Raw genomic sequence first — 57,671 nt, forward strand, 5'->3', positions numbered from 1 at the left:
TTCCCTGCCCCCGTTGGATTTCTTGGCAGGGAAACCAGCGACGGGGTTTATCGGATCGCGTGCGAGGGCGCGGGGTTGGCGGGTGCGCCGCAGACCACGTTGTAGAGCCAGGTGCGGTACGTGGGTGCGGAGGTGTACACCCCGGGAGTGGTGCCGCAGAAGAGGCCGCCGCCGCGTGAGACGACACCCACGAACTGCGGCACACCTTGGCGGGTGTAGCGGATGGCGGGTGGGCCGGAATCACCGCTGCACACACCGTCGGTGCAGTGTGGATTGTCGATGCAGATGTCCTGCAGGCTGCATCGCTCGTTGTCCGTCGGCGCGGCGGGCGCCTCGGGCCATCGCGTGTCCGCACGGCGGACCGCGGTACTCATCAGGAGCCCCCATCGGGCTGCTGATACCGCCGTGGTCGCTCAGATCCGGGCGTCGGCGAGGGCCTGGATCGCGGCCGCCAGCCGGTCCGTGGAGTCGGCCTGCTGCACGGTCGCGACGGTCTGCCGGTTCGCGGCCGCGACCTGCTCGGACGCGATTCTGTTGGCGTTGCGCCACTCCCGCAGCACCAGCAGAAAGACGGCGATGGCCAATACGACGATCACACCATGGGCGATCCAGTCGGGTGCCTGGTAGTAGCGGTACATAGTTTGGGTTGTCCTCACTGGATTAATCGGAGTCTTGTGCGACGCGTCGGGCTCGTTGTCCACAAGCGCCTGTGTGGTCGCTGATGCCGCCGTGATCTCGGGAGTGCCCATCCCTCCGCGGGCAGCAAGACCATGACGGTGCGGCCGGCGAAAACGCCAGTGTCCGTGCAGGGCGGTGATCAGGTCATGGTGCTGTGCGGGGTCAGGTCTGGCAATCAGCTTCGCTGATCGTCCACCCAAGGAACATCGTCCATTGCGGATGTCTGTTCCATCACCGGTCGGTCTCGCGCCACATCGGCCACATTGGTGCTCCGCTTGGGACGTGGAACGCCTCGCCGAGGCGGTGGTAGCCGTGGCGTTCGTACAGGCGCCGGGACTGTTCGCTGCTGGCTTCCAGGTACGCGTCGATGTGCTTCTGGTCGAGGAACGCGTGGTGCTGAGCCAACAGCGTGGTGCCCAGGCCGTGGTTCTGGCGGTCGGGACGGGTGGCGATCATGGCGAGGTGGTGGTGTGGATAGACGTGCGGGTGGTGGTCTGCGAACAGGCCGTCCAGAATTCGGAAGCGGTCGGCGTGGGACCCGCACGCGGCGTCGAGGCGACGGTCGTAGTCGGGCGGTGGGGGCGCAGGTGCGGTTTCGGACTGGTGGTGGATCCAGACCGCTGCTGCGGCCAGCTTGTCATCGTGGTCGTCGATGATGTGGATCTGGCCGTGGGTGAGCGCGTGCTCGACGACGATGCGGAAGTCGCTGGTAAGTACGGCGGCGCGCTGATCGGGGTCGGGGACAAGCCAGGCGGTGACGTCCAGGGTTGCGAAGGCGTGGCCGATCAGGGCGGCGACATTGTCCACGTCCGCGCTACGCGCGGTACGGATCTCGGGTGGTCGGTTCATGGGTGTCTTTCCGGGTTAGCGACGGGTGTGCGCTGGGCGGAGTCCGGGTCAGGCACGGTCGTCGAGTGCGGTGTCGCTCGCGGCGGTCTTCGCGCCGAGGCCGATCGCGTTGTAAACCTCAGGGCGGGAGGTGCGTAGGACGAGTCCCCAGCCGATCCCGAGTGCCGCGATGATCAGGTAGGTGATGGGGACGCCCCAGCGCAGCGGCGAGTCCTCCGGTACGCCGAGGAGGGTGGCGAAGTTGACCAGCGCGAGCACCGACACGAGCAGCATGGCGAAAGCGGCGAGGGTGGGAGCGATCGCGCGCCGCCAGAGAGTCTCGCCAGACGGTCGGCGGGCAAAGTAGACGAGCACGGCGACCGCTGTGGTGGCGATGAGCAGTAGGACCCCGAGGCCACCCGAGCTGCCGCCCCAGAAGAACAACTGCACGACGGGGTCCCACCCGGCCAGGGCGTAGGTGACGATGACGACGAACCCAATCCCGGTTTGCAGCAGCGAGCCGACCTTGGGTGAGCCGGTGCGGGGTGACGTGCGGCCGAGCACGGCGGGGAGAACACGTTCACGGCCGAGCGCGAACGCGTAGCGGGCGGTGGTGTTGTGGAAGCTGATCATGGCGGCGAGAACGCTCGTGACGAACAGTGTGTGTCCGATGTCAACAAGGGTGCTGCCCATGTGGGCGCCGGCGAGGTTGAAGACCAGCTCGGTGCCCTGCGTGCGGGAAGCGTCGACGATCTGGTCCGGTCCGGTCGCCACGCTCATTGCCCAGGAGCTGAGTGCGTACAGCCCTGCAGTCACCGCGACAGACAGGTAAATGGCGATCCGGACAGTGCGGTGAGGATCGCGTGCTTCCTCGCTGAACACCACGGCGCTCTCGAACCCGACGAAGCCAAGGACGGCGAGCCCGAACAAGGCACCCACTCCCGGACCGACCAGTGCGCCCAGGTCAACGAGCGGGGTGACGTCGATTGTGCCGCCAGCAGGGTTGGCGAGGTCCGCGAAGCTGTAGACGAGGATGACCGCGACCTCGGCGATCAACAGCACGGCGAGCACCTTGCCGTTCACATCGACGTCCTGCAACCCGAGGACTGCGACGATGGCCCAGGCGACGAGCGCGATTACCCACCAGGCAACGTCGACGCCGAACCACTGGCTCAGCAGCGGTGACGCGGCGGCACCCACGGCGCCGTATAGGCCCACCTGCAGCGCGTTGTAGGCGGCTAGCGCCACCCACGCCCCCGCGACGCCGACAGGGCGGCCGATCCCGCGCGAGATGTAGGCGTAGAACGCCCCGGCGTTGGCGACGTGTCGCGCCATGGCCACGTACCCCACGCAGAACAGCGCGAGCGCGACCCCGATGGCGAGGAACGCAACGGGGATGCCGGTCAGGCCGGTCGTGGCGTACCCGGTGGTCACCACGCCGGCGACGACGGTCAGTGGTGTGGCCGCCGAAAGCACGAAGATGACCACGGACGGCACCCCGAGCCGGTCGGCGGCTAACGCCTGCGAAATACCCGGGCGCCTGGTGGGCGAAGCAGGCGTTCTGACGTAAGACATCAACACACTCCGGTTCTGATTTCGGTCACAACGGAAACGGTTTACGTGCGGTGGCTGAGGACGGCGTCACCTATGGCGGCGTCGGTGTGCCCGATCAACTCGAGCAGGGATTCGCGGATGGGATGGCGCAGGCGGACAAGGTGGTGGTGCGCGTATCGGCGTGGATCACCAGGGACGTCGGCGAATGCGGCGGTAGCCAGCCCAGTCGCCGAGACAATCCCGGCCAGCGTGAGGTCTGGGACATCCATGATGGTGCGGCTTCGCATCACGGTGGCGAGCCGCGCCGCAGGCCACCCCGCGTCGTTCATGTCGCGCGGCACGTACGTCACTGTCGTGCGCATTAGGCGACGAACCTGTTGACGCTCGACCAGATCCGCGCGGGTCAGCCGCTGACCAACGTCGTCGTAGGCGTCGCGCGCGAGGTACCGCAGCCACTCCCGAGCGCGGGTCAGGTTCCGTTCCGCGGCGACCTCGTCCAATACCGCGTTCGCCAAGCGATCGGGCAGAGGACCGGTGTCCATGACATTGAGGTGCCCTCGCTCGATCCGCACCGCGCCGAACAGCACCAATTCGCCCAGCAGTGCGCTCGCCAGACCGAGTCCGACAGTACGTTCGCTGAGCAGGCAGCGTCCGCTGATCGTGTCGTGGGCGCAGAAGAAGTAGTCGTCAGCAAGCAGCGGCACCGCTCGTGTCCCCCACCAGACCGACCACCGACCATGCGCTGACAACAACGCGCCAGTTGGAGGCGGTCACTCGGCCCACCTGTTGACCGCCACCGAAGCGCGGCGTCGACTCCGATATCGGTTGTCCCACCGGCAGTCGCGTGGCTGCTCACGCAACGCTAAACCTGCCGCCGCGCGCTGCGTGATCAAGTCGCTCTCTGTCATCTGTCGGATGCTATGGGCGCACAACCGTTTGTTGTTTACTACCTGTAAACACACGGAAAGTAACCAGGGGTGGGCCTGTCACCGGGGCAATACACGCGGCCTCCACGGGCAGCCTCGGCCTCAGGACGGAATCCTTCACGACGTGACGAGGAATGCTGACCATGCGACGACCTGAACCGGAGCGGTCCGCGATCGGTACCCAGGTCCGCGCGATCAGGACACGTCGCGCCTCACCGTCGATGCTCTAGCTAGCCAGGTCGGGATTCACCAAGGACTACCTGTCCTTGCTGGAACGTGGGCACCGCACCTGTTTCAAAGCGCGAGTGCTTGAGGACTTGGCTTCGCTCTCGGCTGCGCGGTCGTCGACCTGACCGACCAGCCGTACCTGCCGGGCGATCGGGCCAGCGCCGAGGCCCTCACGACCCTGCCGCAGATCTCGGTGGTCCTCTACGAGGCGACCCTCGATGACGTCTCCGACGTGTCGGCGCGCCCGGTCAACCAGCTCGCCCGGTGGCGGCGACAGCCAACGAGCATGCCGCACACAGTCGATACTCTGAAGCCGGTCGAGAGCTGGGAAGGCTGCTCACCGAGCTGGATGTCCACGCCGTCGCCGGCCAGGGTGGTACCTAACGCACTGCCCTCGAAGCGCTGGTCGCGGCATGCTTTTGTTGGTCAGGCGCCGCCCGCGCCCGTTGTCCGTCGCGGTCGAACTCAGCGACGGCCCGCGCTGGCCGAGCAGGTCGATCGTCCTGAGCTAGATGACAGCCTTCCCACCAAGGACCGACGTGCTGCGCTGCACGTCGATCTCGCCCGCGCCTACGCCCAAGCCGACGTGGCCCATGACGCGGCGGCGTTGCGCCATCTCGACCTGGCGGATCGCATTGCCCCACAACGCGTCCGCCTCGACCCCACCGCCCGCGAAACTGTTCACGACCTCGACATGCGCAGCAGGCTCCGGACCTGGAAGCTCACCAGCCTCAAGAATCGCCTGGGCGTTGGTTTACACGTAGTAAACAACTAGGTCAGTTTTGCCCTTAACGTCACCCGTGTGACACGAAGTGACGGGAAACGGCAGGTCAACGGCTCGTTGAGCCCAATTGCCGACAAACTGCGACCGACTTGGGCTCCCGAAGACGTCGACATCGCGAGGCCGAGCGCGGCGCGGGTCTACGACTACTGGCTCGGTGGGTGCCACAACTTCGGCACCGACCGCGAGTTCGCCGAAGAAGTCGACAAGGTCATCCCGGCACGCGAGTTCGCGCGCGCGAATCGCGCGTTCCTGCGGCGAGTCGTCCGTTTTCTCGTGCGCGAAGCCGGCGTCCGGCAGTTCCTGGATCTGGGCTCCGGCCTGCCCACCGTGGGCAATGTGCACGAGATCGCGCAGGGGCTGGAGCCCGACAGTACGGTCCTGTACGTCGACTTCGAGCCCGTGGCGGTCACGCACAACCGGCTCGTCCTCGAAGACACCCCGCGCGCCGAGGCGATCTGGGCTGATCTCCGCGATCCCGATGCCGTGCTCCAGCATCCGGATACCCGGCAGTTGATCGACTTTACCCAGCCTGTCGCCGTGCTCCTGTGCGCGGTTCTGCACTTCGTCGGCGACGAGGATGTCCCGTCACGGATCGTCGCGAACTACCGCGATGCGCTGTGCCCTGGCAGCTACGTCGCCATCTCCCATGCCACCGCCGACGATTACCCCGATGACCTCGCGAAAGCCGTCGAGATGTACCAAACCACGGCTACCCCGGCCACCCTCCGCCGCCGCGACGAGATCACAGGCCTGTTCGACGGACTCGCGCTCGTGTCACCCGGTGTCGTGTTCACACCCCAGTGGCATCCGGAAGGCCCCAGTGGAGCTGATCCGCGGCGATCACTCTGCTACGGAGGACTGGCAGTCCTTTAGGCGCCGGTGCTCGACTGCTCCCCGGCCCGCTCGCTGTCGTCGACGACACGATGGCGAGCCACCCAGTCGGCCACTGCGTCCCAGCGACCCCCAGCTGGGCGTACGCCGACGACCACGATGGCGGGACGGCGGCGTCTGCCGCCGCGATGCCCCGTCCCGCCATCGTGCGCTTACCGGGAGGACAGACCGAAGCGGTTGAGCAGGCTGTCGAGTTCCCACATGGTGGTCCGGGCACGTCCGTTCAACTCGAGAGCGAGTCCGCGTGCGATCGGGTCATGTCGCAGCCTCTGGGGCGCGGTCCGTTCGGCGAGGTCGAGGTGACGCACGGCTTCGATATCGCGAGGACCACCATCTTGGGCCAGGGCTCGCGCCAAGTCGTAGTGCCACGCGGCGGTGCGATTCGCGCTGTCGAAGACCTCCAGGTTGATCGGTGCCCTTCGCGCCGCTTCCGCCGCGGTCGGGCCCTCGCCCAGTTCGACACCGATGGACAATGTCCACGCGCCGACGTTGGCTGGGCCGAAGTGCTGCATCAGGCCGTTCCGTTCACCGGTCTTGTCGGCGATCGTTCTGGCTTCCGCCAGGTGGGTACGGGCCGCCTCGGTGCGATGCGAGCGCGCGGCCTCCAAAGCGGAGGTGAGGTGCAGCAGGCCGAGAACCTGGGCCGGCATTGTCTTGTCCGCTGTCGGATCAGCAAGGTCCGACAGTTGGTCGACGGCAGTCGCCAATGTCGCGCCGGCACGCCGTCGGACACCGAGCCGCATGAGACTGAGCGAGTAATACCACCGCGCAAACCCGAGGAGCGCGGGATCGCCGAGGCGACGTGCGGCATCGAGCCCGCGTCGGGCGGCCTCCACGGCGAGTTGCGGATGTCCGAGGTTCTTCGTGATCTCGTAGGCGACCAGGCACGCTTCCACGATCCCGGCGAGTGCGACACGCTGTTGTGCTTCGTCAGCGGTCGCGGCAGTGATCTGCAGCTCGACCAGCACCTGGCCCAGCTCGCGGCCCGCGATCTCGTATCGCGTGCGGTCGCGATGGAGGTTTGCTTCCCGCACGGCTTCGATCAGCTCGGCTACAGGTCGCGCAGGTTGGTCTGGCACGTCATCCAGGTCGCTATCCATCAACGCGAGCTGGATCGGTGGGATCGTGGTCAGTGCGGTTGCGGACGGGCCATCGGCGGGTACGTACGGCTCACCGGTCAGGTCGACTACCGAGCAGCCGAGTGCGGAGGCGATGTCGTCGAGCAGCCCCCGTCGGGTCACGCTACGGCGACCGTTCTCGATCAGCGACAGATATCCCTTGGTGATCCCCGCGAGGCCCGCAGCGGTCTCGATGGTCAGTCCGCGACGCTTGCGGATCCTCCGGATCCGGTTGCCGATCGCGTCATCAGGGACAGAAATCGTCTCACGTGGCGCCACGACTTGCCTCTTGGTTCCTTTACCCGGTTGCCGCTGTTGAGTAGGTGCCAGTCCAGGGTACCGAGTGCCACCGCGCTACAGTACGCATGTCGCAGATCACAACCCGTTAGTCGTCGCCTTACGTGCATCTCTGTATGCAACGCCGTTCGCCTCGCCCTGGATCGATCCCTGAAATGCGCACGGCCGCAGGATCGCATTCAGTCATGTTCGTCGTCCTGATGCGATCCGGCGGTGGGCTGCCGATGGCAATGCGGGGGACTGCACCGACGCGTCCCAGTGCATGACGTCGTAGCGGTTCCGCACTGTGTTCAACAGTTCGACCGTGACCACCAGATCGTTATCCATGTTCATCACTTCCTTCGCTGCTTGTATCTCTCGTCCGGCCTTGTGGCTCGGTCTCACCGCCAAGTCGGCGCAATCCGTTCAACACGGCGCGCAGGACTTCGGGGTCCCGCATCACGGCCGCTGGCCGTTCCCCCGGAGTGCGGGGCGTGGATCTACGCACTCTTGGCAAGGAAACTGTTTCCGCATCCGGTTCATTCGGTGCGGCAAGAAATGCGGCCCAGACCACGCGATGTCCGGGCGTCGGGAAGTCGAATCCCCAGTCACGGCTCGCAGCTAGCGCGTCAGACCGTGACAAGTCGTCCAGGAGGGGTTCAGGCCCGCCATCCCACACCTCGATGACGAGCTGTTCAGAAAGCAGCCGCACTCGAACCTTGATGAGACTTAGGTCTTCGACCACCTCGCCGTACATCGGTTGGGGATCGCTGACACCGGTCGTCTTCACCGCATGATGAACGAGTTCCGCGGTTGCCTCCTCGACCGCGGCCAGTACTCGTCGGTCGACATTCCAATCGAGAAGGGAGTGCTGAACGAGAAGTCGCGCACTGGTCACGGCGCTCGGCACGGCCGCGAGTGTCAACCTGCTGACGCGCTGCGATTCGCCCGGTTGGGGTCCATGCATTGTTGACGCAATGTTTCTCTCAGCGACCGTCGCGGCCATATCGACTCCTTGACGTACAGCTACGGCACGCGGGCGGCCAGCTGAACAGGGTGCTTGAGAAACGTGATGACCGCAGTGACGCCATTTTCAAGAGCATCAAGGACATCACTGACCGCAGCGGCCGCGTCGCCAAGCCGCATGATCAAGAAGAACAGGGGATGCGGCCGAGGCCAGTCCAATGGCCTTCCGACCTTTTCATCATTTCTCCCCGAGATTTTCGACAGCGCCGAGTATCAGGCGCTGCACCGCACCCAACGCGGGCAACGTAAACGTCGGTTCTGGTAGACGACGCCACCGAACCCGCCCACGGTCCGTCCACGTCGGAGGCAAGGGCAGCCAACAGCGGTAGGTCAACCAGCGACATCCCGCCGCGTAGAACGCTCTATCGGCCGAGCCGCCCGTGGCGACCAGCATGATCCGGTCGCCTCCCGGGACCGCGATCACGGGGCCGTCCAGGGGTGAATGTGGCGCCCCCAGCGCCCGCGTCTGTTCGGCGACCTCGTCGGGAAGAACCACGGCGTCTACACCCTGCCCACACACCAGAAGCGGGCTGTACGGCCTGTCCCCCCATCGCGTTTCCACCTCGGCCGAGGTCCGTAGTGGATAGCGATACCAGTCCGTGTCCACCGGACTCAGCTGGTTCACATTTGCGGCACCGGCCCAACCCGACGAGCCTCGCCACGTGCCGGGCGTCACGGGCCATCCCGATGACACCGCGTGCAACGCAGCTTCCAACGGCGTCTCCGCGGACAGGGGAAGCATGCCCCGCACCTCACCGGCCCCTCTGACCGATCCGCGGTTCATCCTTGCTCCGCCTCTCGTGAATCCCCGAAACCGTCGCCTTGTAGGGACACCTGGGGTGCCGACGGTCGGTCGAACCGGTGCAGAATCAGCCGTGCTACCACCACAAGACCGACAACAGTGGCCACAATCCACTCAGTCCACATCGGACGCTTCCCCCGCCGGGTTCGCCCCAGACTTGCTCGTGGCCCCCGGCGCAGCGAGCCCGTCGATGAGCGACTCCTGCACGCGCTGAGGATCGGGCAGCGTCCACGAACACTCCGTCGGGTGCACAATCCACCGGTAGGCTGCCCCAGCACGCGCAGTCGGCGGCACCGGAACCCACTCACCCCGGGCGCGTAGGCGGGCGTCGGCAGCCAACTCGTCCCTCAGTTCCCCGCCGGGCCTCACCAGAACGAGCCATCTGCCGAACGGGGTTCCGACAATCGGCCCCAGGTCGCCGCGCTCGGCGAGCCGTGCCCACGAACGACGCCCGTGATCCGCGCTGACCTCGATGACATCAACGGCGGTTCCGCACGCCACCAGAACCGAGTACGGACGACGGGTCCACCAGGCCAACGCGACAGCGGTATCGGTCGTCGACGCCATCGCCCACATCGCGGCGGCAGGCTCCAAACCGATCGCGCCGGGTTTGCCGTACCACGTCGTATCGCCGTCCAACTGGTAAGTGCCGGGAAGAACCGGCCAGCCGTGCGACGCGCAGTCAGCCGCCGCATCGCGGAACTCGGTCCACCGGAGCCCCGGCATGGGGTGCATCAACCGCACCGAGCGATCCCGTTCAATCATCATCTCTCACCATCCGTCGATCAGCCGACAGGCCAACCGAACCTGGCCACACGGCCAGCTCTCACCGCACTGGCAGCACCGGTACATCCGCCCATCCGGCACATGCAGCCGCAGGGCCAGGCGCACGAGCCCGTACAGCCGCTCCGGCACCGGCATCGCAAACTGCGGGCGCTCGACCAGCTCTGCGTCGCGCCGGAGTGGAATGACGTCAGCCAAGTCCGTCACCGCTGCCACCTGCTCTCGTGATGGGCTAGTTGGAGGCGCCCGACACCGAGGAAACCTCGGCCCAACCGGTTCACAGGCCTTGGGGCCGTGGACTGGAATCACTCGGTGTCGAGCACCGCTACTGAGCGTGGCCGACCGGGTGCGCCAGCGGAACGGAGACGAGCCAGGAGGTCAGGACCTGCCGGTAACACCGCCACCTGCCAGGAGACAACCCGGAGGCTTAGGCGGAGGTTTCGCCGAGATCAACATCCTTCCCGGCGCCGATGTCTTACTCTGTGAGATGGAGTCCTTGCGGAGGGAACAAGGTGTTCAGCGAGCCGAACGAACTGCTCAAGGCTGCACGGGATGCGGCTGGGATGACGCAGGCCGAGGTGGCGGAACGTGCGAACGCCCAGGTCGAGGCTGCTACGAGCAAGCCCGGAGCGATGGACGCCGACTATGTCGGCAAGCTCGAGCGAGGCATCCATCGGTGGCCCAACAGGGACTATCGACGCGCACTTCGCGAGGTGCTCCACGCAGCTTCGGATGCGGATCTGGGTTTCTTCAACCCCCGCTCGCGCACAGTTACCGTGGTGCGTAGCCCCCAACCAGAGAGCGGAGGGGACGACGTGGAACGCAAAACCTTCCTGCGAGTACTCGCCGGTTCCGTTGCCGGCATGGTCCTGAGTGACCCGCTCAGCGAGTTCACCGCCAGAGCGGCCTCGGCCAACGCGGGTCGGCGCATCGGCGGCATCGAGGTACAACAGATCCAGCAAATGGCGCGCATGTTCGCGAATCAGGATCACCTCTACGGCGGCGGGCTGTCAGCCCAGGGCGTGCTCACCCAGCTGTCAACAGCGTCCGAGCTGCTTGAGGGTCGCTTTGCGAGCGAGACAGTGCGCCAGCAACTCTTCTCCGCCGTCGCCGACCTCGCAGATACCGCCGGGGGCATGTGCTTTGACGCGGGCACCCACCAACACGCGGAACGCTGCTTCAGGTTCTCTGTCGGCTGCGCGACCGAAGCCGGCGACTGGTCACTCCGAGCGAAGGCCCTGTCCGGACTCGCCAACCTCTCCGTCCACCGAAGCCAACAGGACGACGCACTCCGTGATGACGCCCTGCGCAAGACTCGAGAGGACGAAGCCCTGAGCTTTGCAGAGATGGCGCTGGTGCGAGCGGATCGACTGACCCCGGTGGCTCGGTCGGTCATGCACACCCGCCACGCCCGGGCACTGGGTATCGCCCAACCGGGACGCGAGGCGGATTGCTTTGCAGCCCTGGATACAGCGGCCCGGAGCTTCACGCAGCGTAATGGCGACGAACCGGCCTGGATCGCCTACTACGACGAGCCGCACCTCGCCCGGGATAGCGGTCGAGCGCTCCTAGGCCTCGCTCTGAACGGAGGCAGCTACTCCCAGGCCAAGGATCATCTTGCAGCGGCAGTTTCTCGGTTTCCGAGTGGCTACACCCGGGGCAAAGTGCTCGCCATGGCCAACCTCGCGACCCTGACCATGGCCCGCGACGACCCGATGCATGCGATTGCGCTTGGCAGTGAAGCAGTCGCCGCGGCAAGTTCGGTTCGTTCTGACCGAGTCCTCGATGCACTCCGGCAACTACGCAACGCCGGTCGGCAGTACGGCCGCGTCCCGCCAGTCCGCGAGCTCAACCAGCGAGTGGACGCGCTGTTGAGGGTCACAGCGGTATGACGTGGGTCCGCTCGACTCCGACCGTTGGGGACTCGGCCGAAGGATTCCGGTCGCGGCCCCATTACATCTGCGCCAATCGGTCTTCGCGGCCTGCGTCGACCGAGCTGACTACGCGGACGCCCACATCGACGACGCCCGCGAGATCGTGGAACGCGGAGTGCCCGTATCCCCGTACGTCGGCGCTCTCGCCACCCACAGCAACGCAGACATCCACTCGGTGGCCGTACCGGTGGGAAGGTCGGATGCCACAACCGCCGTAGCGTGAGCGGAATCCGTTCGACTTGACGACGAGGCGGAAGCCTCGCGCGCCGGACGCCACGACATCGACTTTGGCCAAGGCCTGGATGCTGCACGTCGAACGACTCAGTCGCGACTCTCGTGAACCGCTTCCTAGCACTCGACATCGTCGTGGTCACAGCGACTCGCTATGACATGATCGAAGCAGCTGAACAGCACTTTCACATGATCAACATGGGGTAGGGACGCCGCACGTGAAGCTATTTGACACCGCCACCCAGGACACGACGACGCTGTCAGTCGGCAGCGAGGCCCTGATCTACGTCTGCGGCATCACTCCATACGACTCGGCACATCTGGGCCATGCGTTCACCTTTCTGACCTATGACCTACTTCTACGCCGTCTTGAAGACACCGGCACCCGAGTCCGCCTAGTCCGAAACATAACCGACGTTGACGAACCTATGTACGTCAAGGCGGCGCAGCTGGGTGTCCACTACCTGGAATTGGCCCGAATCGAGTCAGCCGAGTTTAGTCGCAGCATGCGAGCACTCAACCTGGTCGACCCAGACGTGGAGCCACGCCCGAGTGAGCACATGGATGTCATCATTGATTCCGTTCGCCAGTTAAAACAGGGCGGCCATACGTATGAGATCGATGGCGATATCTACTTCGACATATCCACGTTCCCTGACTTCGGTGAGATCAGTGGATACAGCGAACGGCTCATGCACGGATTTACCACCCTTCGCGGAGGCGACCCAGAACGTATGGGCAAGCGTCAGCCTCTGGATTTCCTACTCTGGAAGAGCATCAAGGACGAGAGCGACCCTGCCCGGTGGGAGACGACGCTAGGACCTGGTCGGCCAGGATGGCATATCGAGTGTTCCGCGATGTCGTTCGCGCATCTCGGACCCACGATCGATGTGCACGGCGGCGGATTCGACTTGATCTTCCCGCATCACGAGTGTGAGAACGCTCAAAGCCGCACCCTCCGCAAGGATGTTCCGTTTGTTCGCCACTGGATGCACACAGCTCCGCTGGGCCTAGGTGGCGAGAAGATGTCCAAATCTCTGGGCAACCTGGTTTTCGTCCGTGACTTGGTGAAAGAAACTGACCCCGCCGCAATCCGACTCGCGTTGATGAACTACCACTACCGCATCGGTGGCGAGTGGAAGTCCGATCTACTGCAATCATCCGTTCAAACGGTTGAAAGGATCAAGTACGCGCTCAATCAGCCAACCGGCGGGGACGTGCGTCAACATCTGGCGCGCATCCGAGCAGCTCTGGACAACGACTTGGACGCTCCCAGCGCCGCCCGCGCCTTGACTGAGATGGTCGACGCTGCGGTCAATGGCAGTTCATCCGTCGCCGCCGACACGATTAAGGAAGCCTTGAATCTGCTAGGTCTAAAAATCGAGGTCGCTACTTCGTGAAGTTCAACAAACGAATTAACGAGTTGGGCGAATGGTTTCGCCGGATAGCCGTTCCGCGCATTACCGCACCCTACTGGGTTGCGCATCAAGTGAAGAATAGCGTCACAACGTATATCCCGTCGCTGGCAGCCGAGTCCAAGCGAAAGCCAGTGCGGACGATGCTCACCGAGATGACAGCGGCGACCATTAGATGGCGGTGCCTGCCGTTCCACTACCTGCGTTATGAGCTGTATACGACCGATGTCGGTATCGATGAGGTGCTGTCGTATGTTCCAGACACCATCTTCTATAGTCGAATACTCCCAAATGTCAACGCGGGGACGGTGCTCCTTGATGACAAAGTCACCTGCAAGCGAATCCTCTCTGCGGCCAACGTGGAGCAGCCGTCGCTCATCGCCGTCGGCGAGGGAAGCGCCTGCTGGTCCGCCAGCGGGGAGCTGATTCCTACAGGTCGGCTCGACGCCGTGGCGTCAACCGAGAAGGTAGTCATCAAGCCAGCCAGAAATACCGCTGGAGGTGATGGCGTTCAGGTGCTGCGCCTCGTTGGCGGCAGATTGTCAAATCTCGACGGTAGGACTTTCGATCTCGACAAGTACATCCGCGAATGGAACGCCTGGCTAATCGAGTCCTATGTTCAGCAGGACGATGAGTTGGCCGTACTTAACCCACATTCGCTCAACACGCTCCGAGTGATTACCGTATTCGGGCAACCAGTCTTCTGCATCCTGAAAAGCGGAACCGGCGATGGCCCGATAGATAACGCCTGCGGTGGAGGGCTGTATGTGCGAGTAGATCCGGAAACCGGACAGCTAGACCCGGTTGCGCGCACGACGAGCATGCGCCGATATACGACACATCCCGTCACCGGAATCTCGTTCAGAGACCTGCGGATCACGTGTATCAGGGCAGTTCTGGAACTGTCTGTCCGAGCAGCCGGACTGTTTCCGCAGACTCCCGTCATTGGGTGGGACATCGCCGTAGCTGATGGTGCTCCTATGATCATCGAAGGGAACTCGAGTCCGAGCCTGCTGAATATTCAGCGGACACACGGTGGCTTGGATGACACACTCGGTACCGGCTTGATGCGTCGACCAGTGAACTCATGGGGGCAACATGCTTACACCCAGCCCGGACAATGAGATGCTTACGCAAGCCAGGGAGATAATGGCGCCGATCGTGGCAGGCATGGTCGATCAAGATGAGGTCGAGGCCGTTTGCATCTTATCTTCCAGCGCAGTGAACGGCCAGGTTCAAACGCCCTTCGACGAAGAGTCGGATTTTGACATCGCTGTTGTGCTAGACATCCCGCTGGAACCATCTCAATGGCACCCCAGGCCTCGTGATACGTACGCGTTGATTGTTGACAAGATTCCAAACTGGGTTCCCCCGTTCCTTTTCTACGTCGATGTTCCATGGGGTCGCATGGAAGTCAACGTCAACCAACTCATCTATCAGTACGAGTTGGATACGCGGACAACATGGAATGGAGAGAAGTGCGAAGTATATACACGTAAAGCTGAGGTCGTATTTGACCGAAACGGGGCATTCGCCAAGCTTGTTGGAAATAAGGTTAGCCGTACACGCGAAGCCCTCTTGATTGAACGTCAAAGACTTGCGAATAGAATCACCTGGGATATTCGTGAGATGTCATTGCGTCAGGCTAAACGGTGCGGCCCGACAGTAGGTCATCACGTCCTCAACCTGGCGATCGAGGAAGTGATCGATCTGGTATTCCTGGCGAGAGGCCGTTTCATTCCTAACCGAAAGTGGAAGCTTCAGCAACTCGCCGAGATCGTCGACTCCGAAGCGCTCAAGCGCATACACGAGGCACTTCGTACCGATTTGTCGCAGAGTGACCTGGTGCGTCGTGTTGAGGAGTTGGAGCGGTTTTGTGACTCGGTCGGTCTGGTGTATGACGGTCCCGCCGCCGCAGATGCGCGGTCCGATTATCAGGCCTTGATCCAGCTGCGACCGGCGCCCACCTGGCGTGACATTGAGACCTTCGGGGCGCGCTCACACGAGCGCATGCCACCATCGATCCCAGCACCACGCACTCTTGACCAGTTGTCCTGGATAACGCAGAGGAACCCGACATGATCATCTACAACACGCTGACCAGGCGAAAAGAACAGTTCATCCCGATGGAGCCTGGCAAGGTGCGGATGTTCGTGTGTGGGCCAACCGTCTACGACCTCAGCCACGTCGGTCACGCCAAGACCTACACCCAGTTCGACCTGGTCGCCCGCTACCTACGGGCACGCGGTTACCAGGTGACCTACGCGCAAAACCTGACAGACATTGACGACAAGATCATCCGACGCGCAGCTGAGCTGGGCATCCCGCCACAGCAACTCGCGAAGGAGTACGAGCAGGCGTACCTAGAGGACATGGCCGCGCTACACAACACCAGTGTGGATACCCACGAGCGCGCACTCGACCACATCGACGACATCGTCGCCCAGGTGCAGGCCCTGAACGACCGCGGGCACGCCTACCAACTCGACGACGGCTGGTACTTCGACCTCACCACATTTCCCGACTACGGCAAGCTGTCGGGCCGCACTGACACCCGCCCCGAGGATGCCCTGTCCCGGGTCGACGAGAACGACCATAAGCGCAACCCCGGCGACTTCGCCCTCTGGAAGGCCCGCAAGCCCGGCGAACCATACTGGGACACCCCACTTGGTCCAGGGCGTCCTGGCTGGCACATCGAGGACACCGCGATCACTGAAGCGCTGTTCGGTCCGCAGTACGACCTGCATGGGGGTGCGGTCGATTTGATCTTCCCGCATCATGAGGCCGAGATCGCGCAGATGGAGTCCGCTTCGGGACGGGCACCACTCGTCCGCTGCTGGATGCACACAGGATTCCTGCGGGTCGGCGGCGACAAGATGGCCAAGAGCGCGGGCAACTTCACCACCATCCGCGACGCGCTGGCCAAGACCGACTACCGCACCCTCCGCTACGCCTTCCTGTCCCAGCACTACCGGTCGTCCATGGAACTCGATGAGAGCACGCTGGACCAGGCACGGGGTGCCCGTCGGCGCGTGGAGAACTTCTGGCGCCTCATCGACGCCGACCATGACGACCAGGCCACGCGAGATCTGACCGAGCGTGCCCGTGACAGGTTCTACGCGCGGCTGGACGATGATTTCGACACCCCCGCGGCACTTGCCGCTCTGTTTGACTATATCCGTGAGCACAATCGCAGCGGCCAGCAACCCGGCCGGGTCGCTGGCAACTTCCTCAACGAGGTCGATGCCCTGTTCGACACCTTCGATTTCGCTCCAGACGAGACCAGCGTGGAGGACGCCACCATCGAGGAACGCTTGGCCGAGCGTCGCAGATTTCGCGGCGAGAAGAAGTTCGCTGAAGCAGACGCGATCAGGAACGACCTGAAAGCACGTGGCATCACGATTGAGGACACCGCTGCAGGAACCCGCTGGTGGCGGGAAGGCTGACTCCCTACCCCCGGAATGCAACAAATGCTATCCACAATTGAACCACTAATCATTGAGCGAGTCATTGACTCGGACCTATGTCAGGAACTGCTTCACAGCTTCGCCGCTCAAGCCTCCGTTCCACGCAGCTATCAAGGCGTGATCGATCACGACGTCCGCAACTGCGATTACGTCAAGGTGCCAGAGCCCCTCGCGGAAACCGTAGATGCCAGCATAGTCGGACATATGGAGCGATATTACAATACCGCCACCCGTCCGATTCCTGGTCAACCGACGCTAATCTACCGATATATGAAAGGGGTAGGCTTCGACGTCCATCATGACGAGGTGACCGACATCGAAGTCTGTCGGGCGCAACAAAGCGGACAACCAGTAATCGGTGGGAACGTTACTGCACTGCTGTTCCTTAACGACCCTGATAAATACGTGGGTGGCGAACTGTACTTCGAACACCCGGTAGAACTCGAAGTGCGCCCGCCGTCAGGAACGTTGGTCTCCTTCCCCGCGACCAGGGACTATCTCCACGGCGTTCGTCCGATTCGAGCCGGGGAGAGATATTCGCTGCTCGTGCGGTACACGGCTGATCTGCGCAGTCGCTGACCTGCCGCCCGTGCCGCCAAGGGCACGCGGCGACCGCGTCTGCCCTTGGCCGGCGAGCACGGGTCGCTCGTGAAGTTTCCAGGGCTCTTGTTCACGGCGGTGAGGCATGGGATGTTCGGATATTCCAGCGTAAGCGAGGTCGGACGTATTCCGGTGCACGGTGGGGTTCCGGTGCGTTCGGCGATTAGGAGAACAGTGATCAGCGAGCACGCCTCCCGTGTGCGAGCAGGCGCATGCGGATCGCGGATTGACAATCCTCGGCGACGGTGTTCCGGACTGCCCGTTCCCCATGCTCTCGGTCGATCTCCTCGCCCGAGAGTGCGCACCCGTACTCGAGCAGCGCCAACGCAAGGACCGCCATCTACCACGCCAAGTCGTTACAACCTTCAGCCACGGCGACGCCCACAAGATCACCTTCGGCCTCAACGCCGACGGCACGTCCTGACAAGCCTCCTCGACCACGCTGAGCAGATAGTTGGTGACGGGCTGGTGTGGTCCTCACGCCGGGCGGAAGTGGGAGGAGTCCGGGTTGACGCCGGCCAGCCATCGTTGCAGCGCCTGGCGTTCGTCGGGGCCGCGATCCAGGTTGTTCCCCGTGACGTAGAGCGTGTGGACGTCCCCGCCCCGACTGTCGTCGTACCGGAGTTCACGAGCGGCGGCCATGACTCCGTAGCTGCGGATGTCGACGCTGGACATCCGGCCGGCGCGACCGAAGGCCAGCGCGGGCTCGAGATCGGCGAAGAACACCCAGCACGGATTGATGCGGCCCCCGAGGTGGACCGCGTAGCCATGGTCGATGCGGTGGCTTCGGAGGATCTTGCGGCTTGTCGGGTCCTTGACTCGGGCGACACGGCGTTCGGCGGAGCGTTCCAGGCTGGTCAGTCGTTCGTCGCGTGCAGGCAGTACCCCGGCGTCGACCAGGACCGCCCGAAGGTGCGCCACCGCTGTGGCGGGCGTCAGTTCGTCCAGTTGCGTGTGCGTCACAGGGCCGGAAGCGGCGGCGAAACCTGCGAGCATGTTCTGTGTGCGCCTGCGGGCGGTCCAGTTGAGCCCGGTCGCTGGGTCGGTGGCGGCCAGGGCCGCCGCGACCGGTTCGATGTCAGGGCGAACGGTGCCGTTGGGGCCGGTGAGGAGTCTGCGAATTTCTTCCGGCCAGGCGCAGGCAACACAGATTCCGAGGCGGTGCTGCGATCCCATGGCACCGCAACGGTCACAGGCGAGTCGGGTCGCGGTGTCGTGCTTGTGGCAGGTCTGGCACAGGCCACTGCTGCGCAGCGGCCGAACGCGGCGGCATCCCGCGCAGTTGCCTCGTGATCCGCATTCTTTGCACAGTGGCTTGCCGTCAGGGGCGCGGCGGTTGACCACGCGGCTGTGTCCGCATGCCGAGCAGGGTTCTGCGCGCAGTTTGTCGGCGCAGTTCTTGCACGGCGGGGCCGCGGTGTCGGCCTGCAGGCACGGCTTGACGCGTCCGCACGATGAGCAGGTGGCGGTCGGCGGCTGGGAACAGTTCTTGCAGAGGACCATGTCGCCGTCGCGGCGGGCGGGGAGGGTGAGCCGGCCGCAGCCGCTGCATTTTTCGTGGAGCGATGGTTCGACTCGGGCGCACCTGCTGCACAGCGACTCGCCGCCGTCGGTGCGCCGGACCATGGTGGTGACCTGTGCGCAACGGGCGCAGGGCTTGGCGTGAACCTGCTTCCAGCAGCTCTTGCAGCAGCGCAGCCCGTCTCGGCCGTGGGAAAGGCGAACGACGCGGTCGCAGAACGGGCAGGGCGGGGCGACGATGCCATCGACGCCGCGCGTGCGCAGTTCCGCGATGAGCGCGACGATGGTCGCCGAGCCCTGCGCTCCGGCGCCGGTGAGCAGGTCCGGCCGGTCGACCAGCCGATCGGCTACCTTGCTGCGGTTTCGTTGGTAGGGAACGACTTTGCGGATGAGCGCAGCAAGGTGGTCCTGGTCGGCGGTGGGGTCGATCCTGGCGACGAGCGCGGCGATGACCTGCTCGGGGGCGGCTGTCGCGTGCGTCATGAATCGGTGACCCTCGCTCGTTTGGGCCGCAGACCTCCAAGGCCGCTGTTCGGCTCGGAGCCGGGGTCGGCGTTGCCTCCGACGGCTTTGGCGCGGCGTGTGGTGGCGGTTGGCACGATCAGTTCGTCCATCCGGCAGTCCAGGATGTCCATCAGCGCGACCAGAACCTTCAAGCTCAACCGTTCGGGCTTTTCGGTGACCAGCCGCCAGATCTGGGTCGGTGACAACGTGATGCCGCGTTCTGCCAGGTGCGGCCGGATGTCGGTGGTGTTGAACATGCCGCGGGCGGCCATGATCTCCCGCAGGTTCCAGGTGTAGTCGAGCTTGGCGGTCACGCCGCTCCTCCTTCAGTCGGTGGTCAGGCCGCGGTCCAGATGCCGACGCAGCATCGTGTTCATGAAGTCCCCGGACACTCCGGTGTAGATCGCCGTCGTGCTGGCGAACCGGTGCCCAACCTGTTCCTGGACGAACTTCGGGTCCGCCCCGTCCTCGATCAGATGCGTGACATGACTGTGCCGCAACGAATGCGGTACCAGATCCGAGTCCATCCCCAACGCGTCGCGGTAGAGCGCGAAACGCTCTTCGATCTCGCGAGGTCGCAGCCGGCCGCCGCGCTCAGTCACCCACATCGCCGGATGATCCGGCAGTCCGAATCGCGGCCGGACGTGGGCCAGGTAGTCCTCGACGGCCTCCACGGCCCACGGCATGGTGGAGGCCACCATCCGCCGCTTCGGCGGCGATCCTCGGGATCGCTTGCCCCAGCGCACGTTGAGCATCCCGAACTTGCCCAGTTCCGGAGCCTTCGGATTGCGGTACCAGTCGACCCGTTCCAGCTTGCTGGCCTCGGTGACGCGCAGTCCCCCATCCATAAAGGACTTTCAGGACCGTGGCATCGCGGTACGCGGTCAGCGCACCCTTGCGGCCGAGCCGCACCGCCCTCTCGACCTGGTCGTCGGCGTAGTCGAACAACGCCTGGCATTCCTCGCGAGTCAATGGCCGGCGACCTGGCCCGCCCTCGTAGTCCACCAGGTGCGCGGCGGTGTTCCACTCGTGCACGATCTGCACCGGATGCGTGCCGAATCGCGCTTCGCACTCGCGGGCCCAATCGTAGTGGGGCGAGGTGATGTAGTCGCAGAACATGCGGATCGCGCCCTGGTAGTTGCGCAGCGTCGACTCCGCCAGCGCCTGCTCCATCACCAGTTCCGCCGTCCACTCGTCCATGTGAACTGCGGTCCATTGCCACGGGTACTCGTTGGTGTACTTGACGAACCGGCGAACCACGCTCTGGCGGCTGTCGATCGTTTCCTGCCGCAGCTGTCGCCCGCCCCGTTGCTGCTTCTCCCAGCCGGCCAGCATCGCGTTCAGCACCGCGTCCTCGGGGTGCAGCAGCAGAACGCCGCCAGCCAGCTCCGACCGCGCCGAGCCGGGCGGCGGCTCGCCCCGACTGTCCACAATGCTCACCTTCCGTTCTCTGGAAGAATCTTGCATCAGATGGAAGGTCGAAAGCAAATCTGCAGGTGGGGACGTTGAGTCGGTGATGTAGTAGGTTGGCAGTGAAGTCCCAACGTCGCAGCTCGGGTACTGCGGATGGCTTTCGTTCGATGCAATTCCGCGTAGAGCGCGCGTAACAGACTGACGCGCAGACACCAGCTGATGGGCAGACCTTCACGTTCCTGCCATCCGGCAGCCGAGCCGCCAGCGCAGGCAAGGACCAGTTGTATATCCGCAGCGCCCGTAGTCGACGATTCTGTCGCAACAGCACAGTGCCTCCCCGAGGCGTCAGGGGAGGACACTTTGACCGTACACGAAACGAATCGGAGACGGGAGCGGCACGGCTCGTGGCCGCCACGGCGAGCCGTGAACGGAGGACTAGTTTAGGAACGCTGTTACGGGCATCGGCCCGCGATATGCCCGAGGCTATGAGGACTGCACCGCGGCGAGGCCGACCACGATGAGAACGTCCGTCGCGAGTAGCATTGTCCGATGCAGGCCCAGTTACCGGTGCATATCGGCCAACCGCGGAACTCTCTGCCGCCACGCTCGACCATCGACCCGTCGTCATCACTGACCAGTTACGAAGTGGAGTCGGCGGAAGCTGTCAGGCAGCCGTCGCTTCATGAGATCGACTGGACACAGTACGAGGTCGAGCCGCGGTGGTTGGAGTACGAGACGTCGGACTGTGTGGCCGCGCTGACACCCTGCTCCTCCCGTGGTGCGAGCGAACTCCAGCGCCTTATCGCGGGTTCGGCCGGACGAGGGGAAACCGTGCTGCTCGTCGATGTGATGGGAAACGTCGGCGAGATCAGGCGCAATGTGTTCGTGGACTACGACGCCTCGATCGACCTGCTGGACCACGAGACCACCATCGCCGGCTACCGGTTGCCGCGGGGAGCCCGCCCGGTACTCGCTGACGGGTTGAACGCCGCAGAGCGGGATCTGGGGTTGCGGCTACTCAACCGTCCACCCGACACGTGGTGGAAGCTGGAACGCCGAGGCGCCGGCAAGCACCTGGGTGGAAGAGGGTGGTACGTGACCGAGCCGGTAGGGGAGTTGCATCCGATCCTGCACGACTCGTTGGGCGCCCCCGTCGTCGCAGTGTGGGTTTCCCCGGACGAACGTCAGCGCTGGTACATCGTGCCGGACGGCACCGACTGGGACACGGTGATCGACTGGCTGGTCCTCCACGCCGTCCCCGCCTACGTTCCCGATGCGCCTCGGCGTCACCGACTGACTTCCGCAGTCGACCCTGACCTGGAGACGACGGCCGAGACCGAAGCCCGCGTCGCACTCGCCGATCTGGGGATTCGGTACGCTCGGGATAAGGCACTGATGGAACAAAACCTGGCCAACGCCCAAGCCGTCGCGGATCCCATCCGGAACGGACTGCTGTTCGGCACCGGCCCGATTCTGGTCGACGCGGTCGCCGAAGCACTGTCCGCCGCAGGGTTCGCCGTTGACGACGTCGACGCCAAGCTGGGCGCCACCAAGTCGGCCGATCTTCTGGTGACCTTCGGTCCATATCTTCGCCTGGTCGAGGTGAAGTCCGAACGGGGCAACGCCAAGGAAGCGCTAGTCGGCGACCTGCGGCGACACCTGGACACTTGGGGTGAACTCCAGCCCAACTTTCCAGTCGACGGTGGCACGCTGATCGTCAACCATCAGCACAAACTGCCACCCGGCCAGCGGCCCCGCCAGATCTATGGGCGCCCGGAGTTCGTCAACACGCTCACAGTGCCGGTCGTCGGCACCCTCGACCTGTTCGATTGGTGGAGGGCCAAAGACTGGGATGCCATCCGAACCGCGGTGCTAGGACCAGCCTTGACCGCCAACAACCAGCCCTAGACAGAGCTTGCGAGAAACCCAGACGTGCGGCTACGGCGACGCCACTGCAACGCGGCACCGGCACTTTCCTGGGGACGTGGCCGGGCTTCCGGATCCTAGACAGCTCCGACAGCCGGGCTCACGACGCCAGAATCAAGGCGTCCTGGATGTCGGCGGGATTGTCACGGCACGCGGCGTGATAGGTGATCGCTCGTGTCGAGCGCAGTGAGCGGGTGTACGACGAGGACGTCGTGGTTGGGGTCGGCGACCATAAGAACGAGGTCGCGGGCGTGTATGCCGGCCCTGATGGCGCACGGTGGCTGGGAGGGCGCGGTAGGGGTTTGGGCCCATCGCGAACACGTCGGCGTCGTCGTGGTGAGCCACAATGGACCCGCTGATGAGCGCGACGTGCAGGTGAGCGCCCGCCGACCAGCCCAGTGTCTCGATCGTAGCCCAGTTGGACACCGCCTGATGGTGATGCTGGGCGGCCGGTCAGCCCTACGACATGCGTCCCTGAGTCGGCGCCGTGGTCGGGTATCCTGATCAGCTGCTCCGTACGAACCATATTGCGCCTAGAAGGGACGTGGATGACGCGTCTGATCGCCAGCCGGTACGCCGAGATCGCGAACACCCGTCACGTCGGCGGTCAAGCGGAGGTCTTCCAGGCGGCCGACCTCCATCAGGGTGGCCGGCTCGTGGCTGTCAAGGTCGTGCCAGCTACGTCCGACGAGATCTACCGCATCTACTTCGAGCGGGAGACCGCAGCGCATCACAAGCTGGATCACCCGAACATCGTGTCGCTTCTGGACAGTGGGACCGACCACGACGCAGGCATGTACTACGTCGTGCTCGACTGGGTCCCAATATCGCTCAAACTTTACCTGGCTACTGTCACCGAACCTCCGGGCTGGGACGATGTCGCCGAGGTAATCGCCCTGCCACTTGCATCGGCTCTGGCGCACTCCCATTCGATGGCAGTTCTCCACCGTGACATCAAGCCCGGCAATGTACTCTGGGACGGCGAGAAACCGCTGCTCGCCGACTTCGCTCTCAGCAAGATCAAGGATCAGCTCGCGGGTGCAACCGACGCGACAGTCGCAGGGATGACTAGCGCCCCTTGGGCGCCCCCGGACCTTGCGTCGCGCGGCTCGACCAGATTCGACGTCTACAGTCTGGCCGCGACGCTCCTTCAGTGCGTCACCGGCTGGGAGCTGCGGGATTACCCGGACATCGCACGGGCGCTCGACGAGGCCGACGTCCCGCCTGCTGTCCTGTCGCTGCTGCGGCGGGCCCTTGACCCTGACCCGGCAAACCGGTCAGCGGACGGGCAGGTATTCCATCTCGAGCTACAGGCTATTCAGGCGGCTCGCAGCAGCAACTGGCACAACGAGAAGGTTCTGTCGTTCGAGCTTTCCGGTTCGGCCCGCCGATCGCTGGAGGCGGCGGGCGATGGCCGCTCCGCCGAGGCAGTCATCGCGGCGCGGCTGGGCTCGGCAACCCATGTGCTGCCTCGCTTGAGGAGTACTGGTGGGGGTCGCGTGACGCTAACCGCCGAAGAATTCCGCCTCGTCGGTGACCAGATCGAACTGGTCCTCGTATTCAAGAACGGTAATCGATTGCATTGCAATCGGGCCGAGATCAAGGACTTCGAAGAGCTGGAGCGGTGGCGTCAGGACGAGGACACGGTCACGCTGGATGGGCGGGACTTCACTTGGTCGGCGCTGCGGCCGGCTAACCCGCAGAGGTCCGCGGCGGCGGCCGTGGAGCTTCGCCTCCTGCTCGAGAAGGCGGTTCAGGACTCAGGCGATCGCTTCAGCGATCGCTTCAAGCAGGCGCGACTCGCCAACTGGTCACGGTTGATCGAGGCGAAGGAACTGCTGGAGAAACGGCTGGAGGAACCCGTCACCTACACTCGTGTCAGCCGCTCCGGTACCCAGTTCGCCCTGGAAACGGCAGTCCCGCTGACCGGCTCCTTCCTGGACCAACAGCGCATGGCCCGGCCGGCGGACGAGCCTACCAATCGTGGCGTCGCCGTGACGATCGTCGACGTCGACGCCACGGACGTGACGGTCCAGGCAACCGGGCCAGGAACCGACCTGCCCGACAGCGGAATGCTGGTCCGCGATCGCACCCCGTCACAGGCTGCGATCCGCCGCCAGAAGAGTGCGCTCGCTGCCCTCCGAGACGGCAGCGCAGCGCGGCCCCACCTCCGCGAGCTGGTGTTGGACCCGTCGGTGGCGCACCCGCCGGAACCCGTGGCGTTTCAGCCGCTGCGGCCGGATTTCGACGATGACAAAAAAGTGGCTGTATCGAAGGCGCTCGGGTCGCAAGACCTCTTCCTTGTCCAAGGCCCGCCCGGCACGGGAAAGACGTCGTTCATCTGCGAACTCGTCCACCAGTACCTCACCGCGCGCCCCGGCGACAAGGTGCTGCTCGTCAGCCAGATGCACGTCGCGATCGATAACGCCATCACCCGTCTGTACCGCTCCGGGGTGACATCAGTGGTGCGCCTGTCGAGCCGGGACGACAATGTCGACCCGGACGCCAGTCATCTCTTGTTGTCCAACAAACTGGCATCTTGGGCCGACGAGATCCGAGTCCGCGCCCGCACCGGCCTGGCAAGTTTGGCCGAACGCGAGGGCGTACATATCGACCATCTCTCCCTGGCACTTCGCGCCGAGGAAGCCCTGGCGACCCTGCGGCAGAGGAACGAAACTGCCGAAATCCTTGGTCCGCTCGATGACAACGACCGTCTCGACAACGAGGACCTGCCCGAGGACCGCGCCGAACTGCTGGCTGATTATCTGCGGGCAGCCGACCGGGCCGACACCGCTGCGAATGGGGTGCGAGCCTCTGCGGAGGACCTTGAGGTCGCCGTGCCGGAGGACCTCGATGAAGGCGAATTGGAGCAGCTCGTGTCGAGCCTCCTGGAAGGGCACGGCGCCGGCATGCGGCTCCGTGAACTGGTCCGGACCCAGGGTGACTGGCTGGCCAGCCTGAACGATCCGCGGGCCGCCGAGCCTATGTTCTTGCCTACCCAAAGTGTGGTCGCCGGCACCTGCATGGGGTTCCTCGCCAATCCCCACATTCAGAACATGCAGTTCGATCTCTGCATTATCGATGAAGCGTCCCGCGCGACCGCCCCCGAGCTGTTGGTGCCGATGACCCGCGCCAAGCGGTGGGTGATGGTCGGCGACACTAAGCAACTGCCGCCGATGGTGGAGGAGGTCTTCGAGCATCGGGACCTCGTCGACAGCTTCGATCTCGACAAGATGTTCCTGACATCGTCACTATTTGGCATCCTGCTCGGGGAGGCACCCGAGCCATGCATGACCAGCCTGGTCACTCAGCACCGCATGGCCGAACCAATCGGCGAGCTGATCTCGCACACCTTCTACGAGGGCACGCTTGTTCACGACCCCGTGCCGGTTTTCGATCCCAACACCGTCGATGACGGCGACCGCCTGGTGTGGTTCTCCACCAGTCGCCGCACCAATCGCCGCGAGAGCGCCCGACATCCAGGCAGCGCGAGCCAGTCGAACAAGCTCGAGGCTGAGAAGGTCGCCGAACTCGTCGAACGCCTCGACGCAGATACCGGGGCTGGCAAGTACGCCCGAGTTGATGGCGGCAAACTGGAGGTGCTGGTTCTCAGCGGATATCGGCGCCAATGCACCGAGATCGAACGTGCACTTAGACGTCTCAATCTGCGACGTGTCGCTGTCCAGGTCAAGACCGTAGACGCCGTCCAGGGCCGCGAGGCCGACGTGGTCATCTTCTCGGTCACCCGCAGCAACCTCACAGGTGAACTGGGCTTCCTCGCCGACCGCGGCCAGGAACGCGTCAATGTTGCCTTGTCCCGGGCACGCGAACTCCTCTGGATCGTCGGCGACTCCGAATTCTGCAGCAGCCGAGAAGGGCCACTCAAGAGGGTGCTTTCCCACATCACCTCGACCGCCAGTGGAAGGGTGCAGTACCTGTGAGTCGCGATATCCTCGCTGATGCCGCGCGTCGCCATGCTCACGCGCTTCCCGGGCACACCCTGCTGGCCGCGGAGCCGTGCGCGCTTCCTGCCTCCGCACTGACAGTCGATGTGCTGATCGAGCAGTCCGAAGATCTCGAAGCCGCACAGAAGTACACACTTCGTGCCTTGCTCAACGGCATTGACACCGTCGACGATCTGCAGCTGTTCCTCGGCCTGAGCGAGGGCGACACCGGACGGGCCGTCGCAGGTCTGCTCCTCGCCGAGTACGTTACCTACCAGCCACCCGCTCAGGGTGGTGCACGACATCTGCAGCTTCTGCCTGCCGGCCTAGAGGCCGCTCGCGACGCTCAGTTGCGCCGTCCGATGTCCACCACTATCCCGGTGGTTTATGACCGCCTCACCGGGACCGTGACGGACTGGCGGCGCAACTCCTTGCGCCGTTCCAGCCACGCGAAGTCTGATCCCGGGCGTATCCTGATGCCGCCCGCGAGCAGCATGTCTGTGCGAACCACCGATCTCAGTATTTCTGCCCTCACCAGAACCCTGGACCCGCGCACCCGCGACGGAGTGCGCATCCTCGGCGTCAGCGGAGTCACCGAAAACCGGAACTTCTACCGTGACGCCATCCTTCTGGTGTTCGAGGATGACGAGTCGAACACGCTGCGCCTCGGCGTCGACGTCGATGGCACGTGGAGTGAGCCGCACGCGGCGGCGCTGGAGGCGATCGACGCCGTCGAACGCCTGCGTTTGTCGGCGGCGCCGGTGGAAGATCCACACGAACCCGTCACCGATCCCGGCGCTCGTCTGGGCAAGGATGACGTCGTTGCGCTCCAGATCTCTGGAGAGCACGCGGCCGATGAGGACGAGACCGGTGCCCTTGAACGAGCTGCGATCCGCTGGTTGGGTGTTTACGAGCATCCGCAGTGGCTTGCCGACGCCGTGGCGAACTCGCAACGCCGTCTTTTCATCAGTAGTCCGCGGATCCGAACAACCGTCGCGAACGACCGGTGGATCCGCAGAATCGAAAGTCTGTCCGGTACCGTCGACGTGACGATCGTGTGGTGCCTCGACGACAACGATGGGACCGACCGAGACGCCCTCGACGCCCTGCACGCAGCCGCCCGCCGTGCCAACCGTCTCGGCATCATACGGGTCGACTACACCCGGGCGAAGGTGCTCGTCAGCGACTCCTACTACATCACGACCAGCTTCAACTGGTTGTCGTTCCGCGGAGAGCCGTCACGTATATACAGCCAACACCACGGCGACCTCGTCCAGGACCAGGTACTCGCCGACCGCGCCTACGACAAGTATCTTTCCGAGGCGTGCGCGCTCGCGACCGAAGTAGTCGGTACCCTGCCCGCCAAGTACCGTGACCTGGTCGGCGCTGGCGCTACCTGGGCGGACCAAGGGACGACTGCGCCGGGTCCCGTCGCGCCGCGGGAGCGCCGTCGGTCAGCGGAACCGTCACAGGCGGAACGCCGCAGAACTGCGCTCCGCAAGCTCACTGCGGGTCAGATGGTCTCGGGGGCTGTGAAAACTCTGACCACCTTTGGCGCCTTCGTCGACCTGGGAGAAGTCGACGGATTGATCCACATCTCGCAGCTCGCCGCTCACCGAGTTCAGCACCCGTCCGAGGTTCTCAGTGTCGGCGATACGGTTACCGTATTGGTGCTGGACGTCGACACTGAGCGAGAGCGTGTATCTCTCTCCCTGAAGGCGACCCCATCGGCCGGGTCCGCACCAAGCCGGCCGGTACCCGAGTCACCAGCTCCGCCTCGGGGGACGCGACAACCAGAATGACTTAACTCCCGCCGCACGCCATGCCGCCGGCTGCGGGACGGCATGCCCAGTCGCGGGTGCCGTGCCGAGGAACACCTAAGCTGAAAGAGTGCGTGCGTCTTACCCAGATGGGTGCCTACCACATGGGATTCACCCTAGGTACGTTGCAGGATCCACACGGTTATCCATGCGGTGACGATCGCGGCGAGAACGGCACCCGCGAGCGCCCCCCAACCAAGCCCCTTGCGGACAGCCCACCAGAAGTCTTGCCGATCGAGGATCAGATGTGGTGGCTCGTAGTTCTGCAGGGTGGCGATCCGGGTGTCGAGCCGGTCGATGGCGCGGTCGAGGGAAGACGTCCACGTCGAACTGTCCGGCGCTGCGCTGGTGGCGATCTCCCAGTCGTGGACGGTTCGTGATGTCTGGTCAGTGAGCCCAGACAATCGATTGAGCAGGTAGTCCAACCTGCTGAGACCGTCACTGTCGACACTCAGAGCGCGTGCTGCACCCTCGAGCCGGGGCGCAGTCTCTTGGAGGTGTACAAGCATCCGTGCCGCCGATTCCAACACGTAGACGGTCTCGGTGTCGATGGGGGGGCCTAGTGAAGCTGTCGTCGACCATTGAGCGTAGAAGACCGGCGATATCGCGGGGGACCTTGGTCAGTGCTTGAAGGATTTCCCCGCGGGTGTCGTTCACTGCCGCGGTCATCTGCGTCAGCAAGCTCGCGTCGTCGATTTCATCTAGCGCGCCGGGTGGCAGAGATTCCAGATCCTCGCGATCCCGTTTCCATCGCTGCAGCATCTCCACCGGGTACTTCTCGCGTGTAGCCGGTCCATCCACCGCGTCGTGGTGCTGCGCGCAGAGGAGGATGACGTTGTCGAAGCTCTTGAGCTGCGACTCTGGGATCCGGGCGTCGTACCGGGCGGCGCCGGGTCTGCGGCCGTAGATGTGAGCGATCTTGGCTGCCGTCTGCGCTTGCCCGTCGACCAGTAGAATGACTGGTTTCGTGCACCCTGGTTTGTAACAGCGCCCTCGGCAGAGCCGGAAGAGCAAGTACTTGGTGGCGGTCTGCGGTTCGCCGTAACTCATCCTGCTCCTTGTCACCCCGACACAGACCCGCCGGAGACCACGAGTACGGGGATCTGGTTATGACATTGGATTGCCTTGAAGGCAACCGGGGGTGGTCAGCGTGCTCGGCGGACTACGACCGAGTACGCGGCCACAAGGCGTTCGCCGGTCAGACGGTGGAACTCCAGCTGCTGTGCGACTGCCTGTTCCTCGCGCCACAGGTCCCGCCCCTGATACAGCGCTGTAGCGAACGCGGTCACCGCTGTTTTGAGCTCCTCGAGCTTGGTTGGGGTGATGACCCGCATGTCCGGTACCGGGATCGCCCGCGAGTCGTACACGTCGATCGGGTGAACCATGATCGGGACCCCGGACGTGCCGGGGTTGTTGTCGGTGTTCCACTGGACTCCGCCGCGCAACTGGTCGGCGTCCTTTTTCGCGATGCCTGTACAGGTCAGGTCTACGCCGGTCTTCAGCTCGATCACGGCGTTCCTGCCGGCGTTCAGCGCCCACAGGTTGTCCGGTCCGGTGCCGTAGAGCCGTTCCGGGCGTGTGCTGGCGAACCCCAGGTGCAGCCCCAGCTTCTCCCAGGCGGCTTCGGCCTGGTCGGTCCGTTCCTCGTCCCACACGATCTCGTCGAGCACGGTACGCATCCCGAGGACCAGGGCGGTGCTGTCGTCGTAGGTTGCGCCCAGGTAGTCCGCAGCTGCGCTGGCTTGCACAGCGGCCGGGCGGGTGCGGCGGACGTCGACGCCGACGGCAGGGCGCAGCACCATCGGGTTGTCCCGGATCGCGGCGCCGAGCTGCTGTTGGGCCGTCGCGGGGTCGGTGAAGTGCAGGTAGCCGGCCTTCTGCTCCCGGACCCAACCGCGCAGCGGGGTGTCGGTGATCCCGTTGATCGCCTGCTGGAGGATGTCTACGGCTTGGCTTGTCTGTCCGGTCGCGGCCAGGTCGAACGCCGTGCGCGCGGCGACCGCTTCCGGGCGGACGGCGCCGACGTTGTTGTAGCGGACCGGGGCCAGGGCAAGCTTGCTGCGCTGCACCCACTCTGGGTTGCGGTCCAGGCAGATCGTCAGGGCGCTGCGGATACTGTCGAGGCCCTGGCCGTAGAGCTGCATGGCGACGTCACGGCTGAGTTCGAGCTGCGCGCGGGTGGCCGGGGAGAACAGATCCAACCAGACTCGATCGTGCACCGCCATACCCAGACCGGCACCCAGCAGCAGTACTGCGCAGTGGTCGCTGACGTCGCGGACACCGCGGCCCATGCCCTGCTCGATACGCTGCACGTCACGGGCGCGGCGGGTAGGGCTATCGACCAGTGCGGCGGCCTCGCGCCGATCAGCGGCCGCCATCGGACGCGGAATGCCGTCAATAACCAGCAACTCACAGGCCTTGCCGGGCAGATCGATGCCGTCGTACTTGTTGACCAGCACTACCAGGCCGACGTGGCCGGCTCGCAGCTCGGCGACACCGCGTTCGAGGTCGTCAACGTAGTGGACGCGATCGGCCAGCGGACGCCACACGTTGGCCTGGGACGTGCTGGGCACGAGCACCACCACGTTGACCTGCCGCGAGTCCGCGACGCCGTCGCCGTCGCGGTCGCCGAGGGAGAACTGCTTGGCCAGCTGCCGTACCGCGTCGTCGTCGAGGGTCGGGTTGAGCTGCACCGGCGCGAGCACCAGGCGGTCACCGAGGTCGGCTGCGCTACCGGGTGTGACGACGGTTTGAAGGTTCTTTGGATCCGCCTTCAGGTTGGTGACCAGCACGCTGTCGTCGGACAGCGTCGCGGTTAGATAGACCCGCCGGCGCGCTGTGACGAACGACGGGATCTTCTCAATCGTCGGGCACGGCGGCTGGATCTCGATACCCCGGCTACTGACCGTGACGGTGCATAAGGCCAGGCAGTCAGCGATCAACGGCCACGGGAACTTGAATGCGTCGTCACGCGCGACCGCGTAGGGGTGCAGGAGCTCCCAGACCGCGGGCTGCTTGTCCGCCCACGCCCAGAACGGCACCCGCACGACGGCGCTGGCATCACCCTCGGTGATGTCCAGGCACGCCTTGCGGTTCTGTTCGACCAGGTCGTCGGCGAACAGGTCGAACAGCGGCATGAACGCGTCGTGGCCGGCGGGGATGGTGAGGCGGAACTGTCCTTCGGTCCTGGCCAGCGCCGCGTGCGCGTCGTCGACGACCACGACGCCGAGGTCGATCGGGATGTGGCGGCCACCCACGACACCGAACAGCGACTGGCCGTTGATCAGCTTCTCGAACGTCGTGACGAGAATGGCCTGTTCGGCCAGGAACCGGGGGTCGTCATGCCGTTCCGCGATCGGCAGTCCCAGCTTGGCGGCCTCCTCGCGAACTCGCGCGGCCAGGTAGGTGTCCGGCGCGAGGTAGACCGCCTTCCCCACTCGGGAGTTGATGGTGCTCTGCGCGATCAACAAGCCCACCACGGTCTTTCCGCCGCCGGTGTTCTGCTTGATCACCACGTCGCGGTCGTCCTTGCGGGCGTACCAGCCTTCCAGGGCCTCGTTCTGCTCGGCCCGGAGGTACGACCAGGGCTTGTTCGGCAGTGCCGCGAAGATGTCACGCGGCTGTACCAGCAACTGGGATGAGGACGAGCCGATCCGAGTCCAGTCCAACGTCACGTGGTACCCCTTCCGCAAAGACTTCGAGGTTACCGGCGCACCTGCCAGGCCCGGCGTCGGCCAGGGATACATCACCCCAACGAGTGAACCTGACGGGACAGACAGTCCCGGTCGGCTGACCGTGCTGGTCTCCGCCCCCGTCGGCCCGCGCAAGCGATGCTGTGTTCTGCGCGCAGAACGCCATGGCGCGTCGATCAGTCGGTGGTGCCTTCGTCCGTGCACGGGGCGGGGAAGGACGTCATCCGCCCCAGCACTATGGATCCGGGTTCGGGGCCGAGGTCGATGGGCACCAGCTGCTCACCCTCGGCGAGGGCCGAGGTGACCTCGTCGCTGTTGGTGATTCGAGCGCGGGTGAACGCGACGTAGAGCGGGTCGACGGGGATCGGCACACCAGCGATGGGCAGGGTCAGTCCGAGCATCTGGAAGTCCAGTCGGGCACCGTGCGCGGTTTCGAGGAACTCGAGGTAGGTGCGTGCCTCCTCGGCTGAGCTGATCTGGTGGCAGACCACGGTGTCCAGGGGCATCGGGACTTCCTCGCCGCGCAGCAGGCCGGCCAGGGTGGCGACATTGCGGTGGTCGCGCGGTGTCCAGGTGATCGGCAGAGTGATGACCACGCCGAACTCGTCGCGTAGCTGTACGACGTCGCGCAGGGTCGCGACGAGTGGAGTGAAGTGGCCGGTGGGTTGCCGGTCGGGGAGGTCCAGTTCGATCAGTTCGGAGCTGCCCTGCAGGGTCATCGCCATGCCGGTAGTGCGGTCGAGAGCGTCGAGGACCTGCAGGGTGCGCAGTAGGGCCTCGGGGTCGACGGACGCGGCGTGGTCGTGATCGCGGGCTCCGTACTGGAGCAGCATGGCGACGTAACCGCCGTGCTCGGCGTCGGTGTCGTCTTTGGTGTCGGGGCGGTCGACGCGGAGTCTGATCCGCAGCATGCCGGTGGAGTCGGTGCCGTGGACGTCCATCCCGCGGCCGCCGACGGTGGCGTGGTGCAGTGTCAGGTGCAGGGGGCGCCCGAGGCGGCCGTCTGTGTCGCGGGGGCGCAGCAGGGCGGGGCGGGGGAACCCGTCGGTGACGCGCTGGCCGGGCAGTACCATCCCCACCTGCTCCCACGGCAGGTTCAGGGCAACTAGCGCGTCGTTGTCCACGTGAGTGATGTAGCCGGGTTCGACGACCGCGCCGGCGCCGTAAGCGATGGCGTCGGTGATTGCGGCGTGCGTGTGCGCGCTGGCGGGGTCCTCGTCGTTGATGTCGAGGTGGACGACGACACGCTGGGGTGGGCTACTCGGTTTCGGGAACACGGAGAGGCCGTGCCGGTCGCCGTGGGAGACGAAGTTCATGCCCCAGATCGGCGACAGCTCGTCGACACGGCCACGCAGCACCTGCAACCGAGCCAGCAGGTCGGGCGCGCCGCCCAGCAGCGCGGCCTGCTCCTTGTCCATGTCCCTGAGCAGTTCGAAGGCCTCCTGGTGGGGTGTGGTGAGTACGTAGCGGGCGATGTCTGGACGCGCACTGAGTTTGCTCTCCAGCCAGCGCACGTCGTGGAAGGCCATCGGGAAGGGGTATCGGTTGGAGAGGCTGGCGAACCATTGCCGATCACGCGGCGTGGCGTGCACAGGCGCGACCAGCACCCACGAGCGCGGGTTCTTCGCCGCGGCGCGCTGGAGCGCGTGGACCACCTGAGCTCGCTGGCTCTTGCCAAGCTTGGTGAAGCTCTTGAACTCGACCGCCTGGCCTAGGTCCTCTATCCAAGCATCAATTCCGCCGTCGCCTCCGGCGCCGTTGGTGGTGGTCACTCGATCGCCGTAGACGCTGTGCAGGATCAGGTCGAACAGCTGCTCTGCTTTGGCGGGTGACTCGCTCAACTCGTTCCACGGGATACGCACGGACCTCATCTTTCCCGGTTTGTTCGCTCCGGGAACCGCCGGAGAAGCCACTGCGAGATCACCGCCAAGTCGGGTCTGTCTTTGGCCTGGCCGCCAACCCAGATCCTCGTGCGCTGCTCAGTGTGCATGGCCCGATTGTGGTGGTATCTACTCCATAGTGGACTGGGACCTGGACTACGACACCCCCGCCGGTCACCGGTCGGACCACCCCGCGACGACCTCGGCGCCGGCCAGGTCGGGGTTGGTGAGGTCGTCGCGGGTGATGGTGACTGCTGTAGCTTTTCCAGCTTTGCTGGCGGTGGGACCGGGGAAGGCTCGGACACCGAGGAAGTAGACGCGGACACCCGCCAGTTGGACGTAGGGCGGCCAAGCCCCGTCCGGGCCGTCGGTGGGGAACTGGAGGAGTTTGTCGGTCATGTTGAACACGACGAGGTAAGCGACGTTCTGGTTGTAATCGTGGGCGTACTTGACCACCTGATGGACGCCGCGAGCGAGATAGGACTTCCCGCGGTTGTCGAACAGTTTACCCTCGCAGATCAGCGGATCGTCGGTGTCGATTTCACCGACGAGGTCGGCCTCGCCGGAGGCCGACCTGGTTTTAGCATGGGTGACGTAGCCGCCGTCCTGGAACAGGAACCGCTGGAGGTTGAGGTTGTAGACCTCCTCACCGTTCGGCGTGTCCGCCTCGAAGGCGGCGTGGAGCCGATCGCGGTCGAACCATTCGACGATGTGGACGTAACGCTCCATGACAAACAGCACGCTGCTCTGGTCGCCGACACGCTCGTCGAGGTAGTCGATCAGCGGCTGGATCACCTGTTCGGCGAACATCTGCCACATGACGGTCGGGCCGCCCTGACCGAAGCCGACCCCGTAGGCATAGTGCATGGAGAGTTCTTCGCCGTTACCGGACGTGTCGGCGGCGGCATGGCGTTTCATCAGGGCCCAGACCAGCGTGGCTCGACCATCCTCGGTCCTGCTGGGCCAGGTGAGGTGACCGCGCCTGTGGCTGAAGCTGTTGTGGAAGGCGTCGGCGTCGAGGTCCGGTTCCATCGAGGCCGCGCTGGCGAGGATGGCCCGGAGGGCTGCCTGTCCCTCGATCCACTCGGCAACTTGGCGGACCTCGTACGAGGCCGAACTGTACGAGGCGGTCATCAGCTTCCGGAATCGTTGGCGCAACTTCACCTGAAGATCCTGTTGGTACCTCACCACGACAAGCCCTTCATCGCCTGGTCAAGCTGTCGTTCAAGATCAGCACCGAGTTTCTGGACACCGCCATCCCCGTCAACGAGCCGGATACGCAACCGGCAGCAGGGGCACAGGATGGTGGTTTGAGCGACGATCTCCGACCACTGCACCCAGATCGGGTACTCACACTCAGGGCAATCGATGTCGACGGCCGAGCGCAGTAGTTGAGCGGACAGAGACTGGTTCAACCCGACCATCTTCCCGTGTCGTGCTGCATCCCTTCGGGGAGGCAGCGGTTGGTCTGTGCACGCGGGTCCGAGTTTATGGCCACTTTGACCGGCTGATTCGTACCGACACGGCCGTAGTCACCTGGTGCTGGTACTGGTACCGACCCCACCGGGGGACCGGTACCAGTACCAGCGGTTCAGGCGGCGAGCGGGTGTGGTTCGCCGGTGAGGGCGGACAGGGCGGTGGCGACGTCGTGCACTGCGGCCTTCACATAGGTCATGGTGGCGTTCTTGGTGTCTCCTTCGTCGAAGTGGCCTGCGTAGGCGTGGGCGATGGCGAACCCGAAGTTGCGCTCGACCCAGGTGAGGGTGGTGTGCCGGATCCAGTGAGCGGACACGTTCAGGGTGGTGATCCAGGGCAGGTAGCGGCCGAGGCGAACCCACAAGTGGTCGTAACGCCGATGGGTGATCCGGTTGCCGTTCCGGTACCGCAGCAACTGACCACCCGGGTCACCGGCCGCGCCCCGCTCCCGGGCGTGGTCGAGCAGAGCGGTCATCAGCGACCGGGAGACCGGCTGCCACCGTGCTGTGCCGTCCTTTTCCCGGAGGTAGATCAGGCACTGGTCCTCGTTGAGGTCCCGGAGGCGCAGGGACAGAGCGCCCCCGGTGCGGCACGCCGACTCGGTGTGCAACCGGAGCAGCAGCGTGTCCAGTTCCGGGTCGTCGCCAGTGGCGCTGGCGTAGAAGTTGATCTCACTCATCTGGTTCGCGGACAGGGCGTGCCGGACCGAACCTTGCCGCCGGGGCTTCGCGGTCCTGCGGGCGGGGTTCTCGTCGGGTTTGATCAGCTCGTCGTCTTCGGCGTGTCGGTAGATGCAGCGCAGGGCAGCGATGAAGTTTTCGGCGGTACCACGGCCACCGCGTGAGTTGCGGCGCTGGATGGCGTTGGCCTTGATCTCCTCGGCGAACTGCTTGATCTCCGTCGGCGTCGGTTCCAACAGTGTGCGGGAGCCCCATTTCGCGCGGATCCGGTTCCAGTACGAGCCGTAGGTCTTGGCGGTGCTGGGTGTGACGGCGTCCTCGACCTGCGGGATGTAGGCGTCGAACGTGGGTACCGCCGGCCGGTCAACCGGGTCGGTCATCAGGTCGACCGGGTCGACGTTCATCCGCTGCAGCAGCACTCGCGCGGCCGCGACCAGCTCCCGGTCCGCCGCCCCGCTTGCCTGCGCTTCGCTGCCGGTGGACGGTGTGAACTGTGTCGTCACCGCGCACCTCCCACCGCAGCGGGGCTCTCGCTGCTGCCCACGGTGGTGAGGGAGGCGTGGTAGCTGGTGATCATCGTGTCCAGCGCCGTGAGTGGGTGCACGACCAGGACGTCGTGGTTCGGGTCCGCGGCCACGAGCACGAGGTCACGGGCGCCCAGCCCGTTGCGGCGGCGGAGCGCGGCGGGCAGCACCAGGTAGGGCTTGGTGCCCATCGTGAACGCACCGGTCGGGTCGCGGTGGACCACTACCGACCCGCTGACCAGCGCGATGTTCAGGCAGTCACCCGCCGCCCAGCCCAAGGTGTCGATGGTGGACCGGTTGGACAGTCGCCCGTCCGCGTCGAGGTGGCCCATGCCGTAGACGAGCGATCCGGCCCGGGGCCGCGCCAGCAGCTCGCCGACGGGAAGCTGGGCACCACGGCCCGCCAGAAGCCGACTCCCAGAACCGCGGGCGAGGGCGGGAGGAACCAGCGGGGCGATCTTGCGCTCAGTCACGCCGACCACCCCAGAATGGGAGGACGGCCACGGCACAGCGAAGAGGGCCAGGACTGGCCAGGAGGAGTGCTGATTTTGTCCGGGAGATTACCCGCAAATCGGTGTCCGAGGGGGGACTTGAACCCCCACGCCCGCTAAGGGCACTAGCACCTCAAGCTAGCGCGTCTGCCATTCCGCCACTCGGACTCTGTGGTGCGCATAGCCTAGCGGACGCCCTTCGGCGGGCTTCGGGGGGTCTGGGAATGGTAGGAAGTCCCACGTGACTGAGCAGATGAACTTGGCCCAGGACGAGGCTGTCGAGCTGACGTCCGAGCTCATCCGGATCGACACGAGTAACACCGGGGAGCTGGACACGACCGTCGGGGAGCGTGCCGCTGCCGAGTACGTGCGGGCGAAGCTCGAGGAGGTGGGCTACGAGACCGTCTACGTGGAGTCCGGGGCTCCTGGGCGGGGGAACGTCTTTGCTCGGCTTCCTGGGGCGGACCCAACGCGGGGTGCCTTGCTGATCCACGGGCATCTGGACGTCGTGCCCGCGGACCCGACCGAGTGGTCCGTTCATCCCTTCTCGGGGGCCATTCAGGACGGGTACATCTGGGGGCGCGGCGCTGTCGACATGAAGGACATGGTCGCGATGACCCTGTCCGTCGCGCGGCGGTTCAAGCGGGACGGGGTTGTCCCTCCCCGGGATCTTGTCTTCGCCTTCCTGGCTGATGAGGAGGCCGGTGGGCACTACGGATCGCAGTGGCTTGTGGAGCATCGGCCTGATCTGTTCGAGGGGGTTACCGAGGCCGTGGGTGAGGTTGGGGGGTTCTCGGTCACGCTCGGCGAGGATGTTCGCGCTTACACGATCGAGATCGCCGAGAAGGGGATTGCCTGGATGCGGCTTCGTGTCCGGGGGCGGGCCGGGCATGGGTCGATGCTGCACGACGACAACGCCGTCACCAAGCTTGCCGCCGCGGTGGCTCGGTTGGGTGCGCACGAGTTCCCGCTGGTCATCACCGACTCTGTGCGGGCGTTCTTCGACTCCGTCTCCTCCCTGACGGGTGTCGCTTTCGACGAGGACAACCTTGCTGGTGCCGTGGCCAAGCTGGGGCCCTTCTCCCGGGTGGTGGGGGCTACTCTGCGTGACACCGCGAATCCGACGATGCTCTCCGCCGGGTACAAGGCCAACGTCATCCCCTCGGTGGCCGAGGCCGTCGTGGACTGCCGGGTGCTGCCTGGGCGGGAGGAAGCGTTCCTGCGGGAGGTCGACGAGATCCTCGGGCCCGACGTCGAGCGGGAGTGGGTCAGCCGGCTGCCTGCCGTCGAGACCACCTTCGACGGGGACCTCGTCGCGGCCATGACTGCCGCGGTGCGGGCCGAGGACGCCGGGGCTCGGACGATTCCCTACGTCCTGTCCGGCGGGACCGACGCCAAGGCGATCCACACCCTGGGTATCCGCTGCTTCGGGTTCGCGCCCCTGCAGCTGCCTCCCGACCTGGACTTCACCGCACTGTTCCACGGGGTGGACGAGCGGGTGCCCGTGGACGCCGTGCGGTTCGGGACCCGGGTGCTCGATCGGTTCCTCCAGAACTGTTGACCACCGCCGAGCGGTTCGACCTCGTGGACGGCGCTCACCTGGCGCTCGTCCGCGCGGGCGACCCCGATGCACCCGCCACCGTCCTGCTCCTCCACAGCTACGCCCAGGATCGGCGGGTCTGGCACAAGGTCCTGACCGTGTTGCCGGACGCGATGTCCTCGGCCGTCGTGGCCTACGACCACCGAGGGCACGGTGAGTCCTCGCCTGCGGACCGCTCGACCGCGACGCTCGATCAGCTCGCCGACGACCTCGCGGAGGTGATCGAGCGGGCCATTCCGCACGGGCCCGTCGTGGTCGTCGGGCACGGGATGGGCGGGCACGTCGCCATGGTGATGGCCGCGCGGCACCGGCTGCTCGCCGAGCACCGGCTCGGGGCACTGGTCCTGCTCTCCACGAGCGTGGGCTGGGTCGCCGAGGCCCTGCCCCCGCCGCTGGGCAAGCTCTTCCAGGACCTGCACGCCATCCTCGGACCCCGGCTCGTCGACGAGGTGCACCGGCGCATCGACAAGGCCACCACCATCGGGTTGCGGTGGCTGCTGCTGGGGGACGACCCCGCCGAGGACGACGTCCGCCTGGTCGCCGAGATGATGTCCCAGCACTGGCCCGACACCGTCGCGACCTTCCGGCCCGGCCTCGACCAGGGCGCGCTGGACGTCGCACTCGAAGTGGTCGCCGGGCTTCCGCTGATCGCGATGGTGGGGGAGAAGGACCGGCTCGTGCCTGTCGGGCACGCGGGGCGGCTCGCCGACGCACTGCTGGGGCACTCGGTGATGGTGCCGGGGGCCGGGCACATGCTGCCGCTCGAGGCGGTCGGCGAGGTAGTGCCCCGGATCGTGGCGCAGGTGCGGGAGGCACTCACCCGGTGAACCATTTCGCGTAGCGGCGCGTAACCAGCCGAGACGACTCGGCCGAAAACACAACGGAGGCATCGTGCCCGAATTCGTAGGCGGTCTGCCGCTCCACCCGCTGGTCGTGCACTTCGTGGTGGTGCTGCTCGTGATCGCTCCGCTGGGCGCCCTGCTCACGGCACTGTGGCCGGCGGCACGCAGGCGGTTCGGCTGGCTCGCGTTCGCGGCGGCGGCCGTCGGCACCGTCCTCGTGCCGGTCGCGACGAGCAGTGGCGAGAACCTGGCCAACCGGGTCGGCACCAGCCCTCAGGTCCAGACCCACGAGGCGCTGGCCGACCTGATGATCTGGTGGGCGCTGGGGCTGACGGTCGCGGTCGGTGCGCTGATGGTGGTGCACACGATGGCGGCACGGAAGGCGGCGGTCGGCTCGGACGGCACCGGGCACGTCGACGAGCAGAAGAACAAGGCCCCGGCGCTGGTCATGATCGGGCTTGCGGTGCTGACCGTGGGGCTCGCGGCAGGCACCGGCATCCACGTCTACCGCGTCGGCGACGCGGGCGCTCGCGCGGTGTGGGAGGGCGTCGAGAACCTCCCGCCGCAGAACGGCGGGTGATCCGGGGGCCCGCTAGTCAGGTGCTCAGACCCGGAAGGAGGCCGCGGGCGCGCTTCCGCTTCAACAGCACCCGCCTGCTCCCGTCCGAGTAGAGCCGCACGTTGGACAGCTCCCACCCGGCGAACTCGGCGTGGATGGACAGTTGTGTGGCCGCTGCACGGCGCGAGAGTCCTGGCGGCAGGCGCAGCGGCCGGTACTCCCAGTCCCCGTCGACCACCTCTGTGCTCATGTCGCAATCACCTGTATCCCATCTCCTGTCCCGGACGCGACCATCACGCGTCCGGTTCGGGGGTCCACCGCCACGGTGTTGGGCTGGGACACCGTGGGGAACCGGAACTTCTCCTTCGGTTCCTCACCGGCCACGTCGTAGCCGACGACCTCGTTCGTCTCGGTCAGCGTGACCCATGCGAGGTCACGTTCCGAGTCGTAGGCGATGGCGTACGGCGCGCCGGCCACCGGGTAGTTCTGCCGCATCAGCAGCGGGTCGAGGGAGAACGCGAGCAGCGCGCCGCCCCGGGTGTCGGTGACGAGCACCCGGCCGAACCGGTCGGTGACCGCGTTCGTCGCACCCTGCCCCGCGCGCAGGCCCTGCGCGATGGACCCGCCGGGCACGTCGAGCTCGAACACGGCGTTGCGGAGCCGGTCCAGCACGACCGCGCCCCTGCCGGTCGACAGCACCTGGTCTGCGCTCATCATGTCGCCGCTGATCATCCGCTGGACCTTGTCGTCCTTGACGATGGCGACCGCGCGCTCGTCCCGCATCGCGACGAGCGTGCGCCCGTCGAACTCCGCGGTGCTGACCGGCTCGCCGCGGAACGAGACCGCCGGGCCGGTGCCGCCGTCCGTCGCGACGCGCACGACCTTGTGCGCACCGGCGGCGAGGAACGCGCCGTCGCCGACCGTGAGCGACTCGGCGGCCACGTCGACCGTCCTGGGGTCACCGAGGGTGTCGGCGAGCGGGTAGAGCCGGACAGCGTCCTCACTCGCGACCGCGAGCGTGCCGGACCGCGGCTCGAACGCCATGGCGGTGACGTCGTCGGCCAGCGCGGTGACCGCGCCGGCGGGTGTGGCGCCTTCGGGTGGCGACACGGCCGCGGCCGCCGCCACCGGGTTGTCGGTCACCATCAACTCGTCGCCGGGTTGCCCGGCGGAGCAACCCGAGCCAACCGCCGCACATACCACCAGCAGCACGGCAACCTTGCGACGCAACATCGACCTCCGGCACGACCCCGGTCTCGCCGGCGCACCCGTGTCGCACCGACGGGACATCTGTCCAGCATCCCCTAAGAACGCACTGGACGCTAACCCCCTGTGCGGGTGGCGTGTCGGTCGGCCCGCCGGTGGCGCCGCACGAACCCCGGGTGAATCGCGCGCCGGTCCGATGACAGAGCGTCAGGTCAGGTGGTGCTCGGGATAGCCGAGCTCGATGTCGCTCACGTCGTCGAGCGCGGCCCGGATCGCCGAGGGCAGCGTCAGCTCCTCGGACACCAGCGAGCCGAGCAGCTGCCCGGTGTCCCGGGCACCGACGATCGCCGAGCACACGCCCGGCCGGTCGCGCACCCAGGCCAGCGCCACCGACAGGGGAGAGGTCGCGAGCCCGTCCGCCGCGGTCACCACGGCCTGCACGATCCGCGCCGCCCGCTCGTTGCGGTGGTGGTCGACGTACGGGGCGAAGTGCGCCGACGCGCCGCGTGAGTCGGCGGGCGTCGCCGCGCGGTACTTGCCGGTCAGCACACCTCGGCCGAGCGGCGCCCACGCGAGCAGCCCGATCCCGTGGTGACCCGCCGCGGGCGCGACCTCGCGCTCGATGCCGCGCTCCAGCAGCGAGTACTCCATCTGGGTGCTCACGATCCCGGCCGGCTTGCCGCGCTGCCGCGACGCCGAGGTGGCGAGCTGCCAGCCGCTGTAGTTCGACACGCCCGCGTACCGGACCTTGCCGCTGGTCACGGCCGCGTCGAGCGCTGAGAGCGTCTCGTCGAGCGGCACCGCGGTGTCCCACGCGTGGAGCTGCCACAGGTCGATGTGGTCCACGCCGAGCCTGCGCAGCGACGCGTCGAGTGCCCACAGGAGCGCGCCTCGCGACGCGCCGCCGCCGAACGGGCCGTCCCCCCGCCGCGCGACCGACTTGGTCGCGATGACCAGGTCCTCACGCGGTACGAGGTCGTCGAGTAAGCCACCCAGGATCCGCTCGCTCTCGCCGTCGGAGTAGACGTCGGCGGTGTCGACCAGCGTCCCGCCAAGGTCGGCGTAGGCCACGAGCTGGCTCGCGGCCTCGTCAGCGTCCGTGTCCTGGCCCCAGGTCATGGTGCCCAGGCCGATCCTGGACACCCGCAGCCCGCTGTGCCCGAGGTGTCGTTGCTCCACCGGGCGAAGAGTACGGGCAGGCCTTTGTCGTCGCTGGCAGACTCACCGACATCACAATTGGCCGACCGCCAATTGACGGTAAGGTCCGCTCATGCGACTCGGACTGAACATGGGCTACTGGGGTGCCGGCAACGACGCGAACAATCTGAAACTCGCGCAGGAGGCGGACAGGCTGGGCTTTTCCGTCGCCTGGGTCGCGGAGGCGTACGGCTCCGACGCCCCGACGGTCCTCTCGTGGGTGGCGGCGCAGACCGAACGGATCGACGTCGGCTCCGCGATCCTCCAGATCCCCGCCCGCCAGCCCACGATGGCCGCCATGACCGCGGCGACGCTCGACACCCTGTCGGGTGGCCGCTTCCGGCTCGGGCTCGGCGTGTCCGGCCCGCAGGTGTCGGAGGGCTGGTACGGCGTGAAGTTCGACAAGCCGCTCGGCCGTACCCGCGAGTACGTCTCGATCGTCAAGCAGGCGCTGCGCCGCGAGCGGGTCTCCATCGACGGCAAGCACTTCACGCTGCCGCTGCCCGACGGCCCAGGCAAGCCGCTGAAGCTCATCGTCGCCCCGCACCGCGCCGAGATCCCGATCTACCTGGCCTCGATCGGCCCGAAGAACCTCGAGCTGACCGGCGAGATCGCCGACGGCTGGCTCGCGATCTTCTACTCGCCCGAGTACGGCCCGGAGTCGATCGAGCTGATCAGGAAGGGCCGGGAGAAGGCGGGCAAGACGCTCGAGGGCTTCGACGTCGTGCCCACCGCGCCGATGGTGGTCGGCGACGACTGGAAGGCCGCGGCCGACCAGATCCGGCCCTACGCCGCGCTGTACGTGGGCGGCATGGGCAGCCGGGAGCAGAACTTCTACAACAACCTCGCGTGCCGCATGGGCTACGAGGGCGAGGCCGCCGAGGTGCAGAACCTGTACCTGGCCAAGGACTACGCGGGCGCCGCCGCGAAGGTGCCGCTCGGCTTCCTCGACTCGACCGCGCTCCTTGGCTCCAAGGAGCGGATCGCGGAGAAGATGCAGGCCCTCGCCGAATCGGGGGTCACCACTCTGACCGTTTCCCCGGTACTGCAAGATCTTGAGCAAAGCATCGCGACCCTGCGCGTCGCGGTGGAAGCTCTGGATCTCGCAGGAGTAGGTAGTTGAGCTGGCTCGAAGCCATCGTTCTCGGTCTCATCCAGGGACTCACCGAATTCCTTCCCATCTCGTCGAGCGCGCATCTGCGGATCAGCGCGGCGTTCGCGGGCTGGGACGACCCGGGCGCGGCGTTCACCGCCGTGTCCCAGATCGGGACCGAGACCGCGGTCATCATCTACTTCCGCAAGAAGATCGGCCGGATCTTCGCCGCGTGGTTCCGGTCGCTGCGCAGGCCGAGAACCTGGCGCGACGACCCGGACTCGCGCATGGCGTGGCTCGTGATCGTCGGCACGATCCCGATCGCCGTGCTCGGCCTGCTGTTCCAGGAGTCCATCGAGCACGCCTTCCGTGATCTCCGCCTCATCGCGACCACGCTGATCGTGTTCGGCGTCCTGCTCGGGATCGCGGACCACATCGGCAAGAAGCGGTACTCCCTCGACCACCTGACCGTCTCGCACGGCATCGCATACGGGTTCGCGCAGGCACTCGCGCTGGTCCCCGGCGTGTCGCGCTCCGGTGGCACGGTGACCATGGGCCGGCTGCTCGGCTACCGCCGCCCGCAGGCCACGGAGTACGCGTTCCTGCTCGCGGTGCCCGCGGTGTTCTCATCGGGGCTCTACAAGCTGACCGACATCGGCGGGGCCGGCGCGCCGGCGTGGGGGCCGACGATCATCGGCACCGTGGTGGCGTTCCTGGTCGGGTACGCGGTGATCGCGTGGCTGATGAAGTACATCTCCACGCACAGCTACCTGCCGTTCGTGGTGTACCGGATCGCGCTGGGCATTCTCCTGTTCATCCTCGTCGGCTTCGGGGTGCTGGCCCCCGACGCCGGGCCCGCCCCCTGACCGGACCCGGTGATCGGGCGAACCGCGCGCGGTCACGTCCCGGATAGTCTGGCGCCGTGGCCACCGTCGTACTCCTCAGGCATGCTCGCTCGACCGCGAACGGCTCCGGCATCCTCGCCGGCCGTTCACCAGGGGTCGAACTGGACGACACCGGACGCAAGCAGGCCGACGCGCTCGTCGCGCGACTCGACGCCGTGCCGATCGCGGAGATCGTCTGCTCGCCGCTGCTGCGGTGCGAGCAGACGGTCGCGCCGCTGGCGGCCGCGCGCGGGCTCACGCCGGTCACCGAACCCGGACTGTCCGAAGTGGATTACGGGGACTGGACGAACCGGGAGCTGAAGGAGCTCGGCAAGGAGAAACTGTGGACGGTGGTGCAGCAGCACCCGTCCGCGGCCGTGTTCCCCGGCGGGGAAGGCCTTGCCTCGGTGCAGACCAGGGCCGTGGCGGCGGTGCGGGAGCACGACGCGCGCATAACGGCCGCACACGGGAACGCGGCGGTGTGGCTGCTGTGCAGTCACGGTGACGTGCTCAAGTCGATCCTCGCCGACGCGCTCGGCCAGCACCTCGACACGTTCCAGCGGATCGTCGTCAACCCGGCCTCGGTCTCCGTGGTGCAGTACACCGACACCAGGCCGTTCGTGCTCCGGATGAACGACAACGGCGGGGAGCTCGCGAGCATCGTGCCGGCCGCACCGCAACCGGCCGAACCGGACGGTCCTCGTCCGGGTGACGCGGTGCCGGGTGGGGATCCCGGCCGCGTTTCCTGACCGCGACGGCCCTCCGAATGCGCGGGCAGTGAAAAGCCGTCACGATATGAGTGAAACCGCAGGGTGACCGGCAGCGATTGTGCCAGTATCTGTGCACTCGAAGTCTCCGCTGCGGCGGCACCATAGGAGTGGCGATGACACAGCCATACGGCCAGCAGCCTGATCCGTCGGGCGGGAACCCCCAGGGTGGGTACCCACAGGGCGGTCCGCAGGGGTACCCCCAGACGCCTGGCCAGGGACAACCCGCCCAGGGCTACCCGCAGAGCCCGCCCTATGGCCAGCCTGCCCAGGGCTACCCGCAGAGCCCGCCTTACGGCCAGCCCGCGCAGGGCTACCCGCAGAGCCCGCCCTATGGCCAGCCCGCGGCGCCCCAGTCGTACGGCAGCATGCCCGCCGCGCCCGCGGAATACAGCAGCGGCCCGATCCCGCGCCCCGGCACGGTCACCGCGGCCGCCGTCCTCGGTTACGTCCAGGCCGGTATCACGCTGATCCCGACGATCCTCATGCTCACGGGCCTCGCCAGCAGCGACGCGTCCGGTGCCGCGGCCGACGCGGCAATCAGCTGGGTCATCGTGCTCGTGCAGATCGCCGGCGCCGCGCTCCTGATCGCGGGCGGCGTGCAGATCATGGGTGGCAAGGGCCGCACGCTGATGATCATCGGCGCCGGCCTCGAACTGGCCATCTGTCTGTTCTGGATTATCCGGGTGGCCGCGATCGACTCAGAGGGCATCGACGTGGTCGATGCCGGTAAGGGCGTGATCGTCGGCATCGCTATCTTCTTCGCCATCATGCCGACGATCAGCCTCGTCCTGTCGCTGGGCGCCAGCACGACACAGTTTTTGCAGTCACGTCGCGGACACTAGGGTCCGCGACCGAGAGGGGTAGTTGAAATGTCACAGCCGTACGGGCAGCAGCCCGGCGACTTCAACCAGGGCTACGGTTCGATGCCGGCCGCGCCGCCCGAGTACAGCAGCGGGCCGGTCACCCGCCCGGGCACCGTGACCACGGCCGCGGTGCTGTCGTTCGTCCAGGCAGGCCTCACGCTGATCTGCTCGGTCATCCTGATGATCGGCCTCGGCGCGCTCGCCGGTGCCATGGATGACGAGTCGATCGGTGGCATCGACGTCAACGAGGGCGCGCTTGCCGGCCTCTGGATCCTGTCCATCGTCGGCCTCATCGGCGCGGGCCTGCTGATCTGGGGTGGCGTCAAGGCGTTGAGCGGCACAGCGGGGCAGATCCTGGTCATCGCGGCCGCCCTGCAGATCGTGCTGTGCGTCATCTGGCTGGCGGCCTTCCAGGGTGGACTCGTGGCGATCCTGCTGGCGGTCATGCCGATCATCACGCTGGTGATGTCGCTCGGGGGCCCGGCCAAGCAGTTCGAGGCGTCCCGCAAGGGTCGCGCCTGACGGTTCGCGGTCGAAGGGCGCGTTCCCGGTTCTCGCCGGGGGCGCGCCCTTCATCGTGCGAGCAGTTCCACCTGGGCGAGTGTCACGGTCGGCGCGCCGGAGCCCTCCGTGAAGTCCATCCGGTACTGCCGGTAGGTGCCGGGGTTCGCCACCGAGAACGGGCGGGTCTGGCGGCGCCAGCGGAACTCCTCGCCCGACCGCTCGTCCAGCACGGTCCAGTGCGCGCCGTCGTCGGAACCACGCAGCGTCCACGAGCGCGGGTCGTCGCCGCCTTTGCCCGAGGTCAGCGTGTAGTAGCGGACCATCTCGCCATCACCCGGCAGCCGGTAGGCCAGCCACGGCGTGGACGTGCGGAACGTGACCTGCGTTCGGCTGTTGTCGTCGAAGAGCGGCCCCACGTCGATGCCGTCGCTGCCCTCGCCGGCGCCGTCGACCGTGCAGGTGATGTCGTGCATGGTCCTCGGCACCGCGTCGGCCGGTGTGAGCGAGGGCGGCAGCGCGTCCGGCCCGCAGCCCCACGTGGACGGTCGCGGACCCATGCGGAAGTCCAGTACGGCGCCTTCGGCGAGCACCGAGTGCGGCACGTACACCTTGTCCCACGGCGTGCCGTTGATGGACAGGCTCTGCACGTACACGTTCTCCCGGCTGTTGCCAGGCGCGTTGACGACGATCTCCTTGCCGTTGTCCATCCGCACCACGGCACGCGTGAACAGCGGCGAGCCGATCACGTACGCCGGGCTGCCGACCCGCAGCGGGTAGAAGCCGAGCGCACTGAACAGCCACCACGCGGACATCTCGCCGTTGTCCTCGTCGCCGCAGTAGCCCTGCCCGATCTCGCTGCCCGCGTACAGCCGGGACAGGACCTCACGGACCTTCGCCTGTGTCTGCCAGGCGGTACCCGCGTAGGTGTACATGTACGGGATGTGGTGCGAGGGCTGGTTGCTGTGGCCGTACTGTCCCATCCGGACGTCCCGGGCCTCGGCCATCTCGTGGATGGTCCGCCAGTACGCACCCCGTGCGCGGCCGGTCTCCTGCGTGGCGAAGAACTCGTCGAGCTTCGCGGCGAGCGCCGCGCGGCCACCGACGAGGCTCGCGAGCCCGGCGCCGTCGTGCGGCACGCTGAACGCGGTGTTCCACCCGTTGGTCTCGACGTAGTCCCCGCCCCACGCGCGCGGGTCGTACTGGTTCGGCGAGTGGCGAAGGCGGCCGCTGTCCTTGCGGCCCTGGAAGAAACCGGTGCTGGGGTCGAACGAGTGCACGTAACCCTGCGCGCGGTCGAGGAAGTACTCGTGGTTCTCGGTGTCGCCGAACGCGTGCGCGAGCCCGGCGATGGCGAAGTCGTTGACGCAGCCCTCGAGCGTCCACGACAGACCGAACTCGGTCGTGGCGGGGGTGTAGCCAAGGAAGATCGACCGCTCGATGCCCTTGCGGCCCACCCCGGCCCGCTCAGGGGCGACCGTCGCGTTGCGCAGTGCGGCCTCGTAGGTGGCCGCGATGTCGAAGTTCCGCACGCCCTTGAGGTAGGCGTCGGCGAAGGCGACGTCGGAACTGGTGCCGGTCATCAGGTCGGCGTACCCGGGGGAGGACCAGCGGGCGATCCAGCCGCCGTCGCGGTACTGCTGCACGAAGCCGTCGATCAGCTCGCCGGCGTGGTTCGGGGTGAGGAGCACGTATGCGGGCCACACCGTGCGGTAGGTGTCCCAGAAACCGTTGTTGACGTAGATCTTCCCTGCCTGGACGGTCTTCCCGGTGTGCGTCGGCGTGTCCTTGCGGGCGTCCGGCGCGACCGGGCTCGCGTAGGCGATCGATGGCACCTCGTCGGTGCCGGTGTTCTCGTGGCCTCGGTTGGGGTAGAGGAAGAGCCGGTACAGGTTGGAGTACAACGTGATCAGCTGGTCCTCGGTCGCGCCGTCGACCTCGACGCGGGACAGCAGCGCGTCCCACTGGTCGGCGGCGCGGTCACGCACGTCCTCGAACGTGTCCGAGTCCGCGATCTCCAGCCACAGGTTCTTCTTGGCCTGCGCGACGCTGATCAGCGACGTCGCGATCCGCATGGTGACGGCGGTCGGTCCGGTGATGTCCGGCTCGAACCGCACGTAACCGCTGACGCGGCGGGACAACCCGCGCCACAGCCTGCCGGTCGCGGAGATCGTGCGGTCGAACGTGGCGTACACGAACAGCCTGCCCGCGCCCTCGGACAGTCCGCTCCGGACATCCGAGTACCCGGTGACCGTGCCCGCCACCGGGTCGATCGTGAGCCTGCCGTGGCGGGTGATGTTGTCGAAGACCAGGTTCGCGTCCTCGCCGGGGAAGGTGAACCGCATCAGCGCGGCGTGGTCGGCCGGCGCGACCTCCGCGGTGATGCCGTTCGTGAACCGCACGCTGTAGTGGTGCGGGCGGGCGCTCTCGTTGCCGTGCCGGAAGGTCAGCGCGCGCTTGCGCCGCCGGGTGCTCGGCCGTCCCGGTGCGGGGGAGGGCAGCACCTGGAAGGTCTGGCGGTCGCCCATCCACGGGCTCGGCAGGTGGCTCGCGGAGATCGCCTCGATCGCGGGCAGGTTCCGGTCGTTGTTGTGCCGGTGGTAGCTGTAGAGCCAGTCCTTCGCGCCCGCGTCGGTGACCGGGGTCCAGAACGTGAAGCCGTGCGGCACCGACGTGGCCGGGATGGTGTTGCCGCGTGAGTACGCCTTGGTGGAGTCGGTACCCCGGGTGGTGAGCACGTAGTCGACGGGTCGCGGCCGGGTCGCGGGTGCGGGCCGGCCGGCGACGGTGATGTCGTCGAGCCAGCCCGCGAAGTCGGCGGGTCCGTTCGGGTTCTGGTAGGTGAGCAGTGCCCGTACCGCGATCTTGCCATCCGCGACCGTGCCGAGCCGGATCGCCCGGTGGTTCCACTGGTTCGGCGTGAGCGCACGGGACTCGCCCTGACCCTGTGCGGTGAGCGGGAACCCGAGCTGGTCGGCGGCACCGAGCTCGCTGAGGCGGGTGCCGTCGGAGAACGCGAGGTCGAGCGCGACGTAGGTGCTGGCGAAGCGCAGGTCCTCGCCGCCGAGCTCGGGGAAGATCACGTAGGACAGGACGGTGTCCGCGCCGATCGGCAGGTCGAGCAGGAACAGCTTGTTGGTGACGCGTGCCGGGCCGCGTGCGCTGTGACCGCCCTGGTAGCGCAGCGCGCGCAGGCCGGTGAACCCGACACCGGGTTTCGCGGTGGCCGGCTTGGCCGGGCCGGCGCCCTCCCGGGTGCTCATCGTGGCCCCTTCGGCGCATGGCGCGCCGTTCCGGTCGAGGTCGACGGCGTCGATCCAGGTCAGGGGCGGGTCGGTGTTCTCGAACGACGAGAAGAAGCCCGGGCTGCTCATTGCGCTCCTGACCACGAGACGGAGTGCCGTGATCCTAGTGTCCCGAACCGGAACTGCGGGTTGTACTTGGGTGGACCGGCAACGCCGCCAGCGGGAAGCTGGGCCTCCGGGTGCAGAATGCCGGTATGCATCCCGCGCGCAGGCTGTGGACCGTTGTCGAACCGCTGCACGCGGTCGTGTACTTCGGCACCGACGTCCGGGCTTCGGGCAAGGCGATCGGCCTGCGTGGGTTCTGGGACACCTACTTCGCGTTCCGCGCCGCCCCGCTGGGGGCGGTGAGCGCGGCGGCTGTCGTTGGCGTGTTCGGTGGGTTCGAGCCGGGAATGGTGGGGCGTTCGCTGCCGTCGGCGTGGTCGCGTGCGTCGGCGGAGACGTGTCTCGCGACGCGGGCGGCGGTGTCGGCGGAGTCGCTGCGTGCGGTCGGGGTGTCCGACGAGGTGTGCGCGGCCGCGGTCTCGTTGCTGTCGCCGCTGGTTCTCGAGCCGACCGGCCGACCACTCGGCGCGGCGAACGCGGCACTGCCGTTGCCGAGGGACCCGGTCGCCGCGCTGTGGCAGCTCGCGACGACCGTGCGGGAGCACCGCGGCGACGGACACGTGGCGGCACTGGTCACCGCGGGCCTGTCCGGGCTGGACGCGCTGCACCTGCAGACGGCGGCGAAGGAGCTCGTGCCCGAGGCGCTGCGGCAGGTCCGTGGCTGGTCGCCCGAGCAGTGGGCGGCGGCCAGGGAGTCGTTGGTGGAGCGTGAACTGCTCGACTCGGACGGGCTGACGATGACCGGCGCCGACGTCCTGGAGTCGGTGGAGGAGCTGACGGACGCCGCCGCGTGGCAGGACGGGCTGGCCGCGTTGCCGGTCGACGACATCGCCGAGGTGCTGTCGCCTGCCGCGGTCGCGGTGTGGGAGGCCGGGGTGCTGCCGGAGGGCAACCCGATCGGCGTGCCGCGTCCTTCTTGACCTCGACCATGGTCGAGCCATTAGCGTCAGCGCCGGAATTGTCGGTGCCGCGTGCGAGGGTGTTGTCATGGACATGGAGACGACAGCGTGGATGTCGCTGTACAACACGATGAACGCGACGGACGACCGTCGTCCGTTCTCGGTGGCGACGCTGCGCCGGATCGGCCGGTTCGCCCGGCCACACCGCCGGTTGCTGTCGTGGTTCCTGCTTCTCAGCGTCGTGACAGCGGTGCTTGCGGTGGCGACCCCGGTGCTCGCCGGATGGGTGGTCGACGCGATCGTCGCCCGATCCTCGCTGCGGTTCGTCGTGATCCTGGCGGTGCTGATCGCGGTGATCGCCGTCGCGGAGGCGGTGCTGGGGCTGGTCTCCCGGTGGCAGTCCGCGCGGATCGGTGAGGGGCTGATCCTCGACCTGCGCACGGCCGTGTTCGACCACGTGCAGCGGATGCCGGTCGCGTTCTTCATGCGCACCCGCACGGGTGCGCTGGTGTCGCGACTGAACAACGACGTGATCAGTGCGCAGAACGCGTTCAGCAACACGCTTTCCGGGGTGTTGTCGAACGTGGTGATGCTGGCGCTGACGCTTGCGGTGATGATCGGGGTGTCGTGGCAGATCACGCTCATGGCGCTCGTGCTGTTACCCGTGTTCGTGGTGCCCGCGCGGCGGATGGGGGCGCGGCTCGCCCGGCTGGAACGGGAGGCCGCCAACCACAACTCGGTGATGAGCACGCAGATGACCGAGCGGTTCTCCGCGCCGGGCGCGACGCTGGTGAAGCTGTTCGGACGGCCAGAGGACGAGTCGGCGGAGTTCGCCGAGCGGGTGCGCCGGGTGCGCGACATCGGAGTGCGGACGGCGATGGTGCAGACGGTGTTCGTGACCGCGCTGACGCTCTCCTCGGCACTCGCGCTGGCGCTCGTGTACGGGGTGGGCGGGGCGTACGCGTTCGCCGGGACGCTCGAGCCGGGTGCGGTCGTGTCGCTGGCGTTCCTGCTGACCAGGTTGTACGCGCCGCTGACCTCGCTCGCGAGCGCGCGGGTCGAGGTGATGAGCGCGCTGGTGTCGTTCGAGCGGGTGTTCGAGGTACTGGACCTCAAGCCGCTGATCGACGAGAAGCCGGACGCGGTGACCGTGCCGCCGGGGCCGGTGTCGGTGGAGTTCGACAAGGTCTCGTTCGCGTACCCGTCGGCGTCCTCGGTGTCGCTGGCGTCGCTGGAGGAGGTCGCGAAGCTCGACACGCGTGGCGGGGTCGAGGTGCTGCACGACGTGTCGTTCCGGGCCGAACCGGGGCAGTTGGTGGCGCTGGTGGGGTCGTCGGGTGCGGGGAAGTCGACGATAGCGTCGCTGGTGCCCCGGCTCTACGACGTCGACTCCGGCGCCGTGCGACTGTCCGGTGTGGACGTCCGGGACCTGTCGTTCGCGGCGCTGCGCGAGTCGATGGGCATGGTGACCCAGGACGGGCACCTGTTCCACGAGTCGGTGCGGTCGAACCTGTTGTTCGCGGCGCCGGGGGCTTCGGAGGCGGACCTGTGGGAGGTGCTGTCGCGGGCTCGGCTCGACGAGTTGGTGGCGTCACTGCCGGACGGGCTCGACACGATCGTGGGGGAGCGCGGGTACCGGCTCTCCGGCGGGGAGAGGCAGCGGCTGACGATCGCCCGGCTGCTGCTGGCCCGGCCACGGCTCGTGATTCTCGACGAGGCCACGGCTCATCTGGACTCCACGTCGGAGGCGGCCGTTCAGGAGGCACTGGCGGAGGCGTTGTCCGGGCGGACGGCACTGGTCATCGCGCATCGGTTGTCCACCGTGCGGGCCGCCGACCTCATCCTGGTGGTCGAGGGTGGGCGCGTGGTGGAGCGGGGGAACCACGAGTCGTTGATGGGTGCGTCCGGGCGGTACGAGGAGCTGTACCGGACGCAGTTCGCCGCCGCGGTGGCGCCGGTCACGCCCGGTTGATGCGGTTCGGCGGGTCGTCGTGGCGCGGCCCGTTCGTGGTGCGGCGGGTGATCGCGTCCACCACCCGGAACGCGATGGCGGCCACCGCGTGCGGGTCGTCGCTGTTCAGGACGCGGTGGGCGCCGGTCGCGGTCTCGATGACGAGTTCGTACCGCGTCTGCTTCATGGACCTGACCAGCCGGATGGTCCTGGCCGTGAACCACGTCAGCGCGGCGCTGGTCACCAGCGCGGAGACGAACTCCGGCGACACGGCCGACACGGCGGCCGCCGGGATCAGCCCCAGCACGACGGTGATCGCGTAGCGCCGCACGACCGCCAGCCGGTCCGGCGCGACTTCGGTCGTCGTCGCGCGCGTGATGGTGCGCAGCGGAAACCCGAGGGGACCCACCCGGAGAACGCCCCCACTGATTCGGACATCGATGTGCTCACGCGTACCGGACATGGTGACTCCCTCTTCATGTCCTCGTACGCGGAGGCTAACCCCGGGTGCCGCGACAGCGCGGCACCCGGCACGTTTTGTCACAGAAGTGACCTGTTGTCTCCTGAGCCGTAGCCCCAGGTCAGCGAGTGGCGCGGTACATGGCCGTGGCCAGCGGTGGCAGCGTCTTAAGGAGGCGGTCCACCACGCGCCGCAGGTCCGGCGCCGTGTAGTCGCGTGGCAGGTGCGGGCCTTGGATGTACGCGAGCGCCCGGACCTCCTCGGGCAGGTCGGCCGGGGACAGGTGAGGGCGGGCGCCGACAAGGATGGGCACCACGTGGACGCCGCCCGCCAGTGCCGTGGCGAGCTCGCGGCGGACCCAGTCGGAAGGGCTGTGCAACAGGCGCAGGCCGGTGCCGTCGTCCCACCGCTCGCCGATGATCGACACCATCACCGCGCACCGGGCCGCGCGATCGGCGAGCTCGCTGGGGAACGCGACGCCCAGCGGCATGTGGACGTCGCGGAACACCGCGCCACGGCCGAGGCGGTGGTTGAGCTCCGCCTCGACGTCGGCCGCGGGCTTCTCGTCCGCGCTCCGGTAGTTGACGAAGACCAGCGGCTCGGGCCACACCACGTTCGATCCCGGCGGGACGGTCGTGTGCTGGGCCGGTTCCGGCGAGGCCTGGGCGTTGTTCATCTTGCCGACGTTGTGCGATCCGGACACATTGTAGATCTCGCCGCCGAACTGGAAGTTCTGGCTCACTTGTAGGCCTTGCCGACGTTGTTCGATCCGGACACGTGGAACATCTCGCCGCCGTTTTGGACGATATTGACCTGCTGCTGGAATTCCGCGTGCGGATTGTTGATCGCGTCCGTGATCCGGAAGGACAGGTCGGTCACGACCTGGCCATCAGCGCTGACGAGCCCTCGGTTCGAACCGGCCGCCGTCTCGATGACGAGTTCGTACAGGGTGAGGTTCAGGAACTCGATCAGCTTCACCAACCTGTAGACGCGCCAGGCAACTACGCCGACGAACACGATTGCCGACAAGCCTCCCGGCGTCGCCGTCGCCACGATGCTGGCCGCGAACAGCCACGCCAACGTCGAGATGACGAACCTCCGGATGGCCACCGGGCGGTTCGGTTCCCATTTGAGGGTATTGGTGCGCGTGATGTTGGGCAGTGGGTAGGCCTCGCTGCCGAACCACAGAATTCGCTTGCTGACCCGAACGTCGATGACGTCGTGCTTCACGGACATGCTGGATTGTCTCCATTCCTCGTGAGTGCCGCGGAGGGTAGCCCACCTGTCCGTGAAATTCCGACGCGCGCACGTCCGTGGAAATCTTTTGTCACACAATTGACCAGTTTTCCGGCGAGATGATGATCGTTACTCTGGGGAAGTGCTGGACGATCTGATGCGTGCCGGGTGGCCCGCTCTCGACGAGGTCGACGTCGACGGGTGGGTGGCCCGGTTCTCCGGTGGCGTGACCCAGCGGGCCAACTCGGTGATCCCGCGCCGGGCGCCCGCCGATCTCGAGGCAGCGCTGCGTCGTGTCGAGCGGCTCTACGCCGCGCGCGGGTTGCCCGTCGTGTTCCAGCTCGGGCCCTCCGCCCAGCCGGACGGGCTCGACGGGGTGCTCGCCGACCGCGGGTACGAGTTCGGGTCACCCACCGCGATCCTGACGGCGAACGTCGGTGAGATGCCGCCCGCCGACGTTGAGATGGCCGAGCTGCCCTCGGACGAGTGGCTGGACCTGTGGTGGCAGGTGGACGGTCGCGGCGACCAGTCCGCTCTGGACATCGCCGCGAAGATTCTGTGTGGTGGGCCCGCCCTGTACGCGACCGTTCTGGACGCCGACGGGGTGGCCGCTGTCGGGCGGTTGGCCCTGGTCGGTGAGTGGGGTGGCGTGTACTGCATGGCCGTTCGCCCCGACGCCCGCCGCCGGGGGCATGGGGCGGCCGTGCTCTCCGGGCTGCTGCGTGCCGGGCGGGCGCGTGGGGTCACGCGGGCCTGGCTGCACGTGCGCGCGGAGAACACGGCCGCGTCCTCGCTCTACCGGAAGGCCGGGTTCACCGAGACCTCCCGGTACCACTACCGCTCATACCGTGGACAGGAACCGGTCCAGCACGTTCACCCCGAACCGTAAGCCCTCCACCGGCACCCGCTCGTCCACGCCGTGGGCCATCAGCTTGTGGTCGTGGCCCTCCGGGATGAACAGCGGCGCGAACCCGAAGCAGTCGATGCCGAGGCTGGCGAACGCCTTCGCGTCGGTGCCGCCGCCCATGCAGAACGGGACCACCACACCGTCGGAGTCGAACGCGCGCAGGGCGTCGGCCATCGCGTCGAACCACGGGGTGTCGATCGGAGCCTGGACACCGTGCTGGCGCTGGACGAACTCGCGCTGGATGCCCGGCCCGATGATCCGGTCGAGCTCCGCCAGCAGGTGGTCCTCGGTGCCCGGCAGGACACGCGTGTCCACCAGCGCCGACGCGACGCCCGGGATGACGTTCACCTTGTATCCCGCAGACAGCACCGTCGGGGTGGTGCTGTTGCGCACGGTGTTCTCGATGACCTTCGCGGCAGGCCCGAGCCTGCGGAGCGTCTCGTCCATGTCGTCCCAGTCGACCTCGATGCCCAGCGCGGGCGACGCCCGCTCGAGGAACGCCCGCACCGCGGGGGTCAGGTGTGTCGGCCACCGGTGGGCGGCCAGCCGCGACAGCGCGTGGACCATGGCGATCACCGCGTTGTCGTCGTTGCGGCGCGAACCGTGGCCTGCCCGGCCGGTCGCGGTCAGCCGCATGTGGGCCGTGCCGCGCTCGGCGGTCGCCACCGGGTACAGGCGGACCTCCCTGCCGTCGGCGTGGGTGGCCCGGACCGTGTAGCCGCCGGACTCGCCGATGGCCGCCGCGCACCCCTCGAACAGGTCGCGGTGCTTCTCGACGAGCCAGTGCGCGCCCCACTCGCCGGTGTCCTCCTCGTCGGCCACGAACGCAAGCACGATGTCGCGCCGCGGCCGGATGCCCGCCGCCGACCACCGGGAGAGCACTGTGAGCAGCGCCGCACACATGTCCTTCATGTCGACCGCGCCCCGGCCCCACACGAACCCGTCGCGGATCTCGCCAGCGAACGGGGGCACGGACCACTCGGAGGCGTCCGCGGGCACCACGTCCAGGTGCGCGTGGACCAGCAGCGGCGCCAGCGCCGGGTCGGTGCCGGGGACCCGGACCACGACGTTCGTGCGTGTCGGGTCCCGCTCCAGGAGCGTGGGGGTGAGGCCGACGTCGGTCAGGCGCTCTGCCACGAACTCGGCGATCGCGCGCTCACCGAGCAGCGACTTGCCCCCGCCGAGGTTCGTGGTGTCGAACCTGATCAACTCCGCGCACAGCTCCTCGACCGCTTCCTCACCCATAGCTTCCCTCCACGGCACCGCTGGCGATCGCGGTGACGATTTTGAACGCCTTCATCGCATCGGTCATCGAGGCGGCGTCGAACCCGACGCGCCGCACGTCGAGCTGCTCCACCGTCGGGATCACGGCGGTGGCCGCGGCCAGGTGAGCGGCGTCGAACTCGACCTCGATACGGTGCCCGTTGATCGATCCGTCGAAACGTCCAGCCAGGGCCATGGCGGCCCTGGACTCCTCCTCGATCGCGGCCGCGGTCACCGTGGGTGGCGTGCAGATCGCCGCGTACCGGCTCACGCACTCCTTCACCGCGACCGTGCGCGCGTCCGGCACGTAGTCGTTCGCGTCCTCACAGGTCAGGTTATCCCCGGTGACCAGGAGCACCGGCACGCCGTGCTCGGCAGCGAGTGCCGAGTTGAGCCTGCCCTCGCTCGCGTGGACCCCGTCGAGCCACACGCCGGTGATCTGGTTGGGGAGGTAGGTGTGAGACAGCACGCCCTCCACACCGGCGCCGGTGTGGTATCCGAGGAACACCACGCCGTCCACGCCCGTGTCGATGCCCTGCATCATCGACAGCGGTTTGTGTTTGCCGGTGAGCATCCTCGCCCGTGTGTCGAGGTCCTCCAGCAGCACGTTGCGCTGGC

At 66.7% G+C, this 57,671-nt stretch carries 52 protein-coding genes and 1 tRNA gene (1 of these 53 running past the window's edge); 23 read left to right on the forward strand and 30 right to left on the reverse strand.

The features are described 5' to 3' along the window. Positions 1 to 47: 47 nt before the first annotated feature. The 5 genes from WBA97_RS31070 to WBA97_RS31090 all read right to left on the reverse strand — a co-directional run bounded on the left by WBA97_RS31070 (position 48) and on the right by WBA97_RS31090 (position 3,764). Positions 48 to 374: a trypsin-like serine protease gene (locus tag WBA97_RS31070; protein WP_424234524.1), complete on the reverse strand. Its 327-nt coding sequence runs from the start codon at positions 372 to 374 to the stop codon at positions 48 to 50. Between the two features lie 39 nt (positions 375 to 413). After that, on the reverse strand, positions 414 to 638 hold the full coding sequence (locus WBA97_RS31075; protein WP_424234525.1) for a hypothetical protein: 225 nt from the start codon (positions 636 to 638) through the stop codon (positions 414 to 416). A 271-nt stretch (positions 639 to 909) separates the two neighbouring features. Further along, positions 910 to 1,527 carry a GNAT family N-acetyltransferase gene (locus WBA97_RS31080; protein WP_424234526.1) on the reverse strand — a complete coding sequence of 206 codons (618 nt, stop codon included), beginning with the start codon at positions 1,525 to 1,527 and terminating at the stop codon, positions 910 to 912. Positions 1,528 to 1,575: 48 nt separating this feature from the next. Beyond that, on the reverse strand, positions 1,576 to 3,081 hold the full coding sequence (locus tag WBA97_RS31085; protein ID WP_424234527.1) for an APC family permease: 1,506 nt from the start codon (positions 3,079 to 3,081) through the stop codon (positions 1,576 to 1,578). Positions 3,082 to 3,122: 41 nt separating this feature from the next. Further along, positions 3,123 to 3,764: a GOLPH3/VPS74 family protein gene (locus WBA97_RS31090; RefSeq protein ID WP_424234528.1), complete on the reverse strand. Its 642-nt coding sequence runs from the start codon at positions 3,762 to 3,764 to the stop codon at positions 3,123 to 3,125. 643 nt (positions 3,765 to 4,407) lie between these two features. On the opposite strand from WBA97_RS31090, the gene WBA97_RS31095 reads away from it, so the two are divergent. Both WBA97_RS31095 and WBA97_RS31100 read left to right on the forward strand, forming a co-directional pair. Then, complete coding sequence (locus tag WBA97_RS31095; protein ID WP_424234529.1) at positions 4,408 to 4,989, forward strand: hypothetical protein; 582 nt, start codon at positions 4,408 to 4,410, stop codon at positions 4,987 to 4,989. A 27-nt stretch (positions 4,990 to 5,016) separates the two neighbouring features. Further along, positions 5,017 to 5,871 carry an SAM-dependent methyltransferase gene (locus tag WBA97_RS31100; RefSeq protein WP_424234530.1) on the forward strand — a complete coding sequence of 285 codons (855 nt, stop codon included), beginning with the start codon at positions 5,017 to 5,019 and terminating at the stop codon, positions 5,869 to 5,871. 170 nt (positions 5,872 to 6,041) lie between these two features. Here WBA97_RS31100 and WBA97_RS31105 read toward each other — a convergent pair whose 3' ends face one another. The 5 genes from WBA97_RS31105 to WBA97_RS31125 all read right to left on the reverse strand — a co-directional run bounded on the left by WBA97_RS31105 (position 6,042) and on the right by WBA97_RS31125 (position 10,110). Further along, the gene (locus WBA97_RS31105; RefSeq protein ID WP_424234531.1) at positions 6,042 to 7,286 is read right to left on the reverse strand and encodes a helix-turn-helix domain-containing protein; all 1,245 of its coding nucleotides are present in this window, start codon (positions 7,284 to 7,286) and stop codon (positions 6,042 to 6,044) included. 337 nt (positions 7,287 to 7,623) lie between these two features. Further along, positions 7,624 to 8,289, reverse strand: a complete 666-nt coding sequence (locus WBA97_RS31110; protein WP_424234532.1) for an ATP-binding protein — start codon at positions 8,287 to 8,289, stop codon at positions 7,624 to 7,626. Between the two features lie 20 nt (positions 8,290 to 8,309). Further along, the gene (locus WBA97_RS31115; RefSeq protein ID WP_424234533.1) at positions 8,310 to 8,435 is read right to left on the reverse strand and encodes a hypothetical protein; all 126 of its coding nucleotides are present in this window, start codon (positions 8,433 to 8,435) and stop codon (positions 8,310 to 8,312) included. A 790-nt stretch (positions 8,436 to 9,225) separates the two neighbouring features. Then, positions 9,226 to 9,879, reverse strand: coding sequence for a bifunctional DNA primase/polymerase (locus tag WBA97_RS31120; RefSeq protein ID WP_424234534.1), 654 nt, complete (start codon positions 9,877 to 9,879; stop codon positions 9,226 to 9,228). Between the two features lie 3 nt (positions 9,880 to 9,882). Beyond that, positions 9,883 to 10,110: a hypothetical protein gene (locus WBA97_RS31125; RefSeq protein ID WP_424234535.1), complete on the reverse strand. Its 228-nt coding sequence runs from the start codon at positions 10,108 to 10,110 to the stop codon at positions 9,883 to 9,885. Positions 10,111 to 10,406: 296 nt separating this feature from the next. Between WBA97_RS31125 and WBA97_RS31130 the strand changes: the two genes are divergently transcribed. The 7 genes from WBA97_RS31130 to WBA97_RS31160 all read left to right on the forward strand — a co-directional run bounded on the left by WBA97_RS31130 (position 10,407) and on the right by WBA97_RS31160 (position 17,965). Next, positions 10,407 to 11,786 carry a helix-turn-helix domain-containing protein gene (locus WBA97_RS31130; protein ID WP_424234536.1) on the forward strand — a complete coding sequence of 460 codons (1,380 nt, stop codon included), beginning with the start codon at positions 10,407 to 10,409 and terminating at the stop codon, positions 11,784 to 11,786. Positions 11,787 to 12,277: 491 nt separating this feature from the next. Continuing rightward, entirely contained in the window at positions 12,278 to 13,459 is a 1,182-nt protein-coding gene (locus WBA97_RS31135) for a class I tRNA ligase family protein (RefSeq protein ID WP_424234537.1), read from the forward strand. Further along, positions 13,456 to 14,598: a sugar-transfer associated ATP-grasp domain-containing protein gene (locus WBA97_RS31140; RefSeq protein WP_424234538.1), complete on the forward strand. Its 1,143-nt coding sequence runs from the start codon at positions 13,456 to 13,458 to the stop codon at positions 14,596 to 14,598. The genes WBA97_RS31135 and WBA97_RS31140 overlap by 4 nt, the downstream gene beginning before the upstream one ends. 25 nt (positions 14,599 to 14,623) lie before the next feature. Beyond that, the gene (locus WBA97_RS31145) at positions 14,624 to 15,556 is read left to right on the forward strand and encodes a hypothetical protein (RefSeq protein WP_424234539.1); all 933 of its coding nucleotides are present in this window, start codon (positions 14,624 to 14,626) and stop codon (positions 15,554 to 15,556) included. After that, the gene (gene cysS, locus WBA97_RS31150) at positions 15,553 to 16,920 is read left to right on the forward strand and encodes a cysteine--tRNA ligase (protein WP_424234540.1); all 1,368 of its coding nucleotides are present in this window, start codon (positions 15,553 to 15,555) and stop codon (positions 16,918 to 16,920) included. Before WBA97_RS31145 ends, cysS begins: the two co-directional genes overlap by 4 nt. Before the next feature lie 138 nt (positions 16,921 to 17,058). Beyond that, positions 17,059 to 17,520, forward strand: coding sequence for a 2OG-Fe(II) oxygenase (locus WBA97_RS31155; RefSeq protein WP_424234541.1), 462 nt, complete (start codon positions 17,059 to 17,061; stop codon positions 17,518 to 17,520). A gap of 217 nt (positions 17,521 to 17,737) precedes the next feature. After that, positions 17,738 to 17,965 carry a hypothetical protein gene (locus WBA97_RS31160; protein ID WP_424234542.1) on the forward strand — a complete coding sequence of 76 codons (228 nt, stop codon included), beginning with the start codon at positions 17,738 to 17,740 and terminating at the stop codon, positions 17,963 to 17,965. 53 nt (positions 17,966 to 18,018) lie between these two features. On the opposite strand, the gene WBA97_RS31165 is transcribed toward WBA97_RS31160, so the two are convergent. Genes WBA97_RS31165 through WBA97_RS31180 form a run of 4 tightly spaced genes read right to left on the reverse strand, consistent with a single transcriptional unit; the run spans position 18,019 to position 21,328 of the window. Continuing rightward, a complete protein-coding gene (locus WBA97_RS31165) occupies positions 18,019 to 19,545 on the reverse strand; it encodes a hypothetical protein (protein WP_424234543.1) in 1,527 nt (508 codons plus the stop codon). Next, positions 19,542 to 19,880: a helix-turn-helix domain-containing protein gene (locus tag WBA97_RS31170; protein ID WP_424234544.1), complete on the reverse strand. Its 339-nt coding sequence runs from the start codon at positions 19,878 to 19,880 to the stop codon at positions 19,542 to 19,544. Before WBA97_RS31170 ends, WBA97_RS31165 begins: the two co-directional genes overlap by 4 nt. Before the next feature lie 12 nt (positions 19,881 to 19,892). Next, a complete protein-coding gene (locus WBA97_RS31175) occupies positions 19,893 to 20,267 on the reverse strand; it encodes a site-specific integrase (RefSeq protein ID WP_424234545.1) in 375 nt (124 codons plus the stop codon). Next, positions 20,165 to 21,328, reverse strand: coding sequence for a GP88 family protein (locus WBA97_RS31180; protein ID WP_424234620.1), 1,164 nt, complete (start codon positions 21,326 to 21,328; stop codon positions 20,165 to 20,167). The genes WBA97_RS31175 and WBA97_RS31180 overlap by 103 nt, the downstream gene beginning before the upstream one ends. Positions 21,329 to 21,528: 200 nt before the next feature. Between WBA97_RS31180 and WBA97_RS31185 the strand changes: the two genes are divergently transcribed. The 3 genes from WBA97_RS31185 to WBA97_RS31195 all read left to right on the forward strand — a co-directional run bounded on the left by WBA97_RS31185 (position 21,529) and on the right by WBA97_RS31195 (position 28,651). Next, entirely contained in the window at positions 21,529 to 22,887 is a 1,359-nt protein-coding gene (locus WBA97_RS31185) for a hypothetical protein (protein WP_424234546.1), read from the forward strand. 566 nt (positions 22,888 to 23,453) lie between these two features. Then, positions 23,454 to 26,846, forward strand: a complete 3,393-nt coding sequence (locus tag WBA97_RS31190) for an AAA domain-containing protein (protein ID WP_424234547.1) — start codon at positions 23,454 to 23,456, stop codon at positions 26,844 to 26,846. Then, on the forward strand, positions 26,843 to 28,651 hold the full coding sequence (locus tag WBA97_RS31195; protein WP_424234548.1) for a S1 RNA-binding domain-containing protein: 1,809 nt from the start codon (positions 26,843 to 26,845) through the stop codon (positions 28,649 to 28,651). The genes WBA97_RS31190 and WBA97_RS31195 overlap by 4 nt, the downstream gene beginning before the upstream one ends. A gap of 134 nt (positions 28,652 to 28,785) precedes the next feature. Here WBA97_RS31195 and WBA97_RS31200 read toward each other — a convergent pair whose 3' ends face one another. The 7 genes from WBA97_RS31200 to WBA97_RS31230 form a co-directional block, all read right to left on the reverse strand. Continuing rightward, a complete protein-coding gene (locus tag WBA97_RS31200; RefSeq protein ID WP_424234549.1) occupies positions 28,786 to 29,094 on the reverse strand; it encodes a hypothetical protein in 309 nt (102 codons plus the stop codon). 720 nt (positions 29,095 to 29,814) lie between these two features. Next, positions 29,815 to 32,343 carry a DEAD/DEAH box helicase gene (locus WBA97_RS31205; RefSeq protein ID WP_424234550.1) on the reverse strand — a complete coding sequence of 843 codons (2,529 nt, stop codon included), beginning with the start codon at positions 32,341 to 32,343 and terminating at the stop codon, positions 29,815 to 29,817. 194 nt (positions 32,344 to 32,537) lie between these two features. Then, positions 32,538 to 34,232 carry a hypothetical protein gene (locus WBA97_RS31210; protein WP_424234551.1) on the reverse strand — a complete coding sequence of 565 codons (1,695 nt, stop codon included), beginning with the start codon at positions 34,230 to 34,232 and terminating at the stop codon, positions 32,538 to 32,540. Between the two features lie 183 nt (positions 34,233 to 34,415). Next, positions 34,416 to 35,405 carry a hypothetical protein gene (locus WBA97_RS31215; RefSeq protein WP_424234552.1) on the reverse strand — a complete coding sequence of 330 codons (990 nt, stop codon included), beginning with the start codon at positions 35,403 to 35,405 and terminating at the stop codon, positions 34,416 to 34,418. 427 nt (positions 35,406 to 35,832) lie between these two features. Further along, complete coding sequence (locus tag WBA97_RS31220) at positions 35,833 to 36,900, reverse strand: tyrosine-type recombinase/integrase (RefSeq protein WP_424234553.1); 1,068 nt, start codon at positions 36,898 to 36,900, stop codon at positions 35,833 to 35,835. After that, positions 36,897 to 37,394 (reverse strand): hypothetical protein, encoded by a 498-nt coding sequence (locus WBA97_RS31225; RefSeq protein WP_424234554.1) that lies wholly within the window; start codon positions 37,392 to 37,394, stop codon positions 36,897 to 36,899. Before WBA97_RS31225 ends, WBA97_RS31220 begins: the two co-directional genes overlap by 4 nt. 102 nt (positions 37,395 to 37,496) lie before the next feature. Then, positions 37,497 to 37,580: transfer RNA gene (locus WBA97_RS31230), tRNA-Leu, on the reverse strand. An 85-nt stretch (positions 37,581 to 37,665) separates the two neighbouring features. Between WBA97_RS31230 and WBA97_RS31235 the strand changes: the two genes are divergently transcribed. The 3 genes from WBA97_RS31235 (at position 37,666) to WBA97_RS31245 (ending at position 40,434) form a co-directional block, all read left to right on the forward strand. Continuing rightward, positions 37,666 to 38,973 carry a M20/M25/M40 family metallo-hydrolase gene (locus WBA97_RS31235; RefSeq protein ID WP_424234621.1) on the forward strand — a complete coding sequence of 436 codons (1,308 nt, stop codon included), beginning with the start codon at positions 37,666 to 37,668 and terminating at the stop codon, positions 38,971 to 38,973. After that, a complete protein-coding gene (locus WBA97_RS31240) occupies positions 38,970 to 39,839 on the forward strand; it encodes an alpha/beta fold hydrolase (RefSeq protein ID WP_424234555.1) in 870 nt (289 codons plus the stop codon). The genes WBA97_RS31235 and WBA97_RS31240 overlap by 4 nt, the downstream gene beginning before the upstream one ends. Positions 39,840 to 39,903: 64 nt before the next feature. Further along, positions 39,904 to 40,434: a DUF2231 domain-containing protein gene (locus tag WBA97_RS31245; RefSeq protein WP_424234556.1), complete on the forward strand. Its 531-nt coding sequence runs from the start codon at positions 39,904 to 39,906 to the stop codon at positions 40,432 to 40,434. Positions 40,435 to 40,450: 16 nt separating this feature from the next. Here the strand turns inward: WBA97_RS31245 and WBA97_RS31250 are convergent, their stop codons facing one another. The 3 genes from WBA97_RS31250 to WBA97_RS31260 all read right to left on the reverse strand — a co-directional run bounded on the left by WBA97_RS31250 (position 40,451) and on the right by WBA97_RS31260 (position 42,798). Continuing rightward, the gene (locus WBA97_RS31250) at positions 40,451 to 40,663 is read right to left on the reverse strand and encodes a DUF5703 family protein (protein WP_184814748.1); all 213 of its coding nucleotides are present in this window, start codon (positions 40,661 to 40,663) and stop codon (positions 40,451 to 40,453) included. Next, positions 40,660 to 41,646 carry a hypothetical protein gene (locus WBA97_RS31255; protein WP_424234557.1) on the reverse strand — a complete coding sequence of 329 codons (987 nt, stop codon included), beginning with the start codon at positions 41,644 to 41,646 and terminating at the stop codon, positions 40,660 to 40,662. The genes WBA97_RS31250 and WBA97_RS31255 overlap by 4 nt, the downstream gene beginning before the upstream one ends. A 180-nt stretch (positions 41,647 to 41,826) precedes the next feature. Further along, a complete protein-coding gene (locus tag WBA97_RS31260) occupies positions 41,827 to 42,798 on the reverse strand; it encodes an aldo/keto reductase (protein WP_424234558.1) in 972 nt (323 codons plus the stop codon). Positions 42,799 to 42,889: 91 nt separating this feature from the next. Here WBA97_RS31260 and WBA97_RS31265 point away from each other — a divergent pair, with 91 nt between their 5' ends. The 5 genes from WBA97_RS31265 (at position 42,890) to WBA97_RS31285 (ending at position 46,948) form a co-directional block, all read left to right on the forward strand. Beyond that, the gene (locus tag WBA97_RS31265) at positions 42,890 to 43,939 is read left to right on the forward strand and encodes an LLM class F420-dependent oxidoreductase (RefSeq protein WP_424234559.1); all 1,050 of its coding nucleotides are present in this window, start codon (positions 42,890 to 42,892) and stop codon (positions 43,937 to 43,939) included. Continuing rightward, entirely contained in the window at positions 43,936 to 44,775 is an 840-nt protein-coding gene (locus WBA97_RS31270; protein ID WP_424234560.1) for an undecaprenyl-diphosphate phosphatase, read from the forward strand. The genes WBA97_RS31265 and WBA97_RS31270 overlap by 4 nt, the downstream gene beginning before the upstream one ends. Before the next feature lie 56 nt (positions 44,776 to 44,831). Continuing rightward, positions 44,832 to 45,542, forward strand: a complete 711-nt coding sequence (locus tag WBA97_RS31275) for a histidine phosphatase family protein (protein WP_424234561.1) — start codon at positions 44,832 to 44,834, stop codon at positions 45,540 to 45,542. 134 nt (positions 45,543 to 45,676) lie between these two features. After that, positions 45,677 to 46,405, forward strand: coding sequence for a hypothetical protein (locus WBA97_RS31280; protein WP_424234562.1), 729 nt, complete (start codon positions 45,677 to 45,679; stop codon positions 46,403 to 46,405). A 27-nt stretch (positions 46,406 to 46,432) separates the two neighbouring features. Continuing rightward, entirely contained in the window at positions 46,433 to 46,948 is a 516-nt protein-coding gene (locus WBA97_RS31285) for a hypothetical protein (RefSeq protein WP_424234563.1), read from the forward strand. A gap of 50 nt (positions 46,949 to 46,998) precedes the next feature. Here the strand turns inward: WBA97_RS31285 and WBA97_RS31290 are convergent, their stop codons facing one another. Continuing rightward, positions 46,999 to 50,301, reverse strand: coding sequence for a GH92 family glycosyl hydrolase (locus WBA97_RS31290; protein WP_424234564.1), 3,303 nt, complete (start codon positions 50,299 to 50,301; stop codon positions 46,999 to 47,001). A 125-nt stretch (positions 50,302 to 50,426) separates the two neighbouring features. On the opposite strand from WBA97_RS31290, the gene WBA97_RS31295 reads away from it, so the two are divergent. After that, on the forward strand, positions 50,427 to 51,257 hold the full coding sequence (locus tag WBA97_RS31295; protein ID WP_424234565.1) for an SCO6745 family protein: 831 nt from the start codon (positions 50,427 to 50,429) through the stop codon (positions 51,255 to 51,257). Between the two features lie 91 nt (positions 51,258 to 51,348). Further along, positions 51,349 to 53,208 (forward strand): ABC transporter ATP-binding protein, encoded by a 1,860-nt coding sequence (locus WBA97_RS31300; RefSeq protein ID WP_424234622.1) that lies wholly within the window; start codon positions 51,349 to 51,351, stop codon positions 53,206 to 53,208. On the opposite strand, the gene WBA97_RS31305 is transcribed toward WBA97_RS31300, so the two are convergent. From WBA97_RS31305 to WBA97_RS31315, 3 genes are all read right to left on the reverse strand, one after another. Continuing rightward, the gene (locus tag WBA97_RS31305; protein ID WP_424234566.1) at positions 53,195 to 53,650 is read right to left on the reverse strand and encodes a DUF6232 family protein; all 456 of its coding nucleotides are present in this window, start codon (positions 53,648 to 53,650) and stop codon (positions 53,195 to 53,197) included. The two genes, WBA97_RS31300 and WBA97_RS31305, sit on opposite strands and share 14 nt — an antisense overlap. Positions 53,651 to 53,768: 118 nt before the next feature. Next, the gene (locus WBA97_RS31310) at positions 53,769 to 54,389 is read right to left on the reverse strand and encodes a toll/interleukin-1 receptor domain-containing protein (RefSeq protein WP_424234567.1); all 621 of its coding nucleotides are present in this window, start codon (positions 54,387 to 54,389) and stop codon (positions 53,769 to 53,771) included. Further along, on the reverse strand, positions 54,386 to 54,883 hold the full coding sequence (locus WBA97_RS31315; RefSeq protein WP_424234568.1) for a DUF6232 family protein: 498 nt from the start codon (positions 54,881 to 54,883) through the stop codon (positions 54,386 to 54,388). The genes WBA97_RS31310 and WBA97_RS31315 overlap by 4 nt, the downstream gene beginning before the upstream one ends. Positions 54,884 to 55,025: 142 nt before the next feature. Here WBA97_RS31315 and WBA97_RS31320 point away from each other — a divergent pair, with 142 nt between their 5' ends. Continuing rightward, positions 55,026 to 55,772 (forward strand): GNAT family N-acetyltransferase, encoded by a 747-nt coding sequence (locus tag WBA97_RS31320; RefSeq protein WP_424234569.1) that lies wholly within the window; start codon positions 55,026 to 55,028, stop codon positions 55,770 to 55,772. On the opposite strand, the gene WBA97_RS31325 is transcribed toward WBA97_RS31320, so the two are convergent. Together WBA97_RS31325 and WBA97_RS31330 are read right to left on the reverse strand one after the other, a co-directional pair. Further along, complete coding sequence (locus WBA97_RS31325; protein WP_424234570.1) at positions 55,725 to 57,035, reverse strand: M20/M25/M40 family metallo-hydrolase; 1,311 nt, start codon at positions 57,033 to 57,035, stop codon at positions 55,725 to 55,727. The two genes, WBA97_RS31320 and WBA97_RS31325, sit on opposite strands and share 48 nt — an antisense overlap. Beyond that, positions 57,028 to 57,671, reverse strand: the 3' portion of a protein-coding gene (locus WBA97_RS31330) for a M55 family metallopeptidase (RefSeq protein ID WP_424234571.1). Its footprint extends 175 nt past the window's final position; the window shows 644 of its 819 coding nt (coding positions 176-819); its start codon lies off the right edge, out of view; the stop codon is at positions 57,028 to 57,030. The genes WBA97_RS31325 and WBA97_RS31330 overlap by 8 nt, the downstream gene beginning before the upstream one ends.

It is taken from the genome of Actinophytocola sp. (assembly GCF_049647105.1).
Classification (GTDB): Bacteria; Actinomycetota; Actinomycetes; order Mycobacteriales; family Pseudonocardiaceae; genus Actinophytocola.

Bases quoted from the DNA above. Each gene is read 5' to 3' on its own strand.
- WBA97_RS31110 (WP_424234532.1), bottom strand. From the start codon at position 8,289: ATGGCCGCGACGGTCGCTGAGAGAAACATTGCGTCAACAATGCATGGA.
- WBA97_RS31265 (WP_424234559.1), top strand. From the start codon at position 42,890: ATGCGACTCGGACTGAACATGGGCTACTGGGGTGCCGGCAACGACGCG.
- WBA97_RS31080 (WP_424234526.1), bottom strand. From the start codon at position 1,527: ATGAACCGACCACCCGAGATCCGTACCGCGCGTAGCGCGGACGTGGAC.
- WBA97_RS31300 (WP_424234622.1), top strand. From the start codon at position 51,349: ATGTCGCTGTACAACACGATGAACGCGACGGACGACCGTCGTCCGTTC.
- cysS (WP_424234540.1), top strand. From the start codon at position 15,553: ATGATCATCTACAACACGCTGACCAGGCGAAAAGAACAGTTCATCCCG.
- WBA97_RS31185 (WP_424234546.1), top strand. From the start codon at position 21,529: ATGCAGGCCCAGTTACCGGTGCATATCGGCCAACCGCGGAACTCTCTG.
- WBA97_RS31325 (WP_424234570.1), bottom strand. From the start codon at position 57,035: ATGGGTGAGGAAGCGGTCGAGGAGCTGTGCGCGGAGTTGATCAGGTTC.
- WBA97_RS31255 (WP_424234557.1), bottom strand. From the start codon at position 41,646: ATGTTGCGTCGCAAGGTTGCCGTGCTGCTGGTGGTATGTGCGGCGGTT.
- WBA97_RS31290 (WP_424234564.1), bottom strand. From the start codon at position 50,301: ATGAGCAGCCCGGGCTTCTTCTCGTCGTTCGAGAACACCGACCCGCCC.
- WBA97_RS31210 (WP_424234551.1), bottom strand. From the start codon at position 34,232: ATGAGGTCCGTGCGTATCCCGTGGAACGAGTTGAGCGAGTCACCCGCC.
- WBA97_RS31280 (WP_424234562.1), top strand. From the start codon at position 45,677: ATGACACAGCCATACGGCCAGCAGCCTGATCCGTCGGGCGGGAACCCC.
- WBA97_RS31190 (WP_424234547.1), top strand. From the start codon at position 23,454: ATGACGCGTCTGATCGCCAGCCGGTACGCCGAGATCGCGAACACCCGT.
- WBA97_RS31235 (WP_424234621.1), top strand. From the start codon at position 37,666: ATGAACTTGGCCCAGGACGAGGCTGTCGAGCTGACGTCCGAGCTCATC.
- WBA97_RS31175 (WP_424234545.1), bottom strand. From the start codon at position 20,267: ATGGTGGCCTCCACCATGCCGTGGGCCGTGGAGGCCGTCGAGGACTAC.
- WBA97_RS31250 (WP_184814748.1), bottom strand. From the start codon at position 40,663: ATGAGCACAGAGGTGGTCGACGGGGACTGGGAGTACCGGCCGCTGCGC.
- WBA97_RS31085 (WP_424234527.1), bottom strand. From the start codon at position 3,081: ATGTCTTACGTCAGAACGCCTGCTTCGCCCACCAGGCGCCCGGGTATT.
- WBA97_RS31285 (WP_424234563.1), top strand. From the start codon at position 46,433: ATGTCACAGCCGTACGGGCAGCAGCCCGGCGACTTCAACCAGGGCTAC.
- WBA97_RS31070 (WP_424234524.1), bottom strand. From the start codon at position 374: ATGAGTACCGCGGTCCGCCGTGCGGACACGCGATGGCCCGAGGCGCCC.
- WBA97_RS31145 (WP_424234539.1), top strand. From the start codon at position 14,624: ATGGCGCCGATCGTGGCAGGCATGGTCGATCAAGATGAGGTCGAGGCC.
- WBA97_RS31120 (WP_424234534.1), bottom strand. From the start codon at position 9,879: ATGATGATTGAACGGGATCGCTCGGTGCGGTTGATGCACCCCATGCCG.
- WBA97_RS31075 (WP_424234525.1), bottom strand. From the start codon at position 638: ATGTACCGCTACTACCAGGCACCCGACTGGATCGCCCATGGTGTGATC.
- WBA97_RS31295 (WP_424234565.1), top strand. From the start codon at position 50,427: ATGCATCCCGCGCGCAGGCTGTGGACCGTTGTCGAACCGCTGCACGCG.
- WBA97_RS31165 (WP_424234543.1), bottom strand. From the start codon at position 19,545: ATGACGCACGCGACAGCCGCCCCCGAGCAGGTCATCGCCGCGCTCGTC.
- WBA97_RS31315 (WP_424234568.1), bottom strand. From the start codon at position 54,883: ATGTCCGTGAAGCACGACGTCATCGACGTTCGGGTCAGCAAGCGAATT.
- WBA97_RS31305 (WP_424234566.1), bottom strand. From the start codon at position 53,650: ATGTCCGGTACGCGTGAGCACATCGATGTCCGAATCAGTGGGGGCGTT.